The organism is Actinomycetota bacterium (assembly GCA_030018275.1).
Classification (GTDB): domain Bacteria; phylum Actinomycetota; class Aquicultoria; order Subteraquimicrobiales; family Subteraquimicrobiaceae; genus Subteraquimicrobium.
Genome location: JASEGB010000007.1, coordinates 1 through 57,671, shown reverse-complemented (window position 1 = coordinate 57,671; position 57,671 = coordinate 1). Strand labels below are relative to the sequence as shown.

Annotated in this window: 61 protein-coding genes, 1 tRNA gene and 1 pseudogene (1 of these 63 running past the window's edge); 13 read left to right on the top strand and 50 right to left on the bottom strand. The window is 45.0% G+C overall.

The genetic code is table 11. From position 1 onward, the window contains the following. The 5 genes from amrA to hflX all read left to right on the top strand — a co-directional run. A protein-coding gene (gene amrA, locus QMD66_04220) for an AmmeMemoRadiSam system protein A (GenBank protein ID MDI6822059.1) crosses the window boundary here: on the top strand, positions 1 to 344 show its final stretch. Its footprint begins 1,060 nt before the window's first position; 344 of the gene's 1,404 nt are visible here — the last part of the coding sequence; its start codon lies beyond the left edge, outside the window; it ends in the stop codon at positions 342 to 344. 74 nt (positions 345 to 418) lie between these two features. Then, complete coding sequence (miaA, locus tag QMD66_04215; protein MDI6822058.1) at positions 419 to 1,360, top strand: tRNA (adenosine(37)-N6)-dimethylallyltransferase MiaA; 942 nt, start codon at positions 419 to 421, stop codon at positions 1,358 to 1,360. A 45-nt stretch (positions 1,361 to 1,405) separates the two neighbouring features. After that, a complete protein-coding gene (gene dapF, locus QMD66_04210) occupies positions 1,406 to 2,245 on the top strand; it encodes a diaminopimelate epimerase (protein MDI6822057.1) in 840 nt (279 codons plus the stop codon). 81 nt (positions 2,246 to 2,326) lie between these two features. Then, entirely contained in the window at positions 2,327 to 3,487 is a 1,161-nt protein-coding gene (locus QMD66_04205; protein ID MDI6822056.1) for an LL-diaminopimelate aminotransferase, read from the top strand. Positions 3,488 to 3,510: 23 nt separating this feature from the next. Then, the gene (gene hflX / locus QMD66_04200; protein ID MDI6822055.1) at positions 3,511 to 4,770 is read left to right on the top strand and encodes a GTPase HflX; all 1,260 of its coding nucleotides are present in this window, start codon (positions 3,511 to 3,513) and stop codon (positions 4,768 to 4,770) included. Positions 4,771 to 4,818: 48 nt separating this feature from the next. On the opposite strand, the gene lexA is transcribed toward hflX, so the two are convergent. Next, a complete protein-coding gene (lexA, locus tag QMD66_04195; protein MDI6822054.1) occupies positions 4,819 to 5,433 on the bottom strand; it encodes a transcriptional repressor LexA in 615 nt (204 codons plus the stop codon). A 323-nt stretch (positions 5,434 to 5,756) separates the two neighbouring features. Here lexA and nrdD point away from each other — a divergent pair, with 323 nt between their 5' ends. The 6 genes from nrdD to QMD66_04165 all read left to right on the top strand — a co-directional run bounded on the left by nrdD (position 5,757) and on the right by QMD66_04165 (position 12,504). Next, the gene (gene nrdD, locus QMD66_04190; protein MDI6822053.1) at positions 5,757 to 9,080 is read left to right on the top strand and encodes an anaerobic ribonucleoside-triphosphate reductase; all 3,324 of its coding nucleotides are present in this window, start codon (positions 5,757 to 5,759) and stop codon (positions 9,078 to 9,080) included. Continuing rightward, positions 9,004 to 9,261 (top strand): thioredoxin family protein, encoded by a 258-nt coding sequence (locus QMD66_04185; protein ID MDI6822052.1) that lies wholly within the window; start codon positions 9,004 to 9,006, stop codon positions 9,259 to 9,261. The genes nrdD and QMD66_04185 overlap by 77 nt, the downstream gene beginning before the upstream one ends. Continuing rightward, positions 9,243 to 9,959: an anaerobic ribonucleoside-triphosphate reductase activating protein gene (locus QMD66_04180; GenBank protein MDI6822051.1), complete on the top strand. Its 717-nt coding sequence runs from the start codon at positions 9,243 to 9,245 to the stop codon at positions 9,957 to 9,959. The genes QMD66_04185 and QMD66_04180 overlap by 19 nt, the downstream gene beginning before the upstream one ends. Next, positions 9,956 to 10,429: a dUTP diphosphatase gene (dut, locus tag QMD66_04175; protein MDI6822050.1), complete on the top strand. Its 474-nt coding sequence runs from the start codon at positions 9,956 to 9,958 to the stop codon at positions 10,427 to 10,429. The genes QMD66_04180 and dut overlap by 4 nt, the downstream gene beginning before the upstream one ends. Positions 10,430 to 10,450: 21 nt before the next feature. Continuing rightward, the gene (ade, locus tag QMD66_04170) at positions 10,451 to 12,151 is read left to right on the top strand and encodes an adenine deaminase (GenBank protein MDI6822049.1); all 1,701 of its coding nucleotides are present in this window, start codon (positions 10,451 to 10,453) and stop codon (positions 12,149 to 12,151) included. Positions 12,152 to 12,261: 110 nt separating this feature from the next. Beyond that, positions 12,262 to 12,504, top strand: a complete 243-nt coding sequence (locus QMD66_04165; GenBank protein ID MDI6822048.1) for a hypothetical protein — start codon at positions 12,262 to 12,264, stop codon at positions 12,502 to 12,504. Between the two features lie 570 nt (positions 12,505 to 13,074). Here the strand turns inward: QMD66_04165 and QMD66_04160 are convergent. From QMD66_04160 to QMD66_04145, 4 genes are all read right to left on the bottom strand, one after another. Continuing rightward, positions 13,075 to 13,374, bottom strand: a complete 300-nt coding sequence (locus QMD66_04160) for a hypothetical protein (GenBank protein ID MDI6822047.1) — start codon at positions 13,372 to 13,374, stop codon at positions 13,075 to 13,077. Between the two features lie 10 nt (positions 13,375 to 13,384). Next, positions 13,385 to 13,825, bottom strand: coding sequence for an SH3 domain-containing protein (locus QMD66_04155; protein ID MDI6822046.1), 441 nt, complete (start codon positions 13,823 to 13,825; stop codon positions 13,385 to 13,387). A 15-nt stretch (positions 13,826 to 13,840) separates the two neighbouring features. Then, entirely contained in the window at positions 13,841 to 14,143 is a 303-nt protein-coding gene (locus tag QMD66_04150) for a hypothetical protein (protein ID MDI6822045.1), read from the bottom strand. Between the two features lie 134 nt (positions 14,144 to 14,277). Further along, the gene (locus QMD66_04145; protein MDI6822044.1) at positions 14,278 to 15,453 is read right to left on the bottom strand and encodes an NlpC/P60 family protein; all 1,176 of its coding nucleotides are present in this window, start codon (positions 15,451 to 15,453) and stop codon (positions 14,278 to 14,280) included. A 197-nt stretch (positions 15,454 to 15,650) separates the two neighbouring features. Here QMD66_04145 and QMD66_04140 point away from each other — a divergent pair, with 197 nt between their 5' ends. Next, positions 15,651 to 16,697, top strand: a complete 1,047-nt coding sequence (locus QMD66_04140) for a septal ring lytic transglycosylase RlpA family protein (GenBank protein MDI6822043.1) — start codon at positions 15,651 to 15,653, stop codon at positions 16,695 to 16,697. Between the two features lie 283 nt (positions 16,698 to 16,980). Here the strand turns inward: QMD66_04140 and hpt are convergent, their stop codons facing one another. Both hpt and QMD66_04130 read right to left on the bottom strand, forming a co-directional pair. After that, the gene (gene hpt / locus QMD66_04135) at positions 16,981 to 17,520 is read right to left on the bottom strand and encodes a hypoxanthine phosphoribosyltransferase (protein MDI6822042.1); all 540 of its coding nucleotides are present in this window, start codon (positions 17,518 to 17,520) and stop codon (positions 16,981 to 16,983) included. A gap of 26 nt (positions 17,521 to 17,546) precedes the next feature. Then, positions 17,547 to 17,972, bottom strand: coding sequence for a hypothetical protein (locus QMD66_04130; GenBank protein MDI6822041.1), 426 nt, complete (start codon positions 17,970 to 17,972; stop codon positions 17,547 to 17,549). A gap of 107 nt (positions 17,973 to 18,079) precedes the next feature. Here QMD66_04130 and ccsA point away from each other — a divergent pair, with 107 nt between their 5' ends. Continuing rightward, positions 18,080 to 18,541, top strand: coding sequence for a cytochrome c biogenesis protein CcsA (ccsA, locus tag QMD66_04125; GenBank protein MDI6822040.1), 462 nt, complete (start codon positions 18,080 to 18,082; stop codon positions 18,539 to 18,541). A 3-nt stretch (positions 18,542 to 18,544) separates the two neighbouring features. On the opposite strand, the gene QMD66_04120 is transcribed toward ccsA, so the two are convergent. The 43 genes and pseudogenes from QMD66_04120 to QMD66_03910 form a co-directional block, all read right to left on the bottom strand. Continuing rightward, complete coding sequence (locus QMD66_04120) at positions 18,545 to 19,039, bottom strand: Mut7-C RNAse domain-containing protein (GenBank protein MDI6822039.1); 495 nt, start codon at positions 19,037 to 19,039, stop codon at positions 18,545 to 18,547. Between the two features lie 32 nt (positions 19,040 to 19,071). After that, a complete protein-coding gene (locus QMD66_04115; protein ID MDI6822038.1) occupies positions 19,072 to 19,770 on the bottom strand; it encodes a MerR family transcriptional regulator in 699 nt (232 codons plus the stop codon). 21 nt (positions 19,771 to 19,791) lie between these two features. Beyond that, a complete protein-coding gene (locus tag QMD66_04110) occupies positions 19,792 to 20,268 on the bottom strand; it encodes an FHA domain-containing protein (GenBank protein ID MDI6822037.1) in 477 nt (158 codons plus the stop codon). Positions 20,269 to 20,356: 88 nt separating this feature from the next. Then, positions 20,357 to 20,650, bottom strand: coding sequence for a hypothetical protein (locus QMD66_04105; protein MDI6822036.1), 294 nt, complete (start codon positions 20,648 to 20,650; stop codon positions 20,357 to 20,359). Between the two features lie 64 nt (positions 20,651 to 20,714). Next, positions 20,715 to 21,860, bottom strand: a complete 1,146-nt coding sequence (locus QMD66_04100) for a D-alanyl-D-alanine carboxypeptidase family protein (protein ID MDI6822035.1) — start codon at positions 21,858 to 21,860, stop codon at positions 20,715 to 20,717. Positions 21,861 to 21,879: 19 nt separating this feature from the next. Beyond that, entirely contained in the window at positions 21,880 to 22,617 is a 738-nt protein-coding gene (locus QMD66_04095; protein MDI6822034.1) for a hypothetical protein, read from the bottom strand. 45 nt (positions 22,618 to 22,662) lie between these two features. Next, the gene (locus QMD66_04090) at positions 22,663 to 23,448 is read right to left on the bottom strand and encodes an HD domain-containing protein (GenBank protein ID MDI6822033.1); all 786 of its coding nucleotides are present in this window, start codon (positions 23,446 to 23,448) and stop codon (positions 22,663 to 22,665) included. Between the two features lie 68 nt (positions 23,449 to 23,516). Further along, positions 23,517 to 23,870: an HD domain-containing protein gene (locus tag QMD66_04085; protein ID MDI6822032.1), complete on the bottom strand. Its 354-nt coding sequence runs from the start codon at positions 23,868 to 23,870 to the stop codon at positions 23,517 to 23,519. A 183-nt stretch (positions 23,871 to 24,053) separates the two neighbouring features. Then, positions 24,054 to 24,278, bottom strand: a complete 225-nt coding sequence (locus tag QMD66_04080) for a DUF3006 domain-containing protein (GenBank protein MDI6822031.1) — start codon at positions 24,276 to 24,278, stop codon at positions 24,054 to 24,056. Between the two features lie 13 nt (positions 24,279 to 24,291). After that, a complete protein-coding gene (locus QMD66_04075; protein ID MDI6822030.1) occupies positions 24,292 to 25,455 on the bottom strand; it encodes a nicotinate phosphoribosyltransferase in 1,164 nt (387 codons plus the stop codon). 24 nt (positions 25,456 to 25,479) lie between these two features. Beyond that, positions 25,480 to 26,076, bottom strand: coding sequence for an isochorismatase family cysteine hydrolase (locus tag QMD66_04070; GenBank protein MDI6822029.1), 597 nt, complete (start codon positions 26,074 to 26,076; stop codon positions 25,480 to 25,482). 211 nt (positions 26,077 to 26,287) lie between these two features. Next, the gene (locus QMD66_04065) at positions 26,288 to 26,701 is read right to left on the bottom strand and encodes a secondary thiamine-phosphate synthase enzyme YjbQ (GenBank protein MDI6822028.1); all 414 of its coding nucleotides are present in this window, start codon (positions 26,699 to 26,701) and stop codon (positions 26,288 to 26,290) included. A gap of 17 nt (positions 26,702 to 26,718) precedes the next feature. Further along, on the bottom strand, positions 26,719 to 28,524 hold the full coding sequence (locus QMD66_04060; protein ID MDI6822027.1) for a VanW family protein: 1,806 nt from the start codon (positions 28,522 to 28,524) through the stop codon (positions 26,719 to 26,721). Positions 28,525 to 28,533: 9 nt separating this feature from the next. Beyond that, positions 28,534 to 29,250: a DUF881 domain-containing protein gene (locus QMD66_04055; protein ID MDI6822026.1), complete on the bottom strand. Its 717-nt coding sequence runs from the start codon at positions 29,248 to 29,250 to the stop codon at positions 28,534 to 28,536. After that, positions 29,250 to 29,603, bottom strand: a complete 354-nt coding sequence (locus QMD66_04050; GenBank protein MDI6822025.1) for a small basic family protein — start codon at positions 29,601 to 29,603, stop codon at positions 29,250 to 29,252. Before QMD66_04050 ends, QMD66_04055 begins: the two co-directional genes overlap by 1 nt. 1 nt (position 29,604) lies before the next feature. After that, the gene (locus tag QMD66_04045) at positions 29,605 to 30,333 is read right to left on the bottom strand and encodes a DUF881 domain-containing protein (protein MDI6822024.1); all 729 of its coding nucleotides are present in this window, start codon (positions 30,331 to 30,333) and stop codon (positions 29,605 to 29,607) included. Positions 30,334 to 30,409: 76 nt separating this feature from the next. Beyond that, positions 30,410 to 31,822, bottom strand: coding sequence for a phosphoglucomutase/phosphomannomutase family protein (locus tag QMD66_04040; protein ID MDI6822023.1), 1,413 nt, complete (start codon positions 31,820 to 31,822; stop codon positions 30,410 to 30,412). A gap of 32 nt (positions 31,823 to 31,854) precedes the next feature. Continuing rightward, positions 31,855 to 34,353 (bottom strand): mannose-1-phosphate guanyltransferase, encoded by a 2,499-nt coding sequence (locus QMD66_04035; protein ID MDI6822022.1) that lies wholly within the window; start codon positions 34,351 to 34,353, stop codon positions 31,855 to 31,857. A 31-nt stretch (positions 34,354 to 34,384) separates the two neighbouring features. After that, complete coding sequence (locus QMD66_04030) at positions 34,385 to 34,942, bottom strand: CDP-alcohol phosphatidyltransferase family protein (protein ID MDI6822021.1); 558 nt, start codon at positions 34,940 to 34,942, stop codon at positions 34,385 to 34,387. Continuing rightward, the gene (locus QMD66_04025) at positions 34,939 to 36,336 is read right to left on the bottom strand and encodes an aspartate aminotransferase family protein (GenBank protein MDI6822020.1); all 1,398 of its coding nucleotides are present in this window, start codon (positions 36,334 to 36,336) and stop codon (positions 34,939 to 34,941) included. The genes QMD66_04030 and QMD66_04025 overlap by 4 nt, the downstream gene beginning before the upstream one ends. A 133-nt stretch (positions 36,337 to 36,469) precedes the next feature. Continuing rightward, positions 36,470 to 36,547 (bottom strand) — tRNA-Pro (locus QMD66_04020). A gap of 186 nt (positions 36,548 to 36,733) precedes the next feature. Continuing rightward, positions 36,734 to 37,750 (bottom strand): NAD(P)H-dependent glycerol-3-phosphate dehydrogenase, encoded by a 1,017-nt coding sequence (locus QMD66_04015; protein MDI6822019.1) that lies wholly within the window; start codon positions 37,748 to 37,750, stop codon positions 36,734 to 36,736. 48 nt (positions 37,751 to 37,798) lie between these two features. Beyond that, positions 37,799 to 38,416, bottom strand: a pseudogene (gene plsY / locus QMD66_04010) (glycerol-3-phosphate 1-O-acyltransferase PlsY). A 9-nt stretch (positions 38,417 to 38,425) separates the two neighbouring features. Beyond that, complete coding sequence (gene der, locus QMD66_04005; protein MDI6822018.1) at positions 38,426 to 39,721, bottom strand: ribosome biogenesis GTPase Der; 1,296 nt, start codon at positions 39,719 to 39,721, stop codon at positions 38,426 to 38,428. Between the two features lie 67 nt (positions 39,722 to 39,788). Continuing rightward, positions 39,789 to 40,628, bottom strand: coding sequence for a 4-hydroxy-3-methylbut-2-enyl diphosphate reductase (locus tag QMD66_04000; GenBank protein MDI6822017.1), 840 nt, complete (start codon positions 40,626 to 40,628; stop codon positions 39,789 to 39,791). Next, positions 40,625 to 41,284 (bottom strand): lysophospholipid acyltransferase family protein, encoded by a 660-nt coding sequence (locus tag QMD66_03995; protein ID MDI6822016.1) that lies wholly within the window; start codon positions 41,282 to 41,284, stop codon positions 40,625 to 40,627. The genes QMD66_04000 and QMD66_03995 overlap by 4 nt, the downstream gene beginning before the upstream one ends. After that, the gene (cmk, locus tag QMD66_03990) at positions 41,281 to 41,955 is read right to left on the bottom strand and encodes a (d)CMP kinase (protein MDI6822015.1); all 675 of its coding nucleotides are present in this window, start codon (positions 41,953 to 41,955) and stop codon (positions 41,281 to 41,283) included. The genes QMD66_03995 and cmk overlap by 4 nt, the downstream gene beginning before the upstream one ends. Before the next feature lie 119 nt (positions 41,956 to 42,074). Next, complete coding sequence (gene aroA / locus QMD66_03985; protein MDI6822014.1) at positions 42,075 to 43,358, bottom strand: 3-phosphoshikimate 1-carboxyvinyltransferase; 1,284 nt, start codon at positions 43,356 to 43,358, stop codon at positions 42,075 to 42,077. Positions 43,359 to 43,480: 122 nt separating this feature from the next. Beyond that, positions 43,481 to 44,605, bottom strand: coding sequence for a prephenate dehydrogenase (locus QMD66_03980; protein MDI6822013.1), 1,125 nt, complete (start codon positions 44,603 to 44,605; stop codon positions 43,481 to 43,483). A gap of 6 nt (positions 44,606 to 44,611) precedes the next feature. After that, positions 44,612 to 45,631: a 3-deoxy-7-phosphoheptulonate synthase gene (gene aroF / locus QMD66_03975; GenBank protein MDI6822012.1), complete on the bottom strand. Its 1,020-nt coding sequence runs from the start codon at positions 45,629 to 45,631 to the stop codon at positions 44,612 to 44,614. A 71-nt stretch (positions 45,632 to 45,702) separates the two neighbouring features. After that, positions 45,703 to 46,797, bottom strand: coding sequence for a histidinol-phosphate transaminase (hisC, locus tag QMD66_03970; GenBank protein ID MDI6822011.1), 1,095 nt, complete (start codon positions 46,795 to 46,797; stop codon positions 45,703 to 45,705). 84 nt (positions 46,798 to 46,881) lie between these two features. After that, positions 46,882 to 47,487 (bottom strand): histidine phosphatase family protein, encoded by a 606-nt coding sequence (locus tag QMD66_03965; GenBank protein ID MDI6822010.1) that lies wholly within the window; start codon positions 47,485 to 47,487, stop codon positions 46,882 to 46,884. 27 nt (positions 47,488 to 47,514) lie between these two features. After that, entirely contained in the window at positions 47,515 to 48,258 is a 744-nt protein-coding gene (cobS, locus tag QMD66_03960; GenBank protein MDI6822009.1) for an adenosylcobinamide-GDP ribazoletransferase, read from the bottom strand. Beyond that, positions 48,251 to 49,309 (bottom strand): nicotinate-nucleotide--dimethylbenzimidazole phosphoribosyltransferase, encoded by a 1,059-nt coding sequence (cobT, locus tag QMD66_03955; GenBank protein ID MDI6822008.1) that lies wholly within the window; start codon positions 49,307 to 49,309, stop codon positions 48,251 to 48,253. Before cobT ends, cobS begins: the two co-directional genes overlap by 8 nt. A 248-nt stretch (positions 49,310 to 49,557) precedes the next feature. Then, positions 49,558 to 50,649 carry a threonine-phosphate decarboxylase CobD gene (gene cobD / locus QMD66_03950; protein ID MDI6822007.1) on the bottom strand — a complete coding sequence of 364 codons (1,092 nt, stop codon included), beginning with the start codon at positions 50,647 to 50,649 and terminating at the stop codon, positions 49,558 to 49,560. Between the two features lie 27 nt (positions 50,650 to 50,676). Further along, positions 50,677 to 51,618, bottom strand: coding sequence for an adenosylcobinamide-phosphate synthase CbiB (gene cbiB / locus QMD66_03945; protein ID MDI6822006.1), 942 nt, complete (start codon positions 51,616 to 51,618; stop codon positions 50,677 to 50,679). A 13-nt stretch (positions 51,619 to 51,631) separates the two neighbouring features. Beyond that, positions 51,632 to 52,159 carry a cob(I)yrinic acid a,c-diamide adenosyltransferase gene (locus tag QMD66_03940; GenBank protein ID MDI6822005.1) on the bottom strand — a complete coding sequence of 176 codons (528 nt, stop codon included), beginning with the start codon at positions 52,157 to 52,159 and terminating at the stop codon, positions 51,632 to 51,634. 29 nt (positions 52,160 to 52,188) lie between these two features. Continuing rightward, positions 52,189 to 52,842: a diphthine--ammonia ligase gene (locus QMD66_03935; protein ID MDI6822004.1), complete on the bottom strand. Its 654-nt coding sequence runs from the start codon at positions 52,840 to 52,842 to the stop codon at positions 52,189 to 52,191. A 1-nt stretch (position 52,843) separates the two neighbouring features. Then, positions 52,844 to 53,776 (bottom strand): asparagine synthase-related protein, encoded by a 933-nt coding sequence (locus QMD66_03930; protein ID MDI6822003.1) that lies wholly within the window; start codon positions 53,774 to 53,776, stop codon positions 52,844 to 52,846. Positions 53,777 to 53,917: 141 nt separating this feature from the next. Beyond that, entirely contained in the window at positions 53,918 to 54,433 is a 516-nt protein-coding gene (gene cobU, locus QMD66_03925) for a bifunctional adenosylcobinamide kinase/adenosylcobinamide-phosphate guanylyltransferase (protein ID MDI6822002.1), read from the bottom strand. Next, positions 54,426 to 55,715 (bottom strand): heme ABC transporter ATP-binding protein, encoded by a 1,290-nt coding sequence (locus QMD66_03920; GenBank protein ID MDI6822001.1) that lies wholly within the window; start codon positions 55,713 to 55,715, stop codon positions 54,426 to 54,428. The genes cobU and QMD66_03920 overlap by 8 nt, the downstream gene beginning before the upstream one ends. After that, on the bottom strand, positions 55,712 to 56,842 hold the full coding sequence (locus QMD66_03915) for an iron chelate uptake ABC transporter family permease subunit (GenBank protein ID MDI6822000.1): 1,131 nt from the start codon (positions 56,840 to 56,842) through the stop codon (positions 55,712 to 55,714). The genes QMD66_03920 and QMD66_03915 overlap by 4 nt, the downstream gene beginning before the upstream one ends. Next, positions 56,820 to 57,527 carry a radical SAM protein gene (locus QMD66_03910; GenBank protein ID MDI6821999.1) on the bottom strand — a complete coding sequence of 236 codons (708 nt, stop codon included), beginning with the start codon at positions 57,525 to 57,527 and terminating at the stop codon, positions 56,820 to 56,822. The genes QMD66_03915 and QMD66_03910 overlap by 23 nt, the downstream gene beginning before the upstream one ends. Between the last annotated feature and the right edge of the window lie 144 nt (positions 57,528 to 57,671).

Below are 57,671 nucleotides of genomic sequence, written 5' to 3'. Positions count from 1 at the left end.
CCGCTCCAACTCAACCCAATCTGGCCTGCGAAATAATAAGAAATGCCATTCATTCCGCAACGAGAGACCCCCGATTTTGGCCCATTGAACCATCAGAGCTTTCCGACCTGGTTTATTCCGTGGACGTTTTAGAGGAACCCGAGGAAATTCCGGATGAAAGTAATTTGGATCCAAGGGAATATGGAGTGATAGTGGAGTCGAAAGGCCGAACTGGATTACTCCTACCGGATTTAGAGGGGGTAAATACCGTAGAAGAACAAGTGGCTATCGCTCGGAAGAAGGCGGGCATTCCCCTGGAAGAACCGGTAAAACTCTACAGATTCAAGGTTGCGCGCTATAGGTAAATCAATCTTTCACCAATCCGTTAATCCAACAAAATACTTTCTGAAAACTTCCATTTACTGTAGAATTTTTTAATATGAGAAAAGAAAAATTGCTCGTGATAGTCGGACCCACCGCTGTGGGTAAGAGTAAAGTCGCGATAATTTTGGCCAAAAGCATAAATGGAGAAATAATCTCGGCCGATTCGATGCAAGTTTATAAGGATATGGATATCGGAACCGCGAAACCTAACCTTGGTGATAGAGTACAAATTAAACATCATCTAATCGATATCGTCGATCTCAAAGAAGATTTTAGCGTAGCTGAATATCAAAGAATGGCGAGGGAGGTAATAACGCAGATTCACAAAAAGGGGAAACTCCCCATCCTGGTGGGCGGCTCAGGATTGTACATTAGGGCAGTCATCGATAAGCTGGAATTTCCATGGGGTATGATGAAATCTCCCATCCGTCGCGAACTCGAAAAGCTTGTAGAAAGTGAAGGTCTTGAAAGGCTTTACAGAGAACTTCAAAATTCAGATCCACAAGCTGCCAAGAAAATTCATCCTCACGATGCGAGGCGGATAATCAGAGCTCTGGAAGTCATTAAACTCACGGGAAGGTCCTTTTCGGAATATCACAAAGAATGGGGGAAAAGAGAATCGATATACAATGTAAAGATCATTGGACTCAATCTACCACGAGAGGAACTTCAAGCGAACATAGATAGGCGCGTTGACGAAATGATGGAAAAGGGTTTATTGAAGGAATTAAAGGAACTTGTTTTAAAGGGGTATAAGGAAGCATTAACCTCTAGTCAAGCTTTAGGATACAAGGAATTACTCGATTATTTGGAGGGCAAAAGTTCTCTGCAGGGGACCGTCAAGAGAATAAAACAGAGAACCCGGCAATTTGCAAAAAGGCAGCTCACTTGGTTTCGACGGGATCCCAGGATAAAGTGGATGGATGTATCCGGTAAATCGGTTGAGGAGATCGCTTCAGAGATCCTCGATATCCTCCGGGAAGAAGAATTCATTTAATTTGATTTTCGAATTCCATTTTGGAATTTAGAAGGGGGTTTCATACTGACCAAAATAAGATTTGCCAAGTATCATAGTTTGGGCAATGATTTCATAATAATCGAGGATTTAAAAAGTCAGCTCGATCTCTCACATCAGGTAATTACCAAAATCTGCGACAGACGCTTTGGTATCGGAGCAGATGGTTTGATACTCGTTCGACCCGCCAAGGGTGGAGATTTTTTTATGCTCTTTTTTAACTCGGATGGCTCCCAAGCAGAAATGTGTGGAAATGGCATCCGATGCCTCGCTAAGTACCTTTATGATCGCCGTCTCACCCTTAAAACGGCAATGACTATTGAAACCTTAAGCGGACTCCGGGAAGTGCACCTGTTTCTCAAAGGCAAAAGGGTTAAGGGGGCAAAAGTTGATATGAATCCCCCCACATTTAAACCAGAGCTGATTCCAATGATCGCTGAGGGCGAAGAGGTCATCAATCAACCAATATGGTTAGGAAAAGAAATCATCAAGGCGACCTGCCTCTCTATTGGAAATCCCCACTGTGTGATTTTCGTCGAGGATGTGGTGGAGGCTCCCGTAAAAAAACTTGGTCCTATAATAGAGAACCTACCGATATTTCCCAATAAAGTTAACGTTGAGTTCGCTCAGATTGCAAATTCTCGCCAAATCCAACTGAGGGTATGGGAACGAGGGGTGGGAGAGACCCTAGCCTGCGGAACTGGTGCCTGTGCCGCTGTGGTAGCCGCCATAAAGAATGAACTCACCGAAAGAAAGGTAACGGTCAAACTCCCAGGGGGTAAGCTTGACATAGAGTGGGCCAAAGACAATCATGTATACTTAGCGGGTCCGGTGGAAAAAGTATTTACCGGTACCATTGAGATATGAAGCACCTTTTTTAGAGTTTAGAGGACGGATCAAGGAAGCAGGATCCATGGAATAAGTACTGTAAAGAAGGGGGTTATCATCTTGAGATTGGCCAAACGAATTGGAAATTTGCCTCCGTACCTATTTGCACAGATCGATAAGAAAATTGAAGAGAAAAAAGCTCGAGGAATAGATGTTATTAATCTGGGAATTGGAGATCCCATAGAACCCACTCCCACTCATATAATCAATAAACTCTGTAAAGAGGCACATAATCCCGCGAATCATCGCTATCCCTCCTACTACGGTATGCTCGAGTTTAGAAGGGCCATAGCCGAATGGTACGAAAAGAGATTTAAAGTGCATCTCGATCCGGAGACGGAAATTCTTCCCTTGATCGGCTCAAAGGAGGGAATCGCCCATATCTTCTTGGCCTTGGTTGATCCCGGAGATATTTCCTTGATTCCAGATCCTGGTTACCCCGTTTATAATACAGGCACCATTCTTGCCGGGGGAGTGCCCCATTTCATGCCCCTTCTGGCCGAAAATGATTTCATTCCGGATCTTTCCGCCATAGATAAAAATGTTGCAAATAGAGCGCGGATCATGTTCTTGAATTATCCAAATAATCCCACATCCGCCATTGTTAAAGAGGGGTTCTTCGAAAAAGTGGTGGATTTCGCCAAAACTCATGGTACAGTGGTATGCCACGATAATCCTTACTCGGAGATAACTTTCGATGGATACATCGCCCCCAGTTTTCTGCAAACCCCCGGAGCAATCGATGTCGGCGTGGAATTTCATTCTCTATCAAAAACCTACAACATGACCGGATGGCGAATTGGGTGGATTGCGGGAAATGCCCGAGTGATAGAGGCTTTAGGAAAGGTTAAAACCAATGTGGATTCGGGTATCTTTAACGCCATTCAATATGCCGGAATTGAAGCACTTCAAGGACCTCAGAGTTGCACCAGGGAAATGTGTCAGATCTATGCCCGACGCCGCGATATGGTCATCGATACATTAAATAAGATCGGGATTGGGATGCCGAAACCTAAAGCTACCATCTACATTTGGGTCACCGTGCCAGGTGGGCAAACCTCAGCAGAGTTTGCTACAATTATTTTAGAGAAAGCCGGAGTTGTAGTTGCGCCTGGTAGTGCTTATGGTCCATCCGGTGAAGGTTATATCCGAATTTCGCTAACGGTAAAGGATGATCGCCTCGAAGAGGCGCTGGAGAGGATGGAAAAAGCCTTAAAATAAGGAGGAAATAAAAAATCGAGGAGATCGTAGACAGGAGAAAAGAACGGGCCATACTCGTTGCAGTAAAGTTATCCTCCCTTAGCCCCTGGGATTTAGAAGAATCCTTAAATGAGTTAGAACAACTGGTCATTACAGCCGGGGGAGAGGTGGTCGTTCGAGTCATTCAGGAGAGAGAAACCCCTCACATTCGAACGTTCATTGGTCCGGGCAAGGCTGAGGAAATACGGGATTTAGCATGCAAACTCGAAGCGGATCTCATCGTCTTCGATCAAGATTTAACCTCATCCCAGCAACACAACCTCGAGGATATAATAAAACGGAAGGTCATCGACAGAACTGCACTCATTTTGGATATCTTCGCCCAACGGGCTCATTCAAGTGAAGGTAAACTACAAGTTGAGCTAGCTCAACTTGTTTACCTCCTCCCAAGAATTAAAGGAAGGGGCATTGAGCTTTCGAGACTCGGTGGTGGAATAGGTACCAGAGGACCTGGAGAAACCAAACTCGAAGTAGATCGTCGTCGTATCAGGCATCGAATTCAGCATTTAAATAAGGAACTCAAGCACCTCAGGCAAAACCGCGCCATGCAACGGAAGAAGCGTAAGAAGGCATCGATTTTCAGCACCTCAATAGTAGGCTATACAAACGCTGGAAAATCGACTCTACTAAATACCTTGACAAATGCTGGCGTATTCGTGGAGGATAAATTATTTGCCACGCTGGACTCGACGACCCGCCGACTCATCCTACCGAATAATCAACTCGCCGTGATCTCCGATACAGTGGGCTTCATCAAAAAGTTGCCGCATCAATTGATAGCAGCTTTCCGTTCAACTTTAGATGAGGTTCGAGAGGCAAATCTACTCGTGCACATCATCGATGCCAGTCATCCTCAAATGGAGGAGCAGATAAAAGCAGTGGAGCGGGTTCTTGAGGAGATTGAAGCTGTTGAAAAGCCTAGAATTAATCTATTCAATAAAATGGATAAACTCAGCCAAATAGATAGAGAAAGGTTAAAGAGGAGATTTCCCCAGGGCATCTTCATCTCAGCGTTAACGGGTGAAGGGATTAATAAATTATTGGAGGAGATCGAAAAGAGAGCCACTGAAGCTGTGGTTAGAGTTCGACTTCATATACCCTTTAGTAGGGGAGAACTAATCCAGAAAATATATGAACAGGGCAATGTTATATCCGAAAGACATACCTCGAGGGGAACTTCAATCATTGCCGAGTTACCTCAAGGGAGCTTAAGAGAAATAAAAAAACTCGTCGAAATCGGATAAATCCTCAAAATTATCGATTCAGCCCCTTTTGTTCTTGCCACAAATCGATTATAACCTGCGCAGGAGGGCAACGGCTTTGCCCAAAATTACCACATCTTGAGTGATGATCGGTTCCATGGTCCTATTTTCGGGTTGAAGGCGGATGTAACCCCTTTCTTTGAAGAATCTCTTGACCGTAGCCTCTTCCTCAATTAAAGCTACCACTATATCGCCATTTTGAGCGATGGGTTGTTGTCTCACCACAAGGTAGTCGCCATCGAAAATCCCAGCTTCAATCATGCTATCGCCCTTGACCTTGAGAATGAAGGTATTTTCGTCCACCAGCTCAGCGGGGAGAGGGAATATATCTTCGATATTTTCCTGAGCCAAAATGGGCATACCGGCAGCAATTCTTCCCACGACGGGAACGCTTCGAACCTTACTCGCTGGTACCCCTATCTCCGTTTCCCGAAAACCAAACACCTCTAATGCTCTAGGTTTACTGGGATCGCGTCGGATATAACCCTTCTCCTCAAGAGCAGCCAAGTGACTATGCACCGTAGAGCTCGATGAGAGCCCAACCGCTTTGCCAATCTCTCGCACAGATGGAGGATAGCCTTTCCTGTGAATCTCGCTAAGGATAAAGTCCAAAATTTGCTGCTGCCTCTTGGTTAACGCTTGCATTCAAAAGTTCCTCCTTTCGCTGGGCATTTCCCATTCATTGCTGCGTGTAGCCATAGTATAGCACAGGGAAAAAATAAATTCAAACACTTGTTCGCCTCAGTGACAAAATCCCTGCAAAACGGCAATTTCAATTGTTGACATTGGTGAGAACATATAATATAGTTAAATAACGAACAAATGTTCGAAAAAAAGAAAATTTTTCAAATTTTTCTTGCTTTACAAAAATGTTCATATTATACTACATCTAGTATATGAAATTGCAAGATTACAATATATTGTAATATATTAATGTAAAAACCTGTGAATGGGAGGGGAAACACAAATTGGCTCCAAAGATCATTAATGTGATAAAGAGCCTTCCGAAACCGAGCGATACCACCGACATTGCTCTTCTGGTTAGTACCTCCTCAAAATCTGAGATCAACAGCTGGGATAAATCGAAGATCGTGAACTCTTTAATTAAGGAGACGGGCGCCAGCAGCGAACTCGCTCAGGAAATAGCGGATGCCGTAGAGAGGAAAATATTTGAAAGCAACTTTGGAACCATCACGACCAGCATAATTCGGGAGCTCATCGACATAGAATTGATCGAGCGCGGTTTGACAATGATACATAAAAAACATTCCCACCTGGGACTGCCAATGTACGATGTGGAGCAAATCATCATAAGTGCCAATAAAGAAAATAGCAACACAACACATAACCCGGAATCCATCAATCTCACCATCGCCGAAACCATCCTAAAGGAATTCGCCTTGAGGAAGGTCTTCAACGAAGATGTGGCCCTAGCACATCTGATGGGAGATATCCACCTCCACGACCTAGGATTTATAGTGAGACCTTATACCTACATGGGTGATAGCGTAATCTCTGTAAAAAGACAGGGAGAACTGGAGAGAATCCAATCAATAAAGCAGCTCTATGAAGATCTTCCCTTTGAGATTCAAATAGAAGAAGGCGTCTGGATAAAACGCCCAATTGGTCCCCTTTTCATATTGGATAAACAGGAAAGGTGGACACGAATAGTTCAGCTCACCAAGAAGGCAAAGGGCGATAAACAAATGCTTTTCATTCGCACATCGGATGGTAAGCAACAGGTTGTGACCCATGATCATCCCATGATTACCACCCAAGGAATCAAGCCCTGTTTTGCTTTAAAAATAGGCGACAAACTCTACACAGAAAACTATAAATTCAAAAGCTATAACATAACTCACATTAACTTGGTCGAAGAATTCATTGCAGCAACCGTGGATGGTTCTCGATACAACAAAACACCAGTCACTTTACGCCTAACTGAGGAGTTGGGTTGGATACTTGGATTTTATATGGCCGAAGGACATCAGAGCGAACATACCATCGCCTTTACCTGCGATGGCGAGGGCAAGGAAAGGCTCATTGAGAATTTGAATAAGCTCAATATCCCCTTTGAGCAGAAGAAGCGCAGGAACCGTATCGTTATTAATGACTGTTTGATCAGAGATCTTTTCATTAATGTCTGGCGTGTGGGAACTACTGCAAGAAACAAAGCCTTACCTCCGGAGCTACATAGCTATTCGCTGGATTTTATAAGGGGTGTAATCGCGGGGATTGTAGATGGAGATGGGAGCGTAGATGGAGCGAGTATTTCCATTCGAGTCAGTTCAGCCACTTTAGTTAACCAACTAGCCTATATCCTTCAGATGTTAGGCTTTAACCCATCCGCAAGAAAACCTCAGGGTGTGGGTAGTATCAGGCAACATAAAGGTAGAACCATTATTCAACGCTATCCCATCTGGTGTATAGCCTTTGGCAAGAAAGCTGAGATTCAACTTCCATCCTTCAAATATAAAAAAGTACCTTCTCCCAAAAATTGCACCACGATTCGGGAATCTGGTGTCGTGGAAGTCACTCATATAGAGTCGGTGGATATCCCCGATGAATATATTTATGACATAACCACTGAAAGCAATACTTTCATCTGCAACGGAATATACTCACACAATTGCGGGGGTCATTCGCTGGAATACATTAAAAAGTATGGTTTGGCTCTGCCCAATATTACCAGTACTTCTAAGCCAGCGAGACACGCGGAAGTACTCATCGGACACTTGGTAAAAATGGCCTCAAGCCTGCAAGCTCATTATGCTGGCGCCGTGGGCTGGGAAGCTGTAAACATGTTTTTCGCTCCCTATCTCATGGATCGCTCCTATAAGGAAATTCGACAACTGGCACAGATGCTCATATATGAATTCAACCAGCTTGCAGGAGCCAGAGGCTCCCAAGTGGTGTTCACAGATTTCAATCTCTACTGGAATATACCGAGACATTTCAGAGATACCCCTGCCATTGGTCCGGGTGGAGAATACACCGGAAAAACGTACAAGGAATACGAAAGAGAGGCACAGCTTTTCCTAAAGGCGATGTTTGAGGTTTATCTCGAAGGCGATGCTTTAGGGAAGACATTCATCTTCCCAAAGCCCTTACTGCATATAAATGAGGATTTCTTTAAGACACCCGGTTGGGAGGAATTTCTCCATCTTGCCTGCAAAATGGCGAGTAAGCATGGCATCACCTACTTCGTTTTTGATAGGGGAGATGAAACTACTGTATCACAATGTTGCAGATTGAAGTTAAGACTCGGGGAAAAGGATCTGGAAGAGGCGAAAACTCCCGAGAAAATGAGGTTTTCGGCTCTTCAAAACATCACCATCAATCTTCCGCGAATAGCCTATAAAAGCCACGGTAATGACGAACTCCTTTTCACGGAGCTCAATCGGATCCTCGAACTGGTCGCCAAGGCACACCTCCAAAAGAAAAGGTTTATTAAAAGCCTCTTGGATCTTGGAAAGAGTGGTCCCCTGGCTCTGCTCAGTGTATCGCGTAATGGTGATCCATATCTCCGCTTGGAAAGGCTCACTTATTTGGTCGGATTATTGGGCTTAAACGAGATGGTCCAGGCTCACCTGGGACAAGAGCTACACGAATCTGAAGAGGCCCTAAAGTTCGGGCTGAAGGTAGTCTCGCACATGAATCTGAAATGCAAACAGTTATCTGATATGTACGAGATCAAACTAGTGCTGGAAGAATCCCCGGCCGAATCTAGTGGTTATCGTCTGGCAAAGCTCGATATGAAGTATTATCCGGAACAGACAAGGAAGGTAATTAAGGGTAACATCCAAAATAACGAATACTACTACACAAACAGCATTCACCTGGCAGTGGATGCGCCAGTGGATTATACTGAGAGGGTTGAAAAGCAAAGCTTATTTCACCCCCTAATCGAAGCCGGAAGTATAGTCCACATCTGGCTGGGTGAAAATGAACCACCCCCAGAATCCATCGAAAATTTCGTCATTAAAACATTCAAAAATACACACTGTGCGCAGATAGCCTTCAGCCCGGAATTTACCGTTTGCGATAATTGCAGGAGGACTTCCCGAGGCTTATTCGATATTTGTCCCCTTTGTAGTTCCAATGACGTATATGGAATCACCCGCATCGTGGGCTATTTCTCGAAAGTTCCCACGTGGAATAAGGGGAAGATGGGGGAACTTAAGGAAAGAATAAGAACCAATCTGGGGGGACGTAATGGTGAAGGTGAAGCTGTTTTGGAAACCGGATTGCCCGATATGTCCCGCAGCCAAAGCCCTCATTGCCAATATTGATGTGGATAACGTGGAGTATTATAACTTGGATGAAGCGAATGGGCTCGCTGAGGCAGTATTCTACGGAATAATGTCCACACCGTCCATCGTTATTACGAACGATAACGGAAAGGAGATTCACTCTTGGCGTGGCGAGTTGCCATCCCTTGATGAACTACAGAAATGCCTACAAAAGCCATAGAAATCAAAGGATTTATTCCAGTAACCATGTTAGACTGGGATGGCAAACTCGCTTCCACTTTATTCGTGGGGGGCTGCAATTTAAGGTGCCCATTTTGCCAAAATGCTCCTCTGGTCACTTGCCCGGAGAGTATCCCCAATGTGGAATGGAAGGAGGTAGAAAAGCACCTCAAAGCCAAAAAATCGTGGTTAGACGGTTGTGTGGTCACTGGCGGAGAGCCCACCATCCACTCTGGACTCAAGAATTTATTGTCCGGGATCAAAAAATTGGAGTATCCAGTGAAGCTGGATACCAATGGGACCCTGCCTCGGGTTCTCCGCCAGTTAATTCAGGATAAACTCGTGGATTTTATCGCCATGGATATCAAGACAACCCTCCCAAAGTATCCCCTGGCCACCAGGACGAAGATTGAAACGGAGGTAATAAAGGAAAGCATAAATCTTATATCAAAATCGGGAATCGGCCATGAATTTAGAACCACTGTTGTACCTGGATTCGTTGAAAGGGAGGATATTCTAGAAGTTGCAAAATATCTTGGACATTTGGGTGCCAAGCAATATGTGCTACAGCAATTCAACCCAAGGACTGTGCTTGATCCTAAGGTTGGAAAAATTAAACCCTATTCGAGGGAATATCTACTCAAATTGGTTAAGGAATGCAATAAATTCGTACCCACAAAGCTCAGGGGAGCGGGATGAGAAACTTTTGGGATTTAACCAAAAGGGGATTCGATCTGATGGAAATTAAATTAAAGCAATTGGATAAAGACTTACCAATTCCTCGATATGCCCATGATGGCGACGCTGGTTGTGATCTCTACAGCCGCATTGATATCACTCTTGAGCCCGGGGAAAGAGCATTAATACCCACTGGAATTGCCCTAAGCATCCCCCCAGGATATGCAGGCTTCATCCAACCAAGATCTGGACTAGCTTTAAAGCACGGTATCAGCATACTTAATACCCCCGGGCTCATAGATTCTCATTACCGCGGAGAAATTTGCGTTATTTTAATCAATCAAGATGTCCAAAAAAGTTTCGAGATAAAAAGGGGAGATAAAATAGCCCAGCTAATTATCCAAAGGGTTGAGAATATAACCTTTCGGGTGGTCGGTGAACTCGATGCCACAGGGCGGGGAAGTGGAGGGTTCGGAAGCTCAGGGATATAAGAATAAATGGAAGGTGGCTTCATGAGGGAGCTCATTCGAGTCGCTCGAGGAGAAAAAAAAGCCGATCTCGTCCTCAAAAATGCCCAAATCGTTAATGTACTCGATGGGAAAATCGAACAGGGCGATGTAGCCATATATCGGAGCAAAATTGCAGGTATAGGTGATTACAAGGGTAAACTAGAGGTTGATATCAAAGGCAAGTATCTGGTCCCGGGTTTCATCGATGGACATTTGCATATAGAATCCACCATGCTTTGCCCCGAAGAATTCTCTCGGGCGGCAATTCTTAATGGGACAACCACCGTAATAGCGGATCCTCACGAGATTGCCAATGTAGCGGGAGTTGAGGGAATCCGATACATGATTGAGGCAGCAAAAAATGGTCTCATTTCCATCTTCTTCGTGCTTCCTTCTTGCGTACCGGCAACCCATCTGGAGACGAGTGGAGCTATACTCTCCGCAAGGGATCTCGAGCCCCTCATGGATGAAGAATCCATCCTAGGCCTAGCAGAAATGATGAATTTTCCTGGAGTGATATCAGAAGACCCAGCGGTTATGGAAAAACTTGAACTGAAATTCAACCTCGTTGATGGACACGCCCCAGGTCTTTGCGGAAAGGAGCTTTGCGCCTACATTGCAGCGGGAATCCGCTCGGACCATGAGTGCACCCAATTAGAAGAGGCCAGAGAAAAGCTGAAGCGGGGGATGTTTATAATGATTCGAGAGGGTTCCACGGCCAAAAACTTAAAAAATCTCATTCCTATCGTCGATGAATTCACTGCTCCAAGATGCCTCCTCGTGAGCGATGATAGGCATCCCGAGGATCTCATCGAGGAAGGTGAAATTAACGCGCTCTTAAAAATGGCCATTGCGCAGGGGCTGAATCCCTTTCGTGCATTTCAACTCGCAACCATCAATCCGGCAAATTATTTTGGTTTGAGGGATCGAGGAGCCATAGCCCCCGGATTCCTGGCAGATATTGTGATCTTGGATGATCTTAACTCGGTGTCCATAAACTCCGTTTATAAAAGCGGGCAATTGGTGGTGCAGGGGGGCGAAATCATCAAAGATGTCAAGAAGATTGAACCTCCGATGGAAGTAAAGGATAGCGTAAGATTTAAAGAAATTGATTTTTCTTACTTTACCATTTCTGCCAGGGGGAGGAGATGCCGGGTAATGGGCATAATTCCAAATCAAATAATAACGAAGGAACTCATCCTCCCCCCAAAGGTGGAAAATGGGGATGTGGTGGCCGATATTGAGAATGATATAATCAAAATCGCGGTCATAGAGCGCCATAAAGATACGGGAAATAAGTCCCTGGGTTTAGTTCAAGGATTCGGCATTAAATCGGGGGCATTGGCTTCCACAGTTGCCCACGATGCTCACAATATAGCCGTCGTTGGAACGAATGATCACGATATGGCAATGGCGGTCAATGCAATCATAAACGCGAAAGGAGGATTGGCCGTAGCCAGAAGTGGCCAAATAACCTGTGTACCTTTACCCATCGCCGGGCTCATGTCGGATAAAACACTTGAAGAGGTCTATCGGGAGGTGAAAGAACTAAGGAGGGCTGTCCTTGAACTCAATCCAAGGGTGGCGAATCCCTTTATGGTCTTATCTTTCCTTTCCTTAGCGGTGATCCCAGAGTTAAAATTAACTGATAAGGGATTAGTAGAGGTTTTAGCGGGAAGAATAGTGGATTTATTCACGGATTAGCGGCGCAAGGGAGAAGTTCAAGTTAAACCCTAGATTCACCTCACCAATATTTTCCAAAACCCTAAAAATTTCTGGCTTTCTCGCCCAATGAAAGAGGGAGGATTCATCCAATGGAGGTCCATGACACTCAACAAATGCTAAATGTGCTCAAGGATTTAATCTGGTTAAATGGAGTAATCGCCACCGAACTGATCCAAATCACCGAGAATACCAGCGCTGCCATTCGGGGTGAGATACCCCAAAGCTGCAAAATTGAACACAGTAAATTGAGGGAGCAAGCGATTGAAATCGTCTCAAGGTACTGTCCTGAAAAGGTGCACAATTTGAAAGATCACATCCTAAAGCACTCGTAATTTTAGGTTTTACCTTCAACGAAGAAGCTTGTATGAAAAATGATAATTTGACATAAGATATATTATCAAACTAAATTTTTCCTTTCCCCCAAAAATTCGAGTTCAAGAGAGCTCTCGCATTTCGCTTCTAAGCCCCGGAAATTTGTTTGCTCTCTATTTTGATTTGATGCGAATGCTTTAAATAAATATCCGATTCCTCCATCGATCTTCCCTTACTTAGGAAAATTCATCCCCGACCTGTAAGCTTTGTTTAGACCGTAAAACGCCTAAATCGAGTTTCGAAAGTCATTAGAAACCGTCACTTGGAATCAAACATATGTTCGAATAAACATCTGAAAATGGAGTAAAAAATTTTATTGACATTCATTTGAAGATGTGATAATTTTTATTTGTCCCAAGAAGTCCTAAGAGGTGAACTCCGAAAGCAATCGTACCAGTAGCAGCTCCAAAGTTGGGAATCGAAATAGCTGGCTGTGAGGTTAGCTAGAGTAAAGGAACAATTGCGGAGTATGAAATGGGAAGGTTTGTAAGTAGGGGGTGACTCAAGGAAGGCTTCTTGGGACATTTCATTTATTCCAATTTATATTTCCTCCCAAACTGCATTTTGGTTAAATCCTCGAGGTCCTCCTCTATCTTTTCGAGTTCAGACTCCGCTTTTTCACGAATTTTACAACTTTTCACTAGATGAGTCGCTCCACTATCCATGCTCACTATCTCCACATCGTATCTAATCCGAACTTTTTCCCTGTACTCAGGCGGCGACCGATAAAGTATGTCTTCCCTCCAATCAAAATCGGGAGGGGTCTCCTCTTCTATCCTCACGATCCTTGCTCGATAAAAATCCTTGGCCTTCCCAAAAATCTTTCTCAACTTTGCTCCCTCATTGTTTCATTTTAAGAATCCTCACGTATCTAGGGTGGGCGGAAACATACCCCCTTTTGCCATCGGGGGTAACCACCTTGTACCACCCCTCGATTTTTGAGACCACCTTTAGCTTTACTCCTTTCCTTAAAACGCTTATAACATTATCCGAAGCTCTCTCTGGAGAGGAGCGGAAGTTAAGTCCATCAATGACTACCATTATCTCTCCAATGACCTTTATTGGTTCCTTGACAACCTGCTTTGGCCCAGTCTGTGATTGTTTCTCCCGCTTTTCCTCCCCTTTCTTTACAGAAACCCTTGGTACAGGTTTAACCACGAATCGTCCGTGAAAAGAGACATATGCAATGAAAACTATGGTAAGGAGGGTAAAACCCAAAGTTATCCAACAGAACATCTCGTGCAAACGTTTCGTGCGGTATTTCCCCAACCTAGGAGGCACGTATTATCTCTCCCGTTATCTAAATTCATAATGACAGATGGGGAGTTCTCCTTCCCCCTGCAAAAGTTTGTTTACATAGGTCTTTAAATCCACGAGAGAAAGTGCCTTTTCACAAGGAAGATTTTCCGACGCTATCGTCGAGAGAATGAATTTTATGACCGTTCTTCTTTTTCTTGTCGCCGCGTCCTCCCTCTTATCCGGAGCTAATTCCGCCTCCCTAAGATACCTCAGAGCAAAGGCGATGCAGTCCCCACAATGCATGCAATTCTGGAGAGCATAGCATTCTTCATTATAATATTTCCTTGGATCTAAGACCACGCCAGCTCCTTTCCCAGACTCGTTTATAAGAAGATTCGCTCGCGGATTAAAAAATCCTACAAAATGAGTCAAAATAAGTACGGGGAATACCAGGGGACAGCGGTATAAGGGGGGAAATTCAAAAGAGCCAAAAATTAAAGACGGCAAGCTCCAATGTAATCGGAGCGAGAGCTTAGAGTCTGGACTTTAACCGCATCCCCATTCGTTGAAGCATGAATAAAATTTCCATTACCAATGTAAATGCCCACATGGGAGATGCCATCCCTGCCAAAGAATACGAGATCTCCTGGCTTCAAGTTGTCATAACTTACGGGTTTGCCGCGATGGTATTGCGCTGCCGATGAATGGGGAAGGGTCACTCCCACCTGCTTGTATAAGTACATGGTGAACCCAGAACAGTCAAAGCAGATTGAATGTTCTCCCGTTGGGCAACCCCCAGGGCCCTCCCCCGCCCAATGATATGGTGCACCTATATATTTCATGGCAATGGAAACAACCTCTCTTCCCCTACTGGGATTAGCGGGAGGATCACTGCCTTTAGATTCTTCTGGCTCCTTTGGCTTCTCTCCTTCTGAATTTCCCGATGATCGCCCTTCCGAGGATTCTCTCGCCCTTCGTTCAGCAGCCTGTCGAGCCTCCTCCTGAGCTCGACGCAGGGCTTCTGCCCTAAGCCTGGCTTGTCTCTCTTCCTCTTCTCTAATCAACCGGGCAATTTCTTCCTCAACGCTTGAAAGGAATGTTCTCCTTTCTCGTATCTGCCCCTCAATCTGCCACCTCTTTGCTTCAAGCTCCTCTCTTAATGCTAATCGTCGTCTTTTCTCTTCCTCCAGCTTCGATTCAATCTCCTCTATCTGTCTCTTAACCCTTTGAATCCGACGCAAGACTTCGAGGTCTTGCTTCCCTATGCGGACCAGCCAATCCAAACGAACCAAAAAATTATCGAAGCTTTTAGTAGCAAGTAGAACAGAGATGAAATTTACCTTCCCGTGTTTGTAAATCCCAGCGATGCGTTCATTGAGCACCCTCTGGTTTTGCGCCAGCTCCTCTTTAGCCTTCTCGAGCTTTAACCTATTCTCCTCAATTGCCTTTTGGGTTTCCTCAAGCTTAACTGCAGCGGAGTTATACTGTTCTACCGCTTCCTCTAAAGCTCTGTTCATTTCCTCGATCTGGGCTTTTACGCGATCGGCTTCCGCCTTCTTTTGCTCTATAGCTGCGGGGGTAGCAAAAGTTGGAATTGCCATGAAGATTATCAAGGAGAAGATCAAAATGCAGAAGAGAGCTCCTAAGAAGGAACGACTCTTTTCAATCACTATAATCCCTCCAGCGATCACTACTTCAAAAATTGCTGAGTAATTTTCTCATGACACTAATCGTCTTTTTTATCGTCCAGGAGGTCTCTATCCTTAAGTTCTGTACCGAAAGCAAATCTCCTTCTTTTCAAAAAAGTTTGTATAAAATTTTAACTCCTTTGACCGATAAGAATAGAGATGAGGCAAAGGAGGAAGCGATGAATCTCGGAAGATCCTCCAAGATAATATGCTTGCTCTTAATCTTTGTTTTCTTTCCCTCCCTGGCTCACGCCGGTGCCAGCAAATCACTGCGCGAGAAAAAATCCCAAGTTGACGAAGTATCGAAAGAGATAAGAGAACTTCAAGCTGAGATTGATTTCGCTCAGGAAATCTACTTAGCCATCAACTCCGAACTTGAAGTCACCGGAAGAAAGATGCTCAAAATATACTCCAAATTAGATTCACTGAAAGAGGACTTAGGAATCAAAAGAAACATTCTAAACACTCGGCTGAGAGAGATTTATAAAAATGGAAATGTTCAATTTCTCGAAATTCTCCTTGGAGCTGGCGATTTTAAGGACTTTTTGACGAAAATTGCCATTTTGTCCCGAATCATCGAGTGTGACCTTAAACTCATCGATGATATTCAAAGAAAAAAATCCAAGGTTGAACAAATGAGGGAAAAGCTAGCAAAGGAAAAATTGGAGCAATTAATATTGCGCCGAAGAAGAGAGGCTGAATTGGGTCTTCTGAAGACAAAGTTGGCGAAAAAGCAAAGACTTCTGATCAATATGGATCGAGAATTTCGGAATTTGCTGAAACAAGAGGAAGAAAGAAAACAATCAGAGAGGTTGAAAAGGGCAAAAAATAGTCTCCCCCTTTGTGCAGAAGTGAGGGCCGTCCCCTGTTATGTTCAACCATATGTTATGGATCATTATATCACCGGGGAAACCATGCCCAAAAATTATAGAGCAACTGGGTTAAAATTCTATGGGGTAGCCAGCTGGTACGGCAATGAATTTAATGGGCGTTCGACATCGAGTGGAGAGATATTTAATGAAAATGACTTCACTTGTGCCTCACCCTTTTTGCCCTTTGGAACTTACTTGGGAATAACATATGGAGATAAACACATAGTCGTTCGAGTCAACGATAGAGGACCCTTCATTGATGGGAGAATGTTCGACTTATCTAAAGCAGCAGCTCAAGCGCTAGGATTGGGACTAGGCTTTGTGCAGGCTGGGGTACTAGAACCTGCATTTTAAACCACACCCCTTCCGCTTCTTATTCCGGTTTCAAATAAAAAAATTTGCTTTTTTACTTGGGAAACTTCAAAGAATTTAAAAATTCCAAAATTTTATATTGACTTTTTCTTACTTATTGGTTTTAAATAAGTTTCGGAGCCCCAAGAAGTTCTCACAAAGAACAACTTGAAGAGTGGAAGGCATCCAATATATCATCATAAAGTAAAGCTCTTTGAAAAGGAAGATGCTGAGGATTACTTGGGGCTCTTTCTATTTTTCTCTTAATCCAGGATTTCTTTACCTTTTACTCGCCGTAAACCTCAGGCTTTAAAATACCAATGAAAGGAAGGTTGCGATATTTCTGCTCATAATCCAGCCCATATCCAACTACAAACACATCGGGTACATCAAAGCCTTTATAATCTATGGGGATGTCGACTATCCGGCGAACGGATTTGTCCAGTAAAGCACAGACTTTAAGACTGGCTGGATGCCTTGATTGTAAATTGCGGAGTAAATAATTGAGTGTCAACCCCGTGTCGATGATATCTTCCACAACTAATACATGTTTTTTATCAATGCTCTCTTCAAGATCTTTAAGCAACTTTACAACACCAAGCGATTCCGTCGTAGAACCGTAGCTGGATATGGCCATGAAATCAACGGAAACGGAGATTGAAATATGACGTATTAGATCGGCTAAAAAAACCACTCCTCCCCTAAGTACACTTATCAATAGGAGATCTTTGCCTTTATAATCCTGAGATATCTTTTCGCCCAATTCCCTGACTTTCTTTTTGATGTCTTCCTCGGAAAATAAAACTTTTTCTATATCCTCAAACACGTTCTGTTTTCACCCCCATTGATACCCTACTTTTCCCCTTTGTCCTTCGCCTGCCCTTCGGGGAAATGCTTTGTATGTAGCCCATACTTTAAAAGAAGATTGCGAAAATCTTTCTGATAGAAGATTTTAATGTTTATGTTCGGGTATAACTCGCGCAGTCTCCTTACCTTTCTATTCTTTTTAGTTACCAACTTTTGACTCATGGTGGTTAACTCGATGTAAAGATCGAAATCTGGGAGGTAGAAGTCGGGGGTAAAACTCTGTATCACGTTTCCCTTCTTGTCCCATTCTATTGGAAAGGTCCTGGGCTCATAAAGCCATTTTATGCCATAAAAATCCAAAATCTTGGCACACTGTTTCTCGCTGGGATGCGCGAATTTTATCTCTTCTCTTTCCTTGTCTTCACCCCACCCATTCCCTTTTGGGACCTTTTCTTCCTTTGAAACTTCCATCGTTGCTCTTTTTGACTCCCGGATATAAACTGCATTTATAATAATACCCATTTAGGGGTAATTATAGCAAAAAACTCATCACTCATCGATGATGGAGGAAGAAAAAAATGGTTTGGAAGATTTGTCTTACCCACGCCATGTTGGGGGTATCGGGTTACGTTTGCTTCGGAATCGCCGCCCTAAGTGGCGGTATATATCTTGCCCTTCAAAGATTGGATGATCGAGGCAGAATGCAACAAAATGGGCTTACCCTTGAGAAAATCCGCTCCGTACTCACCTGTATTTACCTTACTTTTGGCTTTCTTCTTCTAACCGCGGCGATTATTTCGGGATCCTTTAAAGCGAGGGCCTTCTGGGGAGGCAACTGGTTCTTAGATGCGAAAGCCATGGGCTCCTTAGCCCTGTGGATTTACTACCTGATCACGAGCCTCGTCGCAATAATCTCGACGTTAAAGGAAAATAAGCGAGGAATTCTGTTGTCATCGGCTCTTTGTATGATTGGTATCGTTCCTCTCTCACTAAACTTTCTGATTAACTACACAATTCACAGCCGGCATCACTATCTATAACCTTCACTTAAGCAGAGTGCGAATTCTCTTTCTAACATGTTGCCAGTGGGTTCCCCTCCAGTAATACCTGCCACAAACGGGGCATGCTACAAACTGATCTTGGGTTCTATATACATAGCTGGGTACCTGTCCCCTGGCCCTCTCCCTGGGCACTTCCTCCAAAGGAGAATTACACTCTACACAAAGCGGAGGGGAAAGCCTCTCGGTATCTAGGTTTAATTCTCTTATGAGCTGTCTCAACTGATTGTCCAATAAATCATCTTCTATGAATATCGCTCTCACCCGACTTTTCACGATCCTTCTCCTTATAAGACCCGTATCCCTCGTCAATAAAATTCTCCCCTGTTTCCTGGCAATTCGGATGAGTTCGATGTCATCAATGGATTTGAAATAAAGGGTATCATAACCCATCAAGCGGAGCCATTTAGAAAGGCGGCCCAGCATTTGGTCGGCAATAAATTTATGCCTTTCGCCTTGAAGATGGAGATAATGACACAATAGCGTTCCCTACAAATAATATTTGAGTGAGGCTAAAGTTCTGGGAAATAGCAGCGAAGAGTTTTTTGAAGCACCAATCTTTTGAATTCCTCAGATAATTTTACAAGCTCGGATAGCCTTTCGATAGTTCTTTCCCGACCCTCGGGACTTTTCTGCTTTAAGGTGGGCAGAAGAATCTGCTGAAAAAAGGATGCTTCTCGCTCGGCAAAATTTTCATACATGCGAAGGTGGCGAGGTTCGATACCATATCTGGAGAGACTTCGAGCAATCCGCATGATATTCACATCAAGAGAGCTGAAAATTCTCCCCTCCTCTGTCTGCTTTGGTTTCACAATTCCAAAACTTTCCAGATCCTTTATCTCATCGGTGGATAAACCGGCTAGCTGGGACACATCTTCGAGAGAAACTTGCGTTTCTTCGGGAAAAGGATAACACTCGGTCAGCGGGACTTCCTCAAATTCAGGCAAGGATTCTCCCTTATCCAATAATCTTAGTCTCTCCCTGATGACATCCAGAGGCAAGAATTTTTTCTTTTGCAACCTGAGTATAGTCTCTAAGCGTTTGATATTCTCCTCCGAAAATTTACGATATCCCCCCTTAGTGCGCTCGGGTTTAATCAACCCCTCCTCTTCGAGATAGCGAACTTTGCTGATAGAAAGGCCTGGAAACTTATCTTTAAGTCTGGATACGACTTCGCCTATGGTCATATAATTCCTTTCTCTCTTTGCCATCGTTTCTCTCCCCCGCTCAAATTATAAAGTTCCCCCCGTTAAAAAAATTAACTTAAACTTTCCAATCTGTAGCTCGTCACCGTGTTTAAGAAAGGTGCTTTCCACTCTCTTTCCATTGACATAGGTTCCATTAAGGCTCCCGACATCCGTGATAATGATGCCATCGGGAGTTGTGGCGATTTTGGCATGTTTGCGAGAGACAGTGATGTCATTCAAAAAGATATCGCTTTGAGGATCTCTGCCCAAGGTAATTTCCTTTGACTCTATGGGAAACCTTTGCCCCACAATGGGTCCTTTCTTAACCACCAAAACGATTCTTTCGCCGGGCAATGGTTCCTCTTCTACTACAGCTTCCTCTTCCTCGGCTTCCTCAATAGACGTAAAAGATATAGTGCTATCGGCTTCCCGAGACTCCAATTCTGCACCACATCTTACACAAAATTTAGCCCTATTCTCATTTTCCTGCCCACATTTACTGCAAAGCATATATAACTCCAAACGATTAACCCCTTAATAATTTCTATTTTGGAGTAAACTTCCCTCCCTTTTGCCCAAATTTCCCTCACAAATTGTTGGCAGAGGAAGATTAGTAGACATCTTTAGTATGCTTGAACCCTCTGGCCAAAATTTTTGCAAGGCGTTGAATATCACTTCCAGAGATGACACTTTTACCGGCCTCGCACCTCTTCTTCAACCGCTCAACCAATTCGGCTCTTAATATATCTATCTTTCCATGTAAGATTCTACGCCGATAGGATAATCTTTCCTCCTCCTTATATAACTCGTCCAAAATTTGTTGGATTTCCTCATCACTCTTTTTAGAAAGATTAACCAAAGCATCTTCACCGAGTAAAGCCTTCTTCGATTTGCCTTCTTCCATCAAAATAGCTCCTCCTCTTTTCCTCGGCTCTTTGGGCTTTTCTAAACAAAGTTTAACATATTAATCATTTTCTACGCCAGGCTTTCCTCATAAGAGACCTTATGTATATAAAAAACTTTTCGATAAAGGTTGGTTCAAGAATGGTTCTTTCGGCGGCAAGGTCTGCTCTACCCAATTCATATCCATCTTGAATTATCCTTATCTCACCGATTTTTTGCCCCTTGGTGATGGGAAGTAAGACAGGTCGATCCACCCTGACCTCTGTCCTTAAACTTCGCGGTTGCTGCTTTACCAAAAAGGTCAAATCCCTTGTAGCGATTAAATTGAGTTTTCGATTCCCCCATGTCGGCAGGGGTATCTGAGCATAGACCTTGCCTTTCCTCACCACCTTCTCCCGCTTAAAGGAGTTGAATCCATACCCCAACAATTGCTGGCTATCATTGTAACAAGCCTCGCTGTTGAGAGCCCCCAATACCACGCAAATGAGGCTAATATTATCTTTGGTAGCTGAGGAAATAAGGCAGTGACCAGCTTGTTTAGTGTAACCCGTTTTTATTCCATCGGCGTGAGGATACATCCAAAGCAATTTATTGTGATTCTTCAATCGCCGAGGATATTGATTGCCAGGCCAGGGAATAGTGTAGTCCTTTGTGGAAACGATCTTGGCAAATTTGGCATCGAGTAGACCATATCTGGCAATCAAGGATAAATCATAGGCGGTTGAGTAATGATCATCGGAGTGGAGACCATGAGGATTGGCAAAATGAGTATTGCGAGCTCCAATGATTCTCGCCTTGCGATTCATGAGTTGCACAAAATTCTCGACGGTACCTCCCAGGTACTCTGCCAAAGCCACCGTAGCATCGTTCGCCGACTCCAACATCATGCCATAAAGCAACTCTTCAATGGTTCTTCGCTCCCCTGCCGTAAGATAAATCTTGGATTCCCCAACATCTGAGGCCCGCTGAGTACTGGTCACCACATCCGCTAACCTCCCATATTCTAGGATCAATATCGCGGTCATTATTTTGGTTGTGCTTGCCATGGGGCATCTTTGGTGAGCATTTCGCTGCCATAGAATCTGTCCACTTTTCGCATCCACCAATATCGCAGAGGCAGCACTGATAGAGGGCTCAATCTGAGCTACAACGGGGGATGCTGAAAAAAGAAAAAAGATTATGGTTAGTAAAAGGATTAACGTTTTTCGCATTGTAATTAGAAAATTAAATCTACTTGGCAACAATCAATCTTTCAAGGATGGATCTTTCCGGGGCTAAAAACTCTATCTCTGCTTCCTTCTTTATTTTTTTATATTTTTTTATTATCCTATTAATTTCGTCGTGGGCCGTGATCGTTTTCTTGTTATAGGATATTACCCATATCCTAAAATGTCCAGCTCTTGAAAGAAAGGAATCTATGGCTTCCAAATATGTATCCTCGTCTTCAAAGGATTGACCCAAAACTCTTCCTTCATCTCCACCAATGAGGTCCCTCAAATGGAACTCGATGTTTTCGCGAATCCATCTTTCCCAGAGGAGAAATCGTAGATCTGAGTCATCATATCCACTCGGAGTGGGAGGATAAAAGAACATTACATCGGCATTGATTAGGGGTGTGAGTGAAAGAGCATTTTGATTATGGACTTCATTTTTAAGATGATTATCAAATACCCAGCTATTCGTCTGATTAACATAAAATTGAAAGATTTCCTGAGGAGAGAAAGACTTCCTTTTGAGGTCAAACAATCGGAAGGATAGCCAATAATTTATAGTCTTAAAAACGGTTATGAAAGCTAGAGCCCGCTTGAAGAGGGTCTCTTGTGATTCCCCGGTAAACCGCGATATATTTTTTCTCCATTCCTTGAGCCAGTGGATTTCCTTAGGGGTGAAGTACTTCCCTCGCCAATCCTCATATACATCAGCACTTTCTTTGGACAACTTGCAGAGCATTTGAATATCGGAGGGCATCAAAAGTACACCATTATTTTCTACGACCCCTTTATTCCACCACCTTCACCACTTCAGGGTCGAATTGGTCCCTGCATGTCTTTCAACCTCTCCCAAAGCCTGTTCCCAGGTTAAAGCCCTTCGATAAGGCCGATCCGATGTCATGGCATCAAAAGCATCAGCAACAGCGAGAATTCTCGATGCAAGGGGAATGTCTGAGCCGCTCAGGCCCCTGGGATATCCCAAACCGTCATAGCGCTCGTGGTGGTAAGCAACGATTTCGGCCACTTTCTCCAAACCAGGGATTCTTCTGATAACCTCCTCGGAACGGAGAGGATGGGCGTGAATGAGCTTAAGTTCCTTCTTGGAAAGATAATAGGGCTTATCCAAGATCAGACCGGAAATGGCTACCTTCCCTACGTCGTGGAGAAGAGCGGCTACTCTGATTTCCTCAATTTCTTTGGAGGGTAATTTCATGGCTTCACCTATTTCCTGAGCAATATTTGCTACTCGCCATGAATGCGTTTGAGTATATGCATGTCTGGCATCGATGACCCGAGCAAAGACTCTCAGTGTTACCATGATATAATCCTCAGAAAAACTTGCGAGTTCTTTCTCCGTGGGCAAGAACTCACCCAGCAGAGCATTGAACTCTCGCTCCAGTCTCGAAAGCAGTTTCTCAAATCCGGGTTGAAGTGAGAGAAACTCCTCAGCCAATTCGGGGTTAAATTGCACACCGGAAAATGTTTTGATTTCCTTCAAAGTATCCTCGTTGGAGAAGGCCTTTCTATAGGGACGATCATTGAGAAGAGCGTCATAGGTATCACAAATGTTAATGATTTGAGATCCCAAGGGAATTTGATCCCAGACCAGTTGATCTGGGTAACCACTACCATCCCACCACTCATGAGACCACCTGATTAAAAAAGCTGCGCCATCAAGCGAGGGTACTGCCTCGCGATTTCCTCGCCTATTATGGTATGCTCCCATATATCCAAGATTTGCCTCTGGGTTAGGGAGCGCTTGTGATAAATGAGGGAGGGCAACTTTTTAGCAATTTCTGCTCCCCATACCGGATGCTCCCAAACATTAATCAATTGCATCTTTGAGAGGACTTTGGAATTATAAAGGATATTATCGGCAATGGCTATTTCCCCGATATCATGGAGGAGAGCAGCATAGAAGATATCCCGGAGATACTTCGAGTCCAAACCCAGCTTCTTCCCCAGATGTACGGATAAGATACCGAGTTTATGGGAATGATGGGAATATATCCCTCGATCATATCGAGCATTCGAGCTAAGCTGCTAATGATCTCAGCAAATAAGATCTGAGGATGCACTTTCGCTTTAGAAACAAATTTTACCATAAAGTAGCTCCTTACCTTCTATTTTTTATTAGTCTATCCTTTTTATCGGTCAAAAAAGTGGGGAACTAAAGAGGTGAGACGATCATAGTTACGAACTTCGTTTTTCTTCTTTTGAAAGCTTCTCGATGAAGCTTGAAATCTCTCTTGAACGTTTTAGAGTGGCCCCTTTGTCTATCCTTAAATCAATGGATATTATGTCTCCCTCTCGACATCCTCTTGGGAGAGCTTTAAGGGGCCATAAAATAGACTTTTTCTCTAAAAGCAAGATGGCCATCTCGCCTTCGATGCGATCTACTACAGCTCTGACCTTCAATTCTGTTTCTCCTTTATAAAGTGAGGGTGAGATGCCTCAATTGATTCAAGACATATTCTCTAATTCTCCCCGCCTCTGGAATGTCCCCTACAATTCGACCCTCTCTTATTAGCGATTTTAAAAGGATATCCATCTTTCCGCCGCACGTGCAGCGTTCGACCTCACGTCCCACTGGAATCACCCTTGTGGTGAAGCAATCTCTGCAACGCAAAACATTTTTAGAACCCGACATCTTACCGCGCTTGGCAATGGCTTCACCCTTGATTTCAACTATATCGAAGGAAAAATCGACGACGGGGGCGTTGCTAATGGCTGTCCCCACGCCATAAGCATCCGCATAAGGATTGAATTCCGCTATTTTATGTTCATCTATGCCCCCGCTCACGAATAGCTTGACATATTCGTATCCCCTGAGGTCTAACTCCCAACGAACCTCTTGAAGGATTTTTAAGAAATCCCCCCGACGAGAACGGGGGGTATCTAAGCGGACCGCGAATAAATCCTTTCCCAGGACCTGGGCGGCTTTTACGGCGGCGAATTTCTCGTCATTGAAAGTGTCGATGAGGGCCACCCTTTTCACTTGAGGATCGATGACCTCGTGAAAGGCTCGAAAAGTTTCTTCTTCACCGCCGATGGTTAAAATGAGCGAATGTGACATGGTTCCAATGGGCTTCTCCCCTATTAATTTGGCACTTTCGGGGACGGCTACACCATCGCATCCACCAATATAAGCATTTCTCTCAACCATTGGTGTTATGGCTGGATGCATTCGCCTGGCTCCAAAGCTATAGACCTTCCTATCCCCAGCTGCCATTTTACATCGAGCCGCTTTCGTGGCTACCCCTGACGCCTGGCACAGCAATCCCAAAAGTGAGGTTTCATACACCGCAAAGTCAAGATATTTCCCCTCGACGATCATCACCGGCTCTTCGGGATGAAACAGAGTGCCCTCGGGCATTGCCTCAACGTTGACTTTTAACCCCGAAAGAAGATGAACGGCTTCCTCAAGCCCGGCGAAAACGGCCCAATCCCAATCCTCCGGTAGGTCGGTGGCACGAACTTCCCCTTTGACCCATTTGTCGATATTTTTTGCTTTCAGGATTTGAACTCCACGCTCAAAGTAAACATCAGTTATCTTCCCAGCTTTGATGATCTCCTCAGAAGCGATGTGAAATATTTTAAATCCCTCCTTTGATGGAAATCAGACGCTCTTTAAAAGTTCCCTTGCTTCCTCGAGGGATATGATCTTCACCCCCACACCTTGCAACCTTTCATCCATGGCCTTCTTTGTGGAAACTCCCTCTGAGACTATATCCACAGCTTTGGTTGCTTCGGAAACTAAATATACCTCAAAACCCGCCTTGGTTCCATCGCAAGCTGTACTACCAACGCAAAAGTCATAAGCGAGCCCAGTGACCACTAACCTTTCTACCTTTCGATCCTCGAGTAATCTTGTTAAATGGCTTTCCCCCTTAAATTCTGGAGCGAAGGCCGAATACTCAAAACTTCCCTTGCGAATGAGTATCTCGCCTCGATCAAAGTCTGGAAGAAGTTCCTCAACTATTTCCGCCCCTGGTGTGCCGGCTACGCAATGTAACGGCCAAATTTCAAATTCGGGGTCGGGATTGAAATGAGAATCAACTGAATACACGACCGGGAGATCATTCCTTCGGGCAATTTCCAATAACTCTTTTATGATGGGAATGGTGCTTTCCCCATTCTTAACATATAGCTTTCCACCTGGTTTGGCAAAATCACATTGCATATCAATGATCAGTAAAGCGGTCTTACCCATCATAACCTCCTTATATAAGGATAAAGTTGAGCCTAAGATTTATTTTCCTAACCCTCTGGGCTGATGCTTTTCCCAGAGCTTGTTCAAATGCCTTGTGAATATCCTTACTATATAAAGAGCAAATATGAACCTAACTCGTTAATAATACATATGATTTTTCTCGGTATAAATAAAATTAAAGACAACTTTATATCCACATTATAATAGATTGAGCCTATTCCCCGATGATTTTTAGAATCAAATTTCTGTTACGAGGTCTAATATCGAAATCGACGAATACTATTTGCTGCCAAGTGCCCAGATTGAGTTCCTTATCGGTAAAAGGCACAGTTAAGGAAGGTCCCACAAGGGAAGCTCTCAGATGAGAATGGGCATTTGCGTCTCCCCATTTAAGATTATGCCTATAATCTCCCAGGGGAATTAATTGCTCCATCACATCCTTGAAATCGCTGAGCAGTCCTGATTCGAATTCTATGGTGGTAAGGCCACCCGTTGACCCCGGAGCGAAGATGGTAATTATACCACTGGATACAGGGGAATTCTTTATCTCTCTTTGAACCCTTTCCGTAATATCTATGACATCGGTATTTCCCCTGGTTGAAAAGCTGATACTTCTGGTTATCACCATTTTTAAACCTCCACTCTCTAAGTTGTCTCTTGAGCTGCTGTCTCTTGAGATGGTTGGGGGACCTCCATGGTTCCCACCCGGACCACGGCGGCTTTTGGTCTATAGCGACTTATAAACCTGTTTTCCCTAACTACCGCACCTTTTCTCTTAACCGTTCTTATTACGGCGATCTCTCGTCCCTCCACTCCCTTCTCTTCAACAACTTGCTCCCCTTTAGGTAGGGCGGGATCCTCTTTATATTCTATGGGGTAGGGTTTCAGATTGGTGAAAGGAGAGGTGGTATACGAAACCTCTGTACCAAAATCGGTGCCATAAATGGCGATAGTTATGGTGCTCGGAGCGCACCAGGCCTTTATCAGCAAATGGGCGGGAGTATCATTGCGAAATTTGAAGTCGGGTTTAGGATAGGAAACTGTGGCATCTCTTCCCGCCGGATATCTGCTGATATAAAAACTGTGGTTTTGTCTCTCCACCACGGGATATCCGGCGAAAAATACCGCATTGAAGAGGATCGTCGTTACCTGACATACACCTCCTCCAATGGCGGGGACGAGTTCTCCATTGAGAATCATGGGGGCCTCCATGTATCCCTTCTCCGCCGTCCGAGGACCAACTGTTTTGTTGAATGAGAAGACTTCTCTGGGAGGTACGATCGTTCCATCCAGGCTTTTGGCCAGTAGATGGATATTGTGCGTCCTAGTTTTGTGGTTAGGATTATAGGAGGTAGTGAAGGTGGATATTCTTTCCCTTATCCCCATAGTCTTGGCTTCTTCCGTGGTGAGATTGGGTTCCACAACCCTGGTGGTCAGCGATACTTCCCGCGGAGGCTTATCATCACGTACGGCACGATTTATACCGTCAAAGGCAGTATCAGCATCCACTTCTCGACCGTATTGACTGTGGATGATGGTAACCTTAGGTCCATTTACTCTAAATTTAGCATCCCTGGGAGGGATATTAAAATTCTTCGTGATCTCCTTGATATACTCTTTGACCCTCCCTTTGTGTAAATGGGCTCGGAGTATCACCCGTTTTCCTCTCCCCTTCGATTCTTCCACTTCCTTAAATTCGATGAGTTCGCCGATCTTTTCCGGTGAAATCTCCCAAGAATATTTATCATATTTCAAGGTTATAGGGCTCTTAAGCATCGATCTAACATCTTTTAGAGCTTCAATGATATCGCCATCACCGATGCGAGCGGCGAGGATGGTAATGGGAAGGTTCACCTGTCGTTTATTGAGTGCAAAAAGCCTAGCTCTGATCAAAGAAAGGGCTTGTGCTCTCTTCACCTGAATCCCAACTTGACTTGGAATGACTTCAACTTGAGCGTTTTTGATCCTGATGCCGGCGTTTACGGGCTTTCTCTCAATTTCCCTTGCGATCTGCTCCATAACCGCACTTAAGGACCGGCCATCCATGGAAAATTTCAAGGGTATCATCGCTGGCTCGTACCAACAGGAAAACCTATAACGGAGCCGATTAAAGATGCTTCCCTCCCTTCCCACTGCGAAAGCCTCCTCAACGGTTTTTGAGATGTCAATTTTTGTATTCAATTGGGAAGGATATATCTTCCAACTTTTATCGGAGTAACACACGATTACTGAGCGCTTAAGGAAGGGCTTAAAGCGGGAATGGACCTTTTTGAATGCCTGAGCGGGGGTGAGACCACCCACTGGGATTCCGTTAATTTCTACACCACTGTGGATTTTTTTCCAATGAATGAGACAATCAGCAAACGCAGCCGTCGAAACAAAAAAGGTCAAGGCGATGAGGGTTGCAATGGACTTCAGTTTGATATGCCGATGGATTCGGACGAAATCCATCCCTCTCCCCTATTCCCCCTTGATAGGAGCGATATAACGGTATTTAGGAGGACTTAAACCGGGTAATATAACTTTACTCTCCTTAGTAATCCTAAAAGAAATGCCCTCCAAGGAATCGAGAGCATCCTTTATCCCCCCGGGTAAAGTCACAGCCTGATAAAGAATCTCTGGATTCCCAATGGCTTTTATGGCATAAGGTGATTGAATCCTTTTACCATTCATTCTTATATATCCCTCTCTCTTTTCTAGAGCGGATCTTGCTACAACGCGCTGATCATTGATGGATATCCCCTCGGCACCTGCGGCCCTCAGCTCCTGTATAATCTCCAGAATGTCATGCTCGTTGAGAATTCCTTCCTTATCAGCGATGAGAATCTGGATGCCATTTCCTTGCACCCTTGTGAATCCAGCAACAATCCTTAAATCCTCCAAATTCCTCGCAGCTTCATCGAGAATTGCCTGCTTATCAGCAGTCTCACGCCGATATTTATAGGATTGAATTCGCATACCGGTAACTTCCCTGTGCAATGCATCAATCTCCACATTTAGTTCCCTTATGATCTGTCCCAAATCTTGTTCTGAAAGTTCCATTAATTTTCGGCTTAGGACTCCTTGCACCCTGAATTGAGTAACCAAAAGAAAGCCGATGATGGTACAGATTATGGCGATGGTAATCTCCATCCTCTTACTCTGAATGCGCCGGAGGTGAAAGATGTTCGTCCTCATTACCCCCAACCCCTGCTTTGGAAGATTAAACGCCTGATGAGGGCGAGATTCTGGAAAAGCCTGACCCCGAAAGCGACCACGGCGGCCAAATATAACGGAATTCCCAACCGATCGCCTATGTAAACGATGAATGCGGCCATTAATGTATTGCCAAAAAAACCCGAGATGAAGAGTTTGTCATTGAATTTCCCCTCAAGACTTGCTCTTAAACCTCCAAAGGCACTATCTAGAGCCGCCAGAAGTGCTATACCCAAGTATGGAACGTAAACCGATGGAATATCCACCCTCAGTACCAAACCCAATATGACACCTATGAGCAGACCCAAGATGGGTAAGAGATAGAGCCTTCCCAATTTAATCCTCTCCCTTTATGGCCCGAGCGTGCTCTACACGTAAACTCCCGCTATAAGCTGGGATTTTGATATGTGATAGGGTTTTAATCTTAGCAATTAGACCAAAGGATTTCGCATAATTCCATAAAAGCTTCGATGCATCTTTGTTCTCCTGTAAAGCTCGGTAAAGTCGCTCAGAATTCCCAATGGCTCTTATCTTATAGGGTGTGGCAAGCCTCATGGAATTAACTAAAATGGTATTTCCCGCGCAGCGAATGGCACTTGTGGAAACCAATCGCTGATTATTTATGGCGATAGCCTCAGCTCCACCATCCCAAAGGGCATTTACCACTACGCGTAGGTCATAGTCGTGTATGATGTAATTGTTAGGATCTTCACCCGGAGGAACCTGTAAAGCATCGCCCAGGCTCACCTCAACACCCGTTCCCTTAACAGCGGTTAAGCCAGCGGCAAATTTCAATTCCTCCAATTCCTTTGTGAAAGAACCCAATATTCCCTCATGAGCCGCTGCTTCCTTCTCATAGGCTCGGAGTCGCTCTCTTAGCTTTCTTGTCTCCTTCTTTAGATTTTCCCTTTCTTTTTCCAACGACTTTATAATCTCAATGAGCTCGGCCTTCCGTTGACCCACTCGTTCACGGGTTCTTTGCTGAGCATAGAAAGCAGTTGATAGTAAGAAGCCCAAAATTAAACAGACTAAGATGGGAGAAAGAAACCGCCTCGCTTCATTCAACTACAATCGACCTCCGACGAGCATAATTCAATAACTACTGAGAAAATACATCGAATCTCTCTAGCTGGAATGCATTTTAAAAGTGGTCGAGTAATCGCTGAGCATATTTTTTCAATTCGTGGAATTTTTCCTTGGTATGAGTTTCAATATAAACTCGAACTAGAGGTTCTGTTCCAGAGGGACGAATTAATATCCAATCTCCTCCCTCGAATAAATACTTCACTCCATCTCTTGCCAGAACATCCTGCAGTTTTAAACCTCCTATGGAGAGGGGTGGGTTAGACTTCAGTGTTTCAAGTAAAGCTACTTTCTTATCTCGGGGATATTCAACATCCAGACGTTCGCTGAAAAAGTCTCCATATTCTGCATAAAGTCCTTCAAGCAGCTCGGATAAGGGCCTTTCTTGATGGGCTACAATTTCCGCTACCAGGAGATCGGCAAGGATTCCATCCTTCTCGGGAATATGCCCCATTATACTTAATCCTCCGCTCTCTTCCCCACCAAGCACCACCGACTTTTCCCGCATAATTTGACCGATGTACTTGAATCCGACTGGCGTCTCAACGACTTGCACACCAAATCTTCGAGCAATGACATCGAGCATATGCGTGGTCGCTATGGATCGAACCACTATTCCCTTCAAGCCCTTTTCTTTGAGCAAATGTAATCCCACAAGGGGCAACACCCGATTGGGAGAAAGGTAAACGCCGTTTGAGTCAATGACTCCAAACCTATCGCCATCCCCATCTAGAGCCAACCCAAGGTCTGCTTCTTTGCGCCTCACCAGGGATGATAATTCCCTTAAATTCTCTGAGGTTGGATCGGGTAGAGTACCGCCAAAGAGTACATCTCGGTAGTCGTGAATAGCGTGAACGCTGCAACCGGCCTCCTTAAAAACTTGAGCCATTATCCCCTGACCGGCTCCATACATGGGATCCAAAACTACCTTAAGCTTTCCTCGCTTGAGAATTTCAAAATCGACCAAATTCTTTAAACGATCAATATACTTAGGGAGAGGATCTATATAGTGAATGAGTGTGGACTCCAATGATGCCTGCAAAATTTTCCCCGATTCTTTAATCCGCTCGATGTTTCGCTCGATCTGTGAGGTGATCTCGGGAGTTGCGGGGCCAGCATATTCAGGAATGAATTTTATCCCATTGTACTCTGGAGGATTGTGGCTGGCCGTGAGCATGATCGCTCCCGCAGCATCACACAGCTTGATGCAATACGCGGTGATGGGAGTGGGCATTGCTCTGCGAGCCAAATAAACGGGTATTTCATTTCCCAACAAGACTGAGGCACACGCAGAAGCAAACTCCTCGGCAAAGAACCTGGTATCGTGACCTATAACTAATCCCCTTTCGAGTTCACCCTCCCGCAAGACAAAATCTGCGATGGCTTGCGCTACCACCCTCACATTTTCCAAGGTGAAAGTATCACACATAACCGCTCGCCAACCGTCGGTTCCAAACTTGATCCCTTTCAAACCTGAAATTTACCTCCAAACCTGAATTTTGACTAGGAGGAGACGATGCTGGAAATGAATTTGATATAATTCTCAACCTCGGCTTTAGCTCTCTTATCGGAATCGGCTTCGGCGTAGATTCTAAATACCGGCTCCTCTGGATCCGGAAGAATTAAAGCCCAGCGATCTGTATCAAAAATCTTTACTCCGTCTAAAAGCTGTACTTGTTTATCTTTAGCTCGCTCCATCAATCGTCGCATAACCAGTCCCTTTAGCTCCCACGAGCAGAAAGTGTTCTGGTGAGCCAAATGGCATTCGGGAAGATCGGCAACTAATTCCGATATCGGTTTGTCGGCCTTCGCAAGGAATTCTAAAAGTTTGCAAAAGGTCATGATGGCATCATAGGACGGTAGGAATTGAGGAAAGATTAAACCTCCGCCTTGAGCACCTGCAAAGACTACGTCTTTCCTCAAAGCAGCTTCCATCAAAGCCCTGGGGCTTACCTTCGTTCTGATGACCTTCCGTCCATATTCGGCGGCGATATCCTCGACCACGCGGGAGACGGTGAGGGGAACCGCAATTTTCCCCCTCTTCCTCCCAAATTGGCAAATGAGACTCACAAAGAAATGAAGGAGATCATCATTAGAAATGGGTCTTCCCCTGTCATCCACTACAAATACCTTTTCGCAAGCGCTGTCGATGAGGATGCCAAAATCCGCCTTAAATACTCGAACCGTTCGACATAAATTCTTCAGATGCTGCTGAAATTCTTCGCCGGAAATGGTGGTTTTGCTCTCGTCGGTATAAGCGTTTAAGGCAATGATGTCGCAACCGAGCTTACCTACGAGTGCAGGCATGGTCAAAGAAGAGCTCCCCCAAGCATAATCCACAACGACCTTGAATTTCGCATCTCTAATCAATTTTTTATCAATCACTTTGAGCAGACCGTCTATATAATACTCGCTCGTACGAGCGGGGAAAATGATTTCGCCAATCTCGTTGTAAAAGGCTCGCCTGAAGTCCTCCCTATAGAAATACTTTTCTATCCCCCGCTGGGCAATCTCATCAATGTCCATTCCCTGCGCGTCAAACAATTTAATTTCAATGGATTGAGGATCAAAGGGAGAAACCCTAATATGAACCCCACCCACACACCGGCTGGTCCGGACATTGAATCGATTAATTGGAGTTGGAGCAACTCTTAAATCTCGACAGTGAATACCCGTAGCATTGAGGGCAGCTACGATGGCTCTTTTAATCATTCGTGAGGCTCGGTTGGCGTCTCTGCTCACCATCACGTGCGTGTCCTTCTTGAGCAAAGTTCCAAAAGCCATTGCCAAATGCATTGCCAGATCCGGGGTGATATCTATATTGATCAAACCCGAGACACCATGCTTACCAAAGAGGGTTCGCATCCCTCTTGTCTCCCAGATGATACTGGTATTAATGGTGGCTCCGGCGTCTACGGTTTTAAAGGGATAAATCTTAACATCATGATTTATGACAGCATCTTCCCCGATCCCACATTCATCTCCAACTATCACTCCAAGGTCGAGTCGGGCTCCCTTCTTAATATCACAACTCTTCCCAAGTACACAACCATGAAGGTGAGCTTGAGGTCCAATGTATGAATTCTCCCAAATTATCGATCGATGGATGTGGGCATTATTTCGAACTAGCACATTGTTCCCGATAACCGAATATTCCCTAATCTCAGCACCCGCTTCTATCTTAGCATGTTGACCTATTACCACAGGTCCCCGTATATCCACAGCTGGATGAATGAATGCTCCCTCGCCAACCCATATATCCCCTTCCATTCTAATCCCAGGTGGTTTAATATTCGCCTTTCCTTCCAAAATATCCCGATGGGCTTGCAAATACTGCTGGGTATTGCCAATATCGCACCAATATCCCTCAACGGTGCACCCATAGAGTGGTTTTCCGTTTTTGAGAAGCAAAGGGAAAAGATCTTGACTGAAATCAAATATGGTATTTTCAGGAATATATTCGAAGATTTTGGGCTCGATCACATAAATACCAGTATTAATGGTGTCGCTAAATACCTGACCCCAAGTGGGTTTTTCCAGAAAGCGTTGGATGCGCCCATCCTCATCGGTGATGACTACGCCAAATTCCAGAGGATTCTCGACACTCTTCAGGGCAATAGTGGCTATGGCTTTTCTACTGCGATGAAAGTCTATAATTTCCGTGAGATTGAAATCGGTGAGGACATCGCCGCTGACAACGATGAAAGTCTCGTTCAAGTGCTCCTCGGCATTCTTTACACTTCCCGCGGTACCCAGAGGACTCTCCTCTATAGAATAGCTTAAATTTACTCCCATATCGGTGCCCTCACCAAAGTAATTCTTAATTAATTGAGGAAGGAAGTGCAATGTGACCACGATATCCATGATCTTATGCTTCTTAAGCAACTCTATCACGTGTTCCATCACCGGTTTATTCATGAAAGGAACCATGGGCTTAGGCTGGTTGCTCGTCAAAGGACGGAGTCTCGTTCCCTCTCCACCCGCCATTACCACTGCCTTCATCAAACTCACCTTCTTTCATCGTAAATTACCTTTACAAGGATTCATTCTCTACCTCGCACCCTCCTTGGCTGAGCATCCTTAAACCCTTTTGGAGATAGTCAAAACCTGAAATTAAGTATAAAATCAATCCCAAATAAAATAGCCAAATTCCCAATTCGAATTTGAGCAGTAGTAGGATAAATGAAACCATGAGAATGGCCGTTGCCATTTTCCCCAGATAAGTGATATCCACTCTTTTACGTCGAGTCTTGAGCATGCGGTAGCCAACGATCATAAGTGAATCTCTGCATATAAAAATCATCAATGCCCAAAAAGGTGGTAAAGCATCTCTTATATAAAGGGCGATTATCACACTTAGAATGAATAATCTATCCGCAAGAGGATCGATCATGCGCCCGAAATCAGTAACCTTGCTCATGGAACGAGCAATGAAACCATCCAACCAATCGGATAAGGCCGCCAAAGTAAGAATTATGATCGCAAAAATATTATACTTCAAAGAGAAGATGAAATATAAGAGGGGAAGGATTAAAAATATACGAAAAATTGTTATTACATTGGCCACGTAACGCTTTTGAAACCGTATCACTCGATATACTCGCGGGTAAAACCCTTTCTGATCAAACGCTTTCCGGCTTTCCACCCTGCTCCCAATACTACTCCCGAAAATCCCCGATGACATATCTTGTCCAGAGACTCCACGAGATAATCTATTTGATCCGTTGAGACCAGTAAGGGTGGTAGGAACCTGATAACATTAGGATTGTTTAAAGTATAGGCGGTGATGACGGAGTATTCATCCTTAAGCTCACTGGCAACCAAGGATGCAGAGTATTTCCTAAAGAGATCACTTAAAGCTCCCTTAAGAAACTTTGGCTGATCAAATTCCATCCCGATCATTAATCCCTTGCCCCTGACCTCTTTCACTATGGGATTTCGATTCTTTAAACTCTCCAACCTATTTAGGAAATATTCACCCTTATCTCCAGCTTCCTTGATCAGACGCCCTTTATCACGACAGAGTAAATCTAGGGTGGCCAGGGCAGCGGCACAAGCCCAGGCATTTCCGCCAAAGGTGGAAGTGTGAAGCAAACATCTTTCCATGCTGCCATAAGCCTTTTTCCATATTTCATCCGTGGTTATGTAAACACCAATCGGTATAGCTGCGCCGCTCAAGGCCTTTGCCAAACAAAGAATATCCGGTTCTACACCTTCATGTTCGCAGGCAAACATCGCTCCCGTGCGACCAAGACCGGTTTGAATCTCATCCAAAATAAGTAAAGCTTCGTACTCCCGGCACAACTTCTCCGACTCCTTCAAATAGCCCTCTGGAGGGAGGATAACCCCTCCCTCACCCTGGATGGGCTCGACTATAAAGGCAGCTACATCACCTTCCCTGAGCTTCTCACGTAAAGCTTCGGAATCGCCAAAGGGTATGCTCTCAAAATCCGGGAGTAGTGGTTCAAAGGGTGCCTGGTATTTTCCCCTACCCGTTGCAGATAGGGCTCCCATAGTCTTCCCATGAAAGGAATTCTCGGTGTAAATTATCTTTTTACGGTGAGTAGCCGCTCTGGCTAGTTTCAAGGCTCCTTCCACAGCCTCTGCTCCGGAATTACAGAAGAAGGATTTCCTTAAACTCCCGGGGGTGATAAGGGCAAGATTTCGAGCCAATGCCGCAGTCAGAGGGGAAAGAGCGGCTTGAAAAAAATTTGGCTGTTCCTTGACTTTATATATTTCCTTTATTATTTCGGGGTGGTTATGTCCCAGGGCTGCAACTCCATACCCACATAAAAAGTCCAAATATGGTTTTCCATCGACGTAAACGGTGATCCCCTCAGCTCTGTCATAAACCTCGTCGAAACCAACGAGTTCAAGTGTCAAACACAAATCGGGATTAATGTACTCCCTAAACCACTCTTTAACCTCGCTTTTTGAAGCGTTTAGAGCATCGTCGATGGAAATCAAATTACTCCTAACTGGCATGATCATTTCCTTTCAAAATTCTGTCTATTTTAACCTATTTTAGCCTATTTTGGATGCTTTTGTTAGAAAAAAATATTCCTTGACTCACAGACAAAAAAGAAGGGTCATTTCTGGCCCTTCTAATATTCTGACCTGGTCGGGGCGAGCGGATTTGAACCGCCGACCCCCAGACCCCCAGTCTGGTGCGCTAACCAGGCTGCGCCACGCCCCGTTTCTATTTGGTCATTTATCGACCTCATTATATCTAAGGTAAAATCTTTATTCAAGGTAACCTTCATATGCTTTGAAATTTAGAAATCCTGAATTTTTAATGATGAGCGGACCACATCTTTGCCAGTAAGGCGAATAATAAGAATGTAATTATCAGGACAACCACTACCCAAAAAAATTCCACCATTTAAATTCCCCTCTCTTTTATCTCCTCGGTTGGTCCCCTTGACATGAGTTCTACCACACAATCGTGAGGATCTTTACCAAAGTAAATCACTTCTACTACGCTCTTGGTTATGGGCATATCAACCCCATATTTTTGAGCGAGCTGATAAACCGCTTTCGCTGTGCGGATGCCCTCTGCAACCATTGTCGTCTCTCGCAGTATTTGGGATAAGCTCATTCCCCTGCCAAGCTTTTCACCTACAGCTCGATTTCTGCTATGACGGCTGGTACAAGTGGCAATAAGATCGCCAACTCCTGAAAGTCCAGCGAAGGTCAAAGATCGAGCACCTAAAGTCACACCCAAGCGAGTCATCTCCGCTAGTCCCCTGGTCATCAGGGAAGCCTTGGTATTGTCACCGTAACCCAGTCCATCGGATATTCCCACCGCAATGGCAATTACATTTTTGGTGGCTCCACCGAGTTCAACCCCAACCACATCCGGATTGGTGTAAACTCTGAAATAAGGAGTCATGAACACCTCTTGGAGTTTCAAGGCTAAACCTTTATCGAAAGCTGAGACTACGGTAGCGGTGGGAATTTCCTGAGCAACTTCCTCAGCATGGTTAGGACCCGAAAGTACTCCGATATTCACCTGGAAAGTGGATGAGAGTTCGCCTTGAATGATCTCTGACATTCGCATGAGGGTATCAACTTCTATTCCCTTTGTTAAGCTCACGATGAGTATATTGGATTTTAACTCATCTTTAAGCATTCGAATGATCGAACGCATAGCGTGAGAGGGCACAGCCAGGGTTACTATCTCCACTTTTGAAAGAGCTTTGGAGAGATCACCTGTAATATACAAATTTTTGGGAAGGAGGAGTTCGGGTAAATATCGAGGATTGCGTCGCAAATTTTGCATAGCTTCTGCTAAATCGCTGTCTCTAGCCCATAAGGTAACTGAAAATCCCTTTTTTGCAAGAAGGGTGGAAATCGCCGTGCCCCAACTACCTGCACCAATAACAGCAATTCTCTCCATTACTTTCCTTTCCTTTCCTGGGAACGAAATCCCAAACTTCAATTCCTCCCCAGCCAAAAGTCTTTTTATATTCGCTTTATGCTTATAGACAATTACGATGGTGGCGAGGATACTGAATAAAATATAGGGATAATTTCCGGCTTGAAAATAGAGCATCAAAAGAGGAAGGATAAAAGCAGTGGTTATCGAGGCCAGGGAAACATATCTGGTGGCCATCACGATCAAAAGCCAGATGAGAAAGAGAATACCCGTGACATTTGGCGCCAAAACGGTGAGAACCCCAGCCCCGGTAGCCACTCCCTTCCCGCCCGAGAACTTCAGATAAATCGACCAACTATGACCTAAGATGGCGGCCATACCCGCAAGAACTACGACGATTGCATCGGTCAACACAACTTGCTCATGGCTTCCTAGAAGGGTGGGTGCATTGGGAAAGAGATAACTGGTCAGAAGCAGGGAAAGGGCACCCTTTAGAAAATCCCCAACGAGGACAAGCACACCAGGTAGGGTACCCAAAACCCTAAAGACATTTGTGGCTCCAACATTACCGCTCCCGAACTCTCGAATATCAATCCCGTAACCCATCTTTCCCATGATCAATCCAAAGGGAATGGATCCCAAAAGGTAACCGGCGATTATTGCGAAGATGCTCTTAAATATCTCCAACAATCTGGCTCACTTCTTTCTGAATTTAAGACGAAGTGGACAGCCCTTAAATCCAAATGTTTCCCTTATCTTGTTCCCCAAGTATCTCTGATAGGATGGATCGACGATTTCTGGATGATTCACGAAAAAGACAAAAACCGGTGGTTTCGTTCCCACTTGAGTTACATATGATATCTTAAGCTTCCTGCACCTCTTCGTGAGGATGTAGCCCTCTGCGAGCAATCGCTGTATGAAATCATTTAATTTTGGGGTGGAGATCCTCTTCTTGTATTCATTGGCTATTATATCTAAATTTGGAAATATATCTCCGATTCCCTCCCCTGTAAGGGCAGAAATGCAAAGCAATGGGGCATAGTATAAAAATCTAAACCTATACTTTACATTAAGAATTAGATTCTCGGTGCTTTTCTTTTTCACCAAATCCCACTTATTGAGGAGAATGATGCTCGCACACCCACGACTCTCAGCGAGCTCTCCCACCTTTTGATCCTGCTCAGTTGCTCCCTCCAAAGCATCGAGAATGATCAGAGCTACATCCGCCACATCTAAAGTCCTCAAGGCACGAACAAAACCATAATACTCTATATCCTCTTTGATTCTTCCCTTTCGTCTCAAACCGGCCGTGTCGATGAATCGATATCGTTTGCCATCACGAACGAGAAGGGTATCTATAGCATCTCTGGTGGTTCCCGGTATCTCACTGACAATGGCTCTCTCCTGCCCCAACAACCTATTGAGGATCGATGATTTCCCAACATTTGGTCTCCCCACAATGGCAACGCTTAATTCCTCCCTTCTCTCCTCGATGGCTTTGGGAAGGAATTGAACGAGCTCATCGAGTAAATCTTCGATCCCCAAACCATGCATGGCCGAGATGGCCAAAGGTTCCCCCAACCCCAACTCATAGAATTGGTATTTGGCCTCATCTCGGGTGAGATCATCTACTTTGTTCACCGCCAATAATACGGGCTTATTTGAGGTCCTTAAAATATTGGCAATCTCATTATCATCGGGAAGTAACCCACTGAGTCCATCGACCACAAAGATAATGGCATCGGCTTCCTCCACAGCGAGAAGGACTTGCTTAACCACCGCTTCCGACATGGGAAGAGACTTCGTAAAATCAAGTCCCCCCGTATCGATAAGAGTAAAGGATCTTCCCCGCCAGTCGGCTTGAATATAATTTCTATCCCTAGTTACACCGGGCACCTTATCTACGATCGCCTCAGAGCTGGCTGCAATCCTGTTTACCAGCATGGATTTTCCCACATTCGCTCTCCCCACGATTGCTACCAAAGGTAACATATTCTTTACCTTCCTCGCTCAATTCAATTAATTTTCTAACGAACCATGAACCACGACTGGCGAGATATCATTGAGAAATTTGTGAGAGCCTGTCGACTACTTCCCTTAATATCCAGTCCGGAGTGGACGCTCCAGCGGTGACCCCAACATGAGAATTTGTTTCAAACCAGGCGGGATTGAGCTCTTTAGCGGTTTCGATATGATGGGTTTGAGGATTTGTCTGCCGACAGATCTGCGCCAATCGTGAAGTATTGGCGCTGTTTTTACCACCTACAATGAGCATGATATCCACACGCTTTGCCAGTTCCCTGGCAACGGCTTGTCTCTTGATCGTAGCATCGCAAATGGTATTGAACACTTTAATCTCGGTCGCCCTTGTGAGCAATTCACCGACGACCAGTTTTAAATTCTCCTCGGGTTGGGTGGTTTGGACTACCACCCCAATCTTCTTTTTGCCCTTAAGAGATTCGAGATCGCTTGGTTTTTCCGCAACTAAAGCCTTGCCACCGGCATGAGCCAAAATTCCAATGACTTCCGGATGATCACGCTCACCCACTATCACCAATTCATATCCTTCCCTGACCAACTTTGAAGCTCGCTGTTGGGCTTTTTTAACGAAAGGACATGTGGCATCGACAATATGGATGCCCTTTTTCTTCGCCCCCGTAATAATTTGAGGGTCAACTCCATGAGACCGAATGATCATTGTTCCCTTTCTAATCTCATTCAAATTGGATGCGGGATATATCCCCTGCTCTTCCAAGGATTTAACCACCTGGGGATTATGGATGATTGGACCCAGAGTATAAATGGGCTTGGGGTAAGCACGAGCAGCTTGCCTTGCAAGCTTAAGAGCGCGCTCCACTCCATAGCAATAACCTGCGTGTTCTGCCAATTCAATTCTCACCCTAAACTCCCTTTTATCAAATCAGCGATGTGGCTCATTATGTAATTGGTCATATCCAAAATGCTCTCCTTAACCTTGAATTCCCCCCTATTTACATATATGGGTTTCCCTATCACCGCTCTGATTCGAGGGAATCTTGGAATATGCTTTCCGTCAGGAAGAATCTTATCGGTTCCAATGATGGCGATGGGGATCACCGGGACTCCGGTCTTAAGCGCCAAGATCGCTACTCCACTATGAGCGGGACCCAACTTCCCACGATGGCGCGTTCCCTCAGGGAAGAGTCCTACAACTTTCCCCCCTAGAAGGAGCTCAAGAGCCATTTGAAATGCCTTTTTATCGGATTTACCCCTACGCACGGGAAAAGCATTTAGCGCCCTTATAAGCCAATTCAGAATGGGTATCTTGAATAACTCCTCCTTAGCCATAAAATAAATCCTTCTGGGATAAGCGGCTAAACCAAGGACGATGGGATCAACATAACTCATGTGATTGGCAGCAATGATGAATGGTTCCGTTTTTGGAAGATTTTCTTTCCCGGACACGGAGAATCGATATAAAAACTTGAATAAAATTATAAATACCACATAAGCGAGGCTATAAAGCAATGCAATCTTCTCCCTTAAAAGTGGATTCAGCTCAGGAGCCCATATCACTTCTTCTCTTCTTCTCTTCCTTCGATATACCCAAGGATTTCATCGACCACTTGATCGATACTTTTTTCCGTGGTATCAATCAAGAGAGCATCGTAGGCTTTCGACAGTGGGCTCGCCAGCCTAGTGCTATCAATTTCGTCCCTGGTAATGATCTCCCGTTCCACTAAAGTTATATCCACCTTATGCCCCTTCTCCTCCAGCTCCCTTTTTCTTCTCCTCGCCCTCTCACTGGGAAAAGCGGTTAAAAATATCTTTACTTCTGCATCGGGAAAAACAACAGTTCCTATATCGCGCCCCTCCACTACAGCATCCTTTATGGCTAACGCGCGCTGCTCCTCAACCATAACCCGTCTTACCTCGGGCACTCTGGAGACGATGGAGACCGCACCGCCTACCTTCGGAGAGCGAATGCCTTCGGTCACATCGATATCATCGACGAATATCCTTTCCTCTATTCCCTCCTTTGGTCTGACGAAATGAATCTTCACCTGCTTTGCCAAAGCTACCAAAGCTTCCTCATCAAAAATATCAATCCTTTCCTGGAGAGCCTTCCAGGTTAGAGCACGATACATGGCTCCGGTATCTATATACCTGAGCCCAAGTTTTTGAGCAATTCGCTTGGCCACGGAGCTCTTTCCAGATGCAGCCGGACCATCAATGGCTATGATCATCTCACTCCCTCGCCTCAATTATATAGCCGCTCATGGGACGTGTCATCGGAAAACTATGGCGCGTCTGGGTATCGGTGATGAGAGATTGCATTGAGATTAATCGGCTTTGTGGTCAAGGGTTAGCAAATTAAATCCTTCAGGGCTTTTTCAAAGCCAGGGAAGGAGATATCGATGCACTCTGAACCTTCAATAATGGTGGTGCCTTCAGCAACCAAACCGGCTATACTCAAAGCCATAGCCATCCTATGATCACCATAACTCCCGCATACAGCCCCTTTAAGCTTCGTGGGTCCCTTGATAATGAATCCGTCATCAAGCTCTTCAATATCCGCTCCCAGCTTCCTTAAATTAGTGCAAGTAGCTGAGATCCTGTCGGTCTCCTTTACTCGCAACTCCTGCGCACCTTTAACCACGGTTATACCCTCAGCTTGTGTTGCAGCCACTGCTAGAACCGGGAGTTCATCTATAAGTCTGGGAATTATCTCTCCACCTATGGTTACCCCTGAGAGTTTACTGGATCTAACCAGGATATCAGCACGAGGTTCATTACTCTTCACGCAAAATTCCTTTAGCTCAATGTGCGCCCCCATCTTTTTTAATACCTCTAACGCTCCAGTTCGAGTGGGATTAACTCCCACACCCTGGATTATCAACTCAGATTGAGGAGTGATTAGGGCACCCACGGTCAAGAAGGCGGCGGATGATACATCCCCGGGGATATCGATCTCAACGGACTCAAGAGAGCTCTGACCTATAATTGAGTAAGTTGTACCATGAACATCAATATCAGCTTCCAGGAATTTTAACATTCGCTCCGTGTGATCCCTCGATTGGTGGAGCTCTGTAATAATGGTTTTCCCTTCAGCGAGAAGACCAGCGAGTAAGAGGCAGGTCTTAACCTGGGCGCTTGGAATGGGCATGGTATAAGTAATCCCGTGAAGGGACCGACCTAAAATAGCAATGGGAGCATAACCACCATTTCTCGCCCATATTTGGGCACCCATTTGGCGCAGAGGATCCATCACCCTAACCATGGGCCTTCTTCTTATCGATTGATCTCCAGTAAGCACCGAAAAGAAATTTTGACCAGCTAGAACACCCGGCAGAACACGCAATGTTGTGCCGGAGTTTCCTACATTCAGGACATCCTGAGGCTCTCTTAAACCGTGAAGACCCACTCCATGAATGATTAGACTGCCTGGTTTGAGAATCTCCACCCTAACATCGAGAGCTTGGATGCAAGCCAGTGTGGAGAGACAATCAGCGGCTGAAAGGAAATTGAGGATGGAGGTCTTTCCCGATGTCAAAGAGCCAATTATAAGAGCTCGATGAGAGATAGATTTGTCTCCGGGTACCTTAATTACCCCTCGAAGACCGCTTACCTTTGCTATTTTTAACTCCATTGCTACCTCTTAAGTTCAGCTATAAGCGTAAGCTGTAAGGATTAAGCTAACCCGACCATAGTGTTAACCCATCTTGTTAATAATACATCTAATCCTGTATCTTGAATTCTGAATCATATATCCTAACGCACTTCCCTATTATAAAGGCTTCTTATTGAAACCTCGTAGCCTTTGGCACGGAGAGCTTCAGCAACCTTTGAGGAATTTTCATCCCCGGCGATGACCAATTTTAAAATCCCCGAATATTCGGTAGAGGGAACGATTTCAATATTTTCAATGTTTATACCCATGCCACCGATGGTCACCGTAATATCACTTATCACCCCAGGCTTGTCGATCACGGGTATAGATAACTCGCGAAGTTGCGCAAGGTCCTTGTATACGAAGGAGGGAAGTCCCAGCCTGGTTTTACGGGCTTCCTCAAGCTTTTTAACCAGACCATCGCGATCCCTCTTTTTGATGAACCTTGAGAAATCCTCGATTTCCCGCTGGAATTCCTCTAAGGCTTCAAGAATTGCGGCATCATTTTCCAAACAAATATCGGACCAAATCTCTGGGCTACTCACAGCGATTCGGGTCATATCCCGAAAGCCCCCTGCGGCTAGTAGAAGAGGATTTTCCGTCTCGGTGGTCTGCTTAAGAGCAAAATCCACTAAGGTCGCTGAGAGAATATGTGGTAAGTGACTGATGGTTGCCAATATTTTATCGTGTTTATCGGGATCTATGGCCAAAATCAAGGCACCTATTTTTGTTAACAGGGAATGCAGGTGTTGAAAGGCGTTCATATTCGTGCGAGGAGTGGGGGTTAAAAGATAGTAGGCATTCTTGAATAAAGAAGCGCTGGCGGCTTGAACTCCCGTCCTTTCGGAACCCGTCATGGGATGACCGCCGATAAAATGAAGATACTTGGGGAGAAATGCTTCCACACCGTGAACGATGTTCGCTTTGGTACTCCCCACATCCGTTATGATGGTCCCCGATTCAAGATGGGGATAAATCTTTCGAACGATGTCCACAATGGATCCCACAGGCGTGGCTATGAAGATGATATTTGCATTCTTTACGCCTTCGATGTAGGAAGTCGCGCCCTTATCTATAGCTCCAACCTCAAGAGCTCGCGTTATCGTTTCCTTGTGTCGCGCAACTCCTACAATTAGGGGTGGTTCAGAAAGATTTTTAAAGGCTAAACCGAGGGAGCCCCCGATTAAACCCACCCCGATGATGGTAATTTGCTTAAAATCATTCATCCTCAATCAGACCTTCATCTTTTTCCCCAAAATCTTGGCTAAAGGCTTAATTTTCCTCATCATGTTGTTAAAGGCATCAAGGGTTAGAGACTGGGGTCCGTCACACAATGCTTCCTCCGGATGGGGATGGACTTCGACCATGATCCCATCGGCACCCACGGATAAAGCCGCCAGGCTTAAGGGTTCTATTAAATCGCTTCTTCCAGTGGCGTGACATGGATCTACCACTACGGGTAAGTGGCTTAAATTTTTAACGACGGGGACCGCGCTCAAATCTAGGGTATTCCTAGTATAGGTCTCAAAAGTTCTTATTCCTCTCTCGCAGAGGATGACATCCTCGTTACCCGCTTTGACGATGTATTCCGCAGCCATGAGAAGTTCCTCAATGGTATTGCTAAAACCTCTTTTGAGCAAAATGGGTTTGGGCTGTTCACCAACGGCTTTGAGGAGGAGGAAATTTTGCATATTGCGTGCACCTATTTGCAGAATATCCGCATATTCGGCCACTAAATCTATATCTCTGGTGTCCATGACTTCGGTAACTATGGGGAGACCGGTCTCACCCCGAGCTTTGGCCAAAATTTTTAACCCGTCTTCGCCTAGTCCCTGGAAGCTGTAAGGAGATGTGCGAGGTTTAAAGGCTCCCCCCCTGAGGATGGAAGCTCCTGCCCTCTTGACAGCTTTTGCCGTGATGAGCACCTGTTCCTCACTCTCCACCGAGCAAGGACCGGCGATGACCGTAAAAGACCCCCCGCCCATGCTGACTTCGTCTATTCTAATGATGGTGTCCTCAGGCTGGAACTCTCTACTCACCAGTTTGAAAGGCTTAAGTACGGGCATAACTTTGTCGACACCCGGAAAAGCGATGAGTGGTAGAAGAGCAACCTGATCCTCCTCGCCAATTACGCCAATGACCGTTCTGTACTTACCTCGAGAAATATCCGTCTCCACACCCACGCTCTTCAACTTCTCCACCACGTGATCGATTTGTTCCTGAGTTGCCCCCTTCTTCATGACCACTATCATATATGTCACCACCCTTATGTTTTATTCGATATTGATAAACCCTTAACCCATAACCCTTCAACCTTGAACCTTCAACGATTCTTTAACACTTCCTTAAGAGCTACAATAAACTCCTCATTCTCCCTCTGGGTTCCAATGGTTACCCTGAGGTAAGTATCATAGCCAAAAATATCTCCAGTTCTTACGATCGCTCCATGCGCAAGCAATTTCTTAAAAATCTCTTGAGAATCCCGCTCCACATTTACCCATATAAAATTGGCTTCGGTTGGAACATATTCCAAGCCCAGTCTTTCAAATTCCCCATAAAGATATCTTTTACCTTGGGCGTTCAAGCGCTTTCTTCTACTCACTTCATCCTGGCAATCGAGGCTGGCTAGAGCTGCAGCCTGTGCCAAGGCATTCACATTAAAGGGCTCCCTGATCTTGCTCACCGCCTCCACCAGAAAATCGGGAGCCACACCATAACCTATACGAAAACCAGCCAAACTGTATATCTTGGAAAAGGTGCGTAAAACGGCGACTAACTTCCCTTGGCGGAAATAATCAATTCCATTAGGATATCTTTCATCCTCAACATATTCAGAATAAGCTTCGTCGAATACGACCACTACCCCTTCCCGAATTTTCTCCAAAAATTCACTCACTTCGTCTTTAAATACTATGGTTCCCGTGGGATTGTTGGGATTGCAGATTATGATCATTTTAGTCTTTTTAGTCACGGCTTTGAGCATTGCAGGTAGGTCGTGTCTGAAATCTTTAAGGGGAATCTCCCTACAAATACCCCCCATCATCTTGGTCACCGTTGGATAAACGATGAAGGATGGTTTAGCAAATATCACTTCCTCGTCCGGATTTAATACGGCATTGGCGATTAGTCTGACGAGCTCGTTTGACCCATTGCCTATCATGATATTTAGCTCGGGAACATCAAGAAAAGAGGCCAACCTTTCCTTAAGAGCAGTGCAATTGGCATCAGGATATCTATTCAGACCACGGAGTATCCTTTCTACCGCAGCTATAGCTGGAGGAAATGGTGGATATGGAGACTCATTGGACGCTAATTTAATCACTTTCTTAAGCTTTAGTTCACGTTGAACTTCGGAAATTGGTTTTCCGGGTTTATATGGTTTTAACGCATCTAATTCAGGACGGCAAATATCATTCAATTTTATCTCCTCATATCGAAAAAGCCACCAAATTGTAGGAAAATTTTAGCATAAGCCGATTCAACCTCTCAAGAAGAGGCCAAACTAATCCCACCTCAAATGGCAGGTGTCATTGAGCAATGAAATTATGCCCTTCCCATCATAAAAATCAATAACATTGAGAGCGGCGCTATCCTGTTTTATCTTCCAAAAATTAGAAAAATCCAAACCCAGAATCTCGCAAATTACGACTCTGATCGGACCAGCGTGGGTGACCATAACGACTTTTCCCTTCATATTTTCAATAACTAGTTGCAAGCCTTCACTCACACGGCTTTTAAAGGAAGGTAATGACTCTCCTCCTGGAGGAAGACCTTCCTCACCCGCAGCCCATCTCTCCATAAATTGGGGGTAGTCCCTGTTTATCTCATCGTAAGTGAGTCCCTCCCACTCCCCATAGTTAATCTCATTCATTTGAGGAAGCACCTTGATCTCCAATCCATGAATATCGGCGATGGCTTGAGCGGTGGTGAGGGCTCGTTTTGAAGAACTGGAATAGATTGAATTCAAGGATTCTCCCCTAAGTCTCCGGGCTAAAGCTAAAGTCTGGTGTTTCCCTCTCTCAGTCAACCCTAAATCCGTGGAACCGAGATATTTCGATTCCACATTCCACTGGGTCTCGCCATGCCGAATGAGAAACAGCCGTAACACTGATTATCCCCTATTTGAGGTCGCTTGCTAGTGGCTAAATAATACCAAAATTGAAAGCAATATCCAAACCTCGGAAAGCTCCGTTATAGCCCCAAGCGTATCTCCGGTCATGCCCGAAATCCTTTTCGACATAAAGTGAGCGATGACCGTTGTGAACAACAACAGACCGGCGAAAATATGGATGGATCCAGATCCGAAACAGACTATGCCAATCAATAACGAGATTGATGAGGCAACGAAAAGCTCAAATGATTTGGTATTATCGATGAATATCTTCCCCAGACCATCCCCTCGAGCTGCGGGGTATAGAAAAGCGGCGTAAACCGTGGACCATCGCCCCAGCGAGGGCATGGTAATCAAAGCAAAGTTTTTGATCTCATTGGGAAGTGAGTCCAATAAAAGGAATTTAAGCAACAAAGTGAGAAACAAGGCGGTTGTCCCAAAGGTGCCTATCCGAGTATCCCTCATGATTTTCAGTATTTCGTCTTTCTGGCCGCCCACTAAAAAACCATCCGCACCGTCGGCCAATCCATCGAGATGAATCCCCCGAGTGAGGATGATTAATGAGATTACTAAGAGAAAATTTACCACTCGGTGCGGCAGAAAGTAGGAAAGGAGAAAATTGAATGCAACCAAAATTAAACCCAAAAGCAATCCAACCAATGGGAAAAATGTTGTGGATCTTCCCAGGCTTTTAAGATCCTGCCTTTTAGGCTCGGGAATTGGAAATATGGTTAAAAACTTCAAAGCGTGAAAGAATGAATTAATCATCGATTGATTCCGATACCCCAGCTTCACCGAAGGTAGCCATCTCGGACAAAATCTTACAGGCGGCCTCGACAATGCTTATCCCCAGGGCAGCTCCCGTTCCCTCACCCAAACGCATATCCATATAGAGCATGGGTTTTAAGCCCAATACATCGAGTATTATCTTGTGCCCCGGTTCCGCCGATACATGGGAGGCGATCATATATCCCACGGATTTTGGAGCAATTCTGCTGGCTATCAAAGCCGCAGCCCCGGAGATAAACCCGTCGATTACCACGGGTATCTTAAGAGCGGCTGCACCGAGGATACAACCGGCGAGTCCTCCAATCTCTAAGCCTCCTACCTTGGTCAAGACATCTAAGGGATCCTCGGGGTCGGGTTGATTTACCTCCAATGCCTCCTCAATGGCCTTGATCTTCAAACCCAATCTATGGTCATCAATGCCGGTACCTCTGCCAACGACTTTTTCCACGGGAAGACCGGTGAAAGCCGCCAATATAGCACTACTGGGGGTGGTGTTGCCTGTTCCCATATCCCCGGTACCGAGGATGCTAACGCCTTTCTCCAATTCATCCTGGACGATTCTTATTCCCGCCTCAATGGAGGCGATTGCCTCACCCTTCAACATCGCAGGTCCTTGGGCAATATTCGCAGTACCAGCTCTTATCTTTTGCGAGATGACTTGAGGGTTATTGATGCTACTTGCTACCCCAATGTCCACGACGATTACCCTGGCACCGACGTGTCTAGCTAGGACATTGATACCGGCTCCTCCTTCGATGAAATTGTAGACCATTTGTGCGGTTACCTCTTGAGGGTAAGCACTCACTCCCCCTTCCACCACCCCGTGGTCTCCGGCCATAACCACGATGACCTTATCAGCAATTTTTGGTAATGGATTGCCCATTATGCCCGCAATTTTAATTGATATTTCTTCTAAAGCTCCCAAACTGCCCCTTGGTTTGGTCAATTGATCCTGCCTTTCCCTGGCCAGACGCATTACCTCCTCGTCCAAATCACCGATTGCTTCAAGCGTCCGCTCTAATCTGTACATTCTTAACCCCCCGTTCAACGAAAAATTTGTTCGAGATTGGTATAATTACTAGACTTTTCTCTAAAGTGGGTGGGCTAAGGAGGCGACTGTGCAGCCGACTGTTAAGCGAGCGAGGTTCGAAGAGCTGCGGCAAATTGCGTGGCCCCCGAAGGGGGTGCGGATAGCAATTTCGCACTCTGAGAACCGAGGGAGTAGGGAGGCAAACCGGAGCCTCTAGTCCACCCATCTTTGGATAATCCTGCGTTAAACTATGAACTTAATATCTCCTTAAGAGCATCGATCAATTTTTCGTTCTCCTCGCGAGTTCGAATCGCCAAGCGGATAAACCCCTTGCCAAGGCCTCGGAAGGATTCACAATCGCGGATTAAAAGGCGCCTCCTCGCCAACTCGTTCTGAAGTTTCTTTGAATCCCAAACCCAATGCTTGATCTCCACCAGCATGAAATTTGCCTGCGGGGGATAGGGTTTAAGACCATTTATCCCCGACAAAGCCATGAACAGATGGTGCCCATTCTCCCGAATTTTGATCCTACTTCGCTTCATGAACTCGATATCCCTAAGAGCAGAAACGCCGGCGACCTGAGCAAAACAGTTTATATTCCACGGATTTTTGATGAAATTCAATTCACCCACGAACCTGGAATTCGCCACGGCATATCCCACTCTCAAGCCAGCCAAAGCAAAAAACTTCGTTAACGAACCCAGCACAAAAATGTTCTCTCTCTTTTCTACTTCCCTGATCAGAGAGAATCTCTCTCTTTCCTCGACGAAGTCCATATAAGCTTCATCCAAGATGAATACGACCTTGAGTTCATCTGCTCTTTCCAAAATCTGGAGTAAATCCTCCTTCGCAAATAGATTTCCCGTGGGATTGTTGGGATTACAAAGGAAAACCATTTGCACCCTCGGAAGAACTTCCAAAATCTCGTTGATGTGGATGGTAAAGCCATCTTCCTTCTCGAGCCGAATGTGAATTACCTCTCCGCCTACGGCTTTGATAGCTAATTCGTACTCGCAGAATGTGGGAGCGGGAATTATTGCAAATCGAGGACGAAAATAATTGGTCAAAAGGTAAATCAGTTCCACAGATCCGTTACCCAAAATTATGCTACTAGGCTTGACCGAAAGGTACTCCGCCAAAGCCTCCTTCAACCCCCTGGACTCGTGATCCGGATAATGAGCAACCTCAGATAAATTCTCTCTAATGCTCTCAAAGACTGAAGGCGGAGGACCAAAGGGATTGATATTGGCACTGAAATCGATTAATTGGTCAAGCGAGTGACCATGAGCCCAAGCGACTTCCAATCTGTTTCCACCATGTTCCCTCTTAAATCCCTTCATCGAAACCTCCAAAACATTGCACTGCCACTACCCAACGGCCAAATAAATGACTGCTCCCAATAATAGTGAAAGGAAGGTAACCATATATAGGATCGCCGTTGCCTCGCGTATATGCTTAAGCGAAATTTCCACTTTTGCATTTCCCATAAAGGGACGAAAATTGGATATACCTTGATAAAAGTTCACTCCACCCAGCCGGACGCCGAGGGCCCCCGCCATAGCCGCTTCCGGGATGCCGGCATTCGGACTCAAATGCTTTCTCGAATCTCGAAGCATTATCAAGGCGCAGGATCGAGCATCCTTACCCAAAAGCAGACAGGCGATGGGAAATAAAAATCCGGTTATTCGAGCGGGAATGAAATTTGCCAGATCATCAAGCCTAGCTGAAGACCAACCAAATCTGCGATAGTCATCGTTTCCATAACCCACCATGGAATCCAAGGTATTTATCGCTTTATAGGCGATGGCCAAGGCAGGACCCCCCAGAAATGCATAAAATAACGGAGCTATAACCCCATCGGTGATATTTTCGGCCACGCTTTCAACCGTGGCCCGAAGGATCTCCTTCTCACCGAGGTTTTCCGTATCCCTCCCCACGAGGTGAGATAGACGCTTCCGAGCAGCGTCCAAATCCTTTGATAACAAATGACTCACACAAATCGCCTCTCTGGATAAATCCTTGGTGGCCAATACTGTGTAAAGCAGGTAAATTTCTATGATCACCTTTAGCCAGTTTGAAATCTGATTGGTCAAAATGAGAACTAGAAGAGCAACCACGTAAGCAATTGAAACAACGGTGAAGGTGAGGAAAAAACCCGCAAGGTACTCCCCCTTGCCTCGAGCAAACTTCCGCAACAATCCTTCAAACGAGGTGATTAGCCTCCCCATTGCCTTGACCGGATGTGGCACTCTGGGAGGATCGCCCAAAAGTAAATCCAAAAGAAAAGCCAAAATTATCTTCCCGACCATGTATCATCAATCCTCAAAACTCTATTCCTTTTCTTCCCTTTATCCCCCTATCAAAGGGGTGCTTTATCTTCTTCATCTCGGTCGCCAAATCGGCTTTGGCAATGAGAGCCTCCGTAGCTCCCCTGCCAGTTAAAATGAGCTCAAGATGTTGAGGCTTCTTATCCAAGAGAGTAAATATCTCCTCTTTGGTCAGGAACCCATCACGCAAGGCTACATTTATTTCGTCCAAAATCAGTAGATCATATTCTTCCCCCTCAAAAATCTCTTGGATAAAACGGAGAGCCTTTAAACAATCCTCCCGCACCTCTTTGAAATCCACATCACAAAAATGTGGATGTTTTGGTGCAAAGCGGAAAATGTCTATCCTCAAATTTCTTAGAACCTTGAGCTCGCCATAATCCAAATCGGGATCCTTAAAAAAACTCGCCATACCGACCTTGAATTCGTGCCCCAGGGCCCTCATCGCCTGACCAATGGCAGCGGTTGTCTTGCCCTTGCCATCACCGGTATAGATTTGAATCAACCCCCGTTTTAACTTCACCGTCGCTCCTTTCTAAATTTTGTTCTGCATTATTTGGGAACAAGCTCCAAAAACCAATGTTTACCCTCTAAAACCTTTTCTCCAACAGTAAACCCAACAGGGTTTTTAAAAATAGGTCCAGCATAAACAAAGGTATGGTATTCGCCCTTTTCACCGCAGAGGTCGATATTCCCCAAGGCTTTCAACTCTTCTATAAACCCTTTATTTATTTCTCGTCCAAGCCATTCTTTACCTAAAAAATCAGCATTAGTAGCCACGACTATGGCTTTAAAACCCACTTGGATAAATTCCTCAAGCAATTCTTCTCTTCTCTCTTTCCATAATGGCAATATTGGCCTTATGCCTATTTCTTTACAAACCCTTTCCACCCACTCTCTGTGCTCTTGAAGGTCAATATCACCAAATACGCCAGCCCGGATATCTTCCTTTTTAAAATCAGACATCGCTTTTTTGAATTCCTCTTCGTAATTCTCCCAAGCGATCTTTCTCTGGACAATAGGGATTCCTATTGCTCTTGCTTGTAGTCGTAGTAGAGTCGAGCTAACCCCATGGGAACGGGAATGTTTGCCATCTTTAGAAATCATATTTAAAAGATAAGCGACTTTAACATCCTGCTTTTGCATTACCTTATAGCAGGAAAGAGAAGTTTCTTTTCCGCCACTCCAGGAAGTAAAAACTTTCATTTCACCTACCCTTCTCACCGCGTAGGTGATAATGGTATCCACAAATCTTACAATGAAGACCATCTGTTTTTATCCCTGCCCCACAACCGGGACAACCTCTTTCATCATCTTTGGGTTTAGGAATCTCTCCGATTACTTCTCTGTATATTTTGTAGTAATAAAAGTGTTCTTTATTTATGAATTTTACAGAGGAATTCTCTTTGAATTCTTCGTCGGATACCTTATCGGAAATAATCTGGCGAAGCTTATTCATGCCCGAGCCGTATTCTAAAGGTCTCTTGCTCTGCCAGATAATATCTTGGGGTAGAACATCCTCAAAGGCTTTACGCAAAATCCATTTCCCCCAGACTTTACCATTACATTTTCTTATTTTTAAATTAGCCGGTATCTTTAAAGAAAAATCTATAATCTCCTTATCCATAAAAGGCTGAATTATCTTAACTCCCAGAAACTTGCCAATATCATTAGAGCTGAAACTCATCCTTTTTGAAATCCTCAGAATATAACTTTCTAAATCATCTATATCTTTCATAAACGAATATCCGCCAAATAATTCATCGCTCCCATCACCGGTAGCAACTATATCTATATCTAAATTCTTGGCTAACTCAAGACCAAAGTACACTGCCAAATCATTAGGAATAGCAGGGTCAAAAGATTTCAATATTTTTATTACCTTAGGGATACTTTCTATTGCTTCGTCAACATCCACCTTCCTGTGGAAATATTCTATATTGAGAAACTTTGCTAATGACCTGGAATAATGGATATCCTCTGCATCGGATTCTAAACTTACTGTAATACCTGAGACCTTTGGTTTAATGACCGCTAAAATGGATGTATCCAGTCCCCCTGAAAAAAGTAAACCTTTATAAGAGCTCCTTTCTATCGTGCCGGAAAGAACCTTCCTTAGATTTTTAATGATCTCGTTCATATCGCCCAAAAGTCATGCAGCTCCTTCGCTATGCTCAGAACGGACTCCACAATCCCTTTGAGATTCCTCGCTTTGCTCGGAATGACACTTTGTGTCAAATTGCTTCGCCTCCGGCTCGCAATGACATAAAAAATGGAACTTTTATTTCAATCTCCACGGTATACCGGCTACTAAAAGATAAACCTCATCTGAAGCTTCAGCTATGAACTGGTTTACCTTGCCCAAGAGATCCCGATAGATCCTTCCCAGGGGATATGGCGGCACAATGCCCATCCCAACCTCGTTGGAGATGAAGATTACTGTAGAATTGATATCCCGGATGTTTTCCACTAAATCCTTGATGCTTTTCAGAATCGTCTTCTCGGGTTGGGATTCCAGCAAATTGGAAACGTAAAGGGTCAAACAATCAACCAGCATGACATCAGCCTCGTCACCATATTCGCATATCGTCGCGGCCAAATCCGAATCCACCTCCACCGTCCTCCAGTTTGAGGGTCTTCCCCTTCTATGCTCCTCAATTCGCTGGAGCATCTCATCGTCAATGTTTCTTCCGGTCGCAAGATAAACGACCCTATCGCCTAGCTCAGCGGCTAATTCCTCAGCATATGTGCTCTTCCCACTCCGAGCTCCTCCCAGAATCAAAATGAGTTTAGCCACGATGCTCACCCGCCCTCCTCTCGATCAAGGTCAAAACCTCGGAAAGACCTCGACCGACCAGAGCACCTTTCTCCTTAAGTACCTTTACCATCCGTTCAGCCTCGCCACCCGTATAGTCCCGCTCACCGATCTCCGTCTCCTCCATCAATATCACGGGAATGCCCCTGTTTAGAGCTTCTTCAGCGGCGTGTAAATTCCCGATATTTCCGGGACCAAAGGGAATATTAGTCACTACGACCAGGTCGGATTGAAAGATCAAATCCAAATTGCGCCGGTACGCCTCATCCGTTATCCCAGAGAAGGGAGCTTCAGCAACTATGGGGATTTCAAGTGAATTGGCCACCTCTTCATCGGAATCCAAGACATTGAGCACCCCCGCCGAGACCCAGAAGTTACGATTCTTGAGCTCCCTCATCAAAAGAGCGCCCGTTCCATCCCCACAGATTAAATGCACCTTTAGTGACCCAACTGCTGAAACCCTCTTTAGTTTCGGAAGCAGTGTAACATACAGCTTTTTGGTCAGCGGGTGTCGATTTACCAGCACATCCGCATTAAAAACCCTTTTGATATTCTCCACAGTGAGGACCTCTTCCGGCGGACCGAGAACATCTATTCTCCCTTGATTTAAGAGAACCAGACTCCGGCAGTACTCAGCGGCCATGTTGAGGTCGTGAAAGACTGAAATCACGGTTAAACCATCCCCATTCAAACCCTTCACCAAATCCATGATCTCCAATTGATGATTTATATCCAAGTGAGAAGTGGGTTCATCCAGTAGAAGAATGCAGGGTTCCTGAGCCAAAGCCTGAGCGATAATGACCCTCTGTTTCTCGCCCCCACTTAAGCTGGTTATGGATCTTTCTGCCAAATGCCAGGTGTTGGTCTTCTCCATCGCCGCCCTGGCGATACTCAAATCATCGTAGCCCTCGGTCTCAAACCTTCCCAAATAAGGAGACCTTCCCATTAGCACGATGTCCAGAGCTGTAAATGCAAAGGCAATCGATGTTTCCTGAGGGACAACGGCTAAATTCCGGGCGATGAAACGGGGGCTAAGCCGTTGAATGTCCTCACCGTCGAGATAAACCACACCCGATTTCGGCTTGAGCGTCCGGCTGATCACCTTAAGGAACGTGGACTTCCCGCTCCCGTTGGGACCCACAATGCCAATGAAGTCGCCCTTCTGGATGGATAAGTTTATCCTCTCCAAGACCTGTCGATCTCCATAAAAGCAATCCATATTTTGAACATCCAGGGTAACATGGGTCATAAGAAATCCCCTCACACGAGCGATTTTTCCCTCCGCAAGAGGAAGATAAAGAAGGGTGCTCCAAATAAAGCGGTGACGATTCCAACGGGTATTTCCATGGGAGCCAGCAACAGCCTAGCCAGGGTATCGGCAATTATGAGAAAAATTGATCCAACCAAAGCTGAGCAGGGTAAAAGAACACGGTGATCTGGTCCGGTGATTAGACGCACTATGTGGGGCACCATCAAACCTATGAAACCTATCAGCCCACTCACTGAAACGGCGGCGGCGGTTATCAAGGATCCTAGGGCGAGCATCTCCTTCTTGAAGCCTTCCACCCCGATTCCCAACTGCTGAGCCTTCTCCTCCCCCAATAAGATGAGATTCAAATCGCGAGCGAAGAGGGGGATAAAGAGGAGTCCCGGGAGAATGAAGGGTAGAATCATCTTCACATGGTTCCAATTTCTGGCACCTAAACCCCCCATCAACCAGAAGACGACGGAATGCAAATCCTCCCCACCCAGAACCATGAGCAGAGAGGTGATAGCTGAAATGAATGACCCCACGGCGATGCCCGACAAAAGCAGTGCCGTGACCGGAACCACAGGTCCCACCCTAGCTATTTGGTAAACGATGATTACCGTTATCAAGGCACCAAGAAAGGCCATTATGGGCACAGTGGAAAGTCCAATTAAACTGAAACCAATCTTAAAGATTATGGCCAGGGTGGCGCCGAGCGCAGCCCCCGAGGATACCCCTATAATACATGGATCGGCCATGGGATTCTTGAACAAAGCTTGAAAAATGACCCCAGCCACGGCCAGAGAAGTACCAATTAATGCGGCTAAAATCAGGCGAGGTAGACGTATCTTAAAGAATATCGTCTCCAAAGCGAGAGACCAATCTCTACTCCCCACCAAAGAGCTCACGATTGGAATTCTGCTCAGTAACATCTTGGTGACCACCCTGATGGAAATAGAAACCGCTCCCAGCGAAGCCGCCACGACTAGCACGGAGATTAGTACCCCCACGAGCAACAGGAGAAGACCCGCTCGATTGTATCCAGCTTTTAAAACCGGTGATTCGATGACCTCTCCCCTTGCCTGTCGCCCGCCTACTCGACGGGCAGGGCAGACACGATTAGACGATGCACTCCACTTCATATCTCAACCCTTCATCTCCCTTAAGACAGGTTACATGGTGCAAATACTTCCTGGCTACTTCAACCGCCTCTTCAACCTCCTCCGGAGTTGGTCTCCTCCAAGGATTTCCAGCCACGGGAATGTATCCATCGATTCTATAGGGAATATTGGAATCAACCGCGGAAATAAATCTGGCAATCTCCTCAATCTCCTCGACATCTATATAATGAGGAATGAAAATGCTCTCTGCTCTCAAAGCCACCCCCGCTCTGTGCAGTTGTCTAAAGTTCCTTAACACTTCTTGATTGGGCTTCCCCGTGAAATCCCGATGTAAAGTCCCGGTTATCGCCTTTATGCTCACCTGGATTTCGTCGACTCCCTCCAAGGGAGGAAACAGATAGCCATTAGTGAGAAGGATATTATGGGTATTGAGCCTTTTCTCCAACACCTTGGCCAATTTTGGAAACTCTGGATCGATTGTGGGTTCCCCACCTAAGAAAGTAACTCCCTCCGGCTTGAAGTCCTCTAAGATTCCCACAACCTCTTCAAACTTCAAAAAGCCACTAAAGTCTGCAACTTGTTGGCTCAGGTGAATATCCCCCAACTCCTCCCGACGTATACAACCCTTGCAACCAAAGTTACAACCCCAAAAGTAGACATAAGCCACTTTTACAGCCGGAGCGAAGGTTATGTGATAGACATTCATTGGTAATCTCTCCTGAAGGACTACCTATAACGAGCAGTCCTTAAAATTACTTAGGTGATTCCCACCTAACTGGTACTGTGATATGATATCTTTATGCTTGATAACCAGGCAATATCCCTGGCAACTAGTCTGCCAAAAAGTAGA

Bases quoted from the DNA above. Each gene is read 5' to 3' on its own strand.
- QMD66_04095 (MDI6822034.1), bottom strand. From the start codon at position 22,617: ATGCCCTCCGATATTCAAATGCTCTGCAAGTTGTCCAAAGAAAGTGCT.
- cbiB (MDI6822006.1), bottom strand. From the start codon at position 51,618: ATGGTCGGGAAGATAATTTTGGCTTTTCTTTTGGATTTACTTTTGGGC.
- QMD66_04130 (MDI6822041.1), bottom strand. From the start codon at position 17,972: ATGGAAGTTTCAAAGGAAGAAAAGGTCCCAAAAGGGAATGGGTGGGGT.
- QMD66_04015 (MDI6822019.1), bottom strand. From the start codon at position 37,750: ATGGAGAGAATTGCTGTTATTGGTGCAGGTAGTTGGGGCACGGCGATT.
- dut (MDI6822050.1), top strand. From the start codon at position 9,956: ATGAGAAACTTTTGGGATTTAACCAAAAGGGGATTCGATCTGATGGAA.
- miaA (MDI6822058.1), top strand. From the start codon at position 419: ATGAGAAAAGAAAAATTGCTCGTGATAGTCGGACCCACCGCTGTGGGT.
- QMD66_04025 (MDI6822020.1), bottom strand. From the start codon at position 36,336: ATGCCAGTTAGGAGTAATTTGATTTCCATCGACGATGCTCTAAACGCT.
- aroA (MDI6822014.1), bottom strand. From the start codon at position 43,358: ATGGAGTTAAAAATAGCAAAGGTAAGCGGTCTTCGAGGGGTAATTAAG.
- QMD66_03910 (MDI6821999.1), bottom strand. From the start codon at position 57,527: ATGAATGTCTATCACATAACCTTCGCTCCGGCTGTAAAAGTGGCTTAT.
- QMD66_04060 (MDI6822027.1), bottom strand. From the start codon at position 28,524: ATGGATTTCGTCCGAATCCATCGGCATATCAAACTGAAGTCCATTGCA.
- QMD66_04165 (MDI6822048.1), top strand. From the start codon at position 12,262: ATGGAGGTCCATGACACTCAACAAATGCTAAATGTGCTCAAGGATTTA.
- QMD66_03915 (MDI6822000.1), bottom strand. From the start codon at position 56,842: ATGAAGTGGAGTGCATCGTCTAATCGTGTCTGCCCTGCCCGTCGAGTA.
- lexA (MDI6822054.1), bottom strand. From the start codon at position 5,433: ATGCAAGCGTTAACCAAGAGGCAGCAGCAAATTTTGGACTTTATCCTT.
- QMD66_03980 (MDI6822013.1), bottom strand. From the start codon at position 44,605: ATGAATGATTTTAAGCAAATTACCATCATCGGGGTGGGTTTAATCGGG.
- ccsA (MDI6822040.1), top strand. From the start codon at position 18,080: ATGGTTTGGAAGATTTGTCTTACCCACGCCATGTTGGGGGTATCGGGT.
- cobT (MDI6822008.1), bottom strand. From the start codon at position 49,309: ATGTACAGATTAGAGCGGACGCTTGAAGCAATCGGTGATTTGGACGAG.
- aroF (MDI6822012.1), bottom strand. From the start codon at position 45,631: ATGATAGTGGTCATGAAGAAGGGGGCAACTCAGGAACAAATCGATCAC.
- cobS (MDI6822009.1), bottom strand. From the start codon at position 48,258: ATGATTAATTCATTCTTTCACGCTTTGAAGTTTTTAACCATATTTCCA.
- QMD66_04065 (MDI6822028.1), bottom strand. From the start codon at position 26,701: ATGGTGATAACCAGAAGTATCAGCTTTTCAACCAGGGGAAATACCGAT.
- QMD66_04055 (MDI6822026.1), bottom strand. From the start codon at position 29,250: ATGAGGACGAACATCTTTCACCTCCGGCGCATTCAGAGTAAGAGGATG.
- ade (MDI6822049.1), top strand. From the start codon at position 10,451: ATGAGGGAGCTCATTCGAGTCGCTCGAGGAGAAAAAAAAGCCGATCTC.
- QMD66_04140 (MDI6822043.1), top strand. From the start codon at position 15,651: ATGAATCTCGGAAGATCCTCCAAGATAATATGCTTGCTCTTAATCTTT.
- der (MDI6822018.1), bottom strand. From the start codon at position 39,721: ATGTTACCTTTGGTAGCAATCGTGGGGAGAGCGAATGTGGGAAAATCC.
- QMD66_04180 (MDI6822051.1), top strand. From the start codon at position 9,243: ATGCCTACAAAAGCCATAGAAATCAAAGGATTTATTCCAGTAACCATG.
- QMD66_03930 (MDI6822003.1), bottom strand. From the start codon at position 53,776: ATGAACGAGATCATTAAAAATCTAAGGAAGGTTCTTTCCGGCACGATA.
- QMD66_04105 (MDI6822036.1), bottom strand. From the start codon at position 20,650: ATGGAAGAAGGCAAATCGAAGAAGGCTTTACTCGGTGAAGATGCTTTG.
- QMD66_04100 (MDI6822035.1), bottom strand. From the start codon at position 21,860: ATGCGAAAAACGTTAATCCTTTTACTAACCATAATCTTTTTTCTTTTT.
- QMD66_04070 (MDI6822029.1), bottom strand. From the start codon at position 26,076: ATGATGGGTAAGACCGCTTTACTGATCATTGATATGCAATGTGATTTT.
- QMD66_04115 (MDI6822038.1), bottom strand. From the start codon at position 19,770: ATGGCAAAGAGAGAAAGGAATTATATGACCATAGGCGAAGTCGTATCC.
- cobD (MDI6822007.1), bottom strand. From the start codon at position 50,649: ATGAAGGGATTTAAGAGGGAACATGGTGGAAACAGATTGGAAGTCGCT.
- QMD66_04185 (MDI6822052.1), top strand. From the start codon at position 9,004: ATGGTGAAGGTGAAGCTGTTTTGGAAACCGGATTGCCCGATATGTCCC.
- QMD66_04035 (MDI6822022.1), bottom strand. From the start codon at position 34,353: ATGAAGGCAGTGGTAATGGCGGGTGGAGAGGGAACGAGACTCCGTCCT.
- cmk (MDI6822015.1), bottom strand. From the start codon at position 41,955: ATGATCATAGCCATTGATGGTCCGGCTGCATCTGGAAAGAGCTCCGTG.
- QMD66_03935 (MDI6822004.1), bottom strand. From the start codon at position 52,842: ATGAAAGTTTTTACTTCCTGGAGTGGCGGAAAAGAAACTTCTCTTTCC.